Origin of the sequence: Streptomyces sp. NPDC101237 (genome assembly GCF_044767465.1) — a bacterium.
Classification (GTDB): Bacteria; Actinomycetota; Actinomycetes; order Streptomycetales; family Streptomycetaceae; genus Streptomyces; species Streptomyces gramineus.
Genome location: NZ_JBIWNY010000015.1, coordinates 1 through 55,960, shown reverse-complemented (window position 1 = coordinate 55,960; position 55,960 = coordinate 1). Strand labels below are relative to the sequence as shown.

Sequence of the window (55,960 nt, the reverse complement as noted above, 5' to 3'; positions counted from 1 at the left end):
GTGATCGTCGCCGTCCCGGCTCCCGTCGCCGCCCGTCTGCTGCGCGCCGAGGCACCCGCGGCCGCCGCCGAACTGGCCGCCGTCGAGTACGCCTCGATGGCCCTGATCACCCTCGCCTACCGCCGGTCCGGCCTCGCCCTCCCCGAGGGCAGCGGCTTCCTGGTGCCGCCGGTGGACGGCCGGACCATCAAGGCCGCGACCTTCGCCTCCCAGAAGTGGGGCTGGATCGCCGAGGAGGACCCGGACGTCGTCGTCCTGCGCACCTCGGTCGGGCGGTACGGCGAGACGGAGGTGCTGGGGCGCGCCGACGGCGACCTCGTCGGCGTCTCCCGGCACGATCTGCGCGAGGCCACCGGCCTGGACGCCGAACCCCTCGCCGCCCGGGTCACCCGCTGGACCGACGGCCTGCCCCAGTACCCCGTCGGCCACCACGCGCGCGTGGCCCGGGTCCGCGCGCACGTCGCCGCCGTCCCCGGCCTCGCGGTCTGCGGCGCCCCGTACGACGGCGTGGGCATCCCCGCCTGCGTCGCGAGCGCGTACGCGGCCGTCGACCAGCTGGGCGGCGACCTGACGGCGGTCCGGGAACTGACCGCCCACCCGGTGCAGAGCCTGCACGGCGGAGCGGGAGAATGAGGACCATGAGTGACGACGCCCCCACCACCGCCGCCGAGCGGATCCCGAACAAGGGCAAGCTGGCCAAGGACCTCAACGAGGTCATCCGCTACACCCTGTGGTCGGTCTTCAAGCTGAAGGACGTGCTGCCCGAGGACCGCACGGGCTACGCGGACGAGGTCCAGGAGCTGTTCGACCAGCTCGCGGCCAAGGACGTGACCGTGCGCGGCACCTACGACGTCTCCGGTCTGCGCGCCGACGCCGACCTGATGATCTGGTGGCACGCCGAGGACAGCGACCAGCTCCAGGAGGCGTACAACCTCTTCCGTCGCACGAAGCTGGGCCGCGCCCTGGAGCCGGTCTGGTCGAACATGGCGCTGCACCGCCCCGCCGAGTTCAACCGCTCGCACATCCCGGCCTTCCTCGCCGACGAGACGCCGCGCAACTACGTCAGCGTGTACCCGTTCGTGCGCTCGTACGACTGGTACCTGCTGCCCGACGAGGACCGCCGCCGGATGCTCGCCGACCACGGCAAGATGGCCCGCGGCTACCCGGACGTGCGCGCCAACACGGTCGCCTCGTTCTCGCTCGGCGACTACGAGTGGATCCTGGCCTTCGAGGCCGACGAGCTGTACCGCATCGTCGACCTCATGCGCCACCTGCGCGCCTCCGAGGCCCGCAGGCACGTCCGCGAGGAGGTCCCGTTCTACACGGGCCGCCGCAAGGACGTCGCGGAGCTGGTCGCGGGCCTCGCCTGACGACGCTCAGCGCCGGCCGGCCTTCCCCTTCGGGGACTCCCGCAGCTTCCTGGGCTGCTGGGCGCGGCCGGCCGGCTTCGGCTCCGGGTGCGCCGCGCAGGACGCCCGCCGCTCCGGGAGCCGGCCCTCCAGCAGGTAGGCCTCCAGGTAGCCGTTGACGCACTTGTTGGGGCCGCCGCCGATGCCGTGGGTGCCCGCGTCCCGCTCGGTCACCAGCACCGAGTCGGCCAGCCGCCGGTTCAGCTCCAGCGCGCCCGCGTACGGCGTGGCCGCGTCCCGCTCCGCCTGGAGGATCAGCGTCGGCGGCAGTTCACCGGGACCGGTGCGCACGTCCAGGGCCTTCTGCCGGGGCACCGGCCAGTAGGCGCACGGCAGGTTCATGAAGGCGTTGTCCCAGGTCTCGAACGGCGCCACCCGCGCCAGCCGGGTGTTGTCCCGGTCCCAGGTCGCGAAGTCCGTCGGCCAGGGCGCGTCGTTGCACTCGACGGCCGTGTAGACCGCGTTGCCGTTCTCCGCGGCGGCGGCGGTCGCCTGCGTCGGCGCCGCCAGGCGGACCAGCGGCTTCGCGTCGCCCTTCAGGAACTTCGACAGCGCCTCCGCGCGGCTCGGCCAGAAGTCGTCGTAGTACCCGGCCGTCAGGAACGCGCCCTGCAGCTGCGCCGGACCGACCTTGCCGCCGGCCGCCTTCTTGGCCAGCCGCTTGCTCGCCCGGTCGTAACTCGCCTGCACCTTCGCCGCCGTGTCGCCGAGCCCGTAGGCGTCGTCGTGCCGGGCGATCCACTCCCGGTAGTCCGCCCAGCGGCCCTCGAACGCCGCCGACTGGTCGAGGTTGGCGCGGTACCAGATCTGCGCCGGGTCCGGGTCGACCGCCGAGTCCAGCACCATCCGCCGCACGTGCGAGGGGAACAGGGTGGCGTACAGCGCGCCGAAGTAGGTGCCGTAGGAGGCGCCCATGAAGGTCAGCCGGTTCTCGCCGAGCGCGGCGCGCAGCACGTCCAGGTCCCGGGCGTTGTTGAGCGAGGTGTAGTACCGCAGCTTCGACCCGGACCGCTTGAGGCAGCCGCGCGCGTACGCCTTCGCGTCCGCGACCCGGGCCTTCTTGTACGCGGCCGAGGGGTGCGCCGGGGACGGGGAGGGCGCCTTGTAGAAGCGCTTGGGGTCCACGCAGGACAGCGGCGCCGAACGGTCCACGCCCCGCGGCGCGTAGCCGACCAGGTCGTACGCGGCGGCCAGGCGCTTCCACTCGGGGAGGGTGCCGACCATCGGGAAGTCCATGCCGGAGGCGCCGGGGCCGCCGGGGTTGTAGACCAGCGCGCCCTGCCTCGGCACCTTGCGCTTGCTGTTGTGCGGGTCCTTGTGGGTGGCCCGCACCCGGCTGACGGTCAGCCGGATCCGCTTGCCCTCCGGGTGCGCGTAGTCCAGCGGGACGCTCAGCGTGCCGCACTGGAAGGAACTCGGGTACTCCAGCGCGGCGGCGCACTTGCCGAAGTCGATGCCCTCCGCGCGCGCTCGCGCGGCGGCCACGGCGGTGCCGCGCAGTTCGGCCGCCGCCGTGTCCGGGACACGCGGGGCGCTGCCGGCCGGGGCGGCGGCCAGGGTGGTCAGGAGCAGGGAGCCGGCTGCCGAATACAGGACGGGGGCTCTCATGTGGGGGTATCCCTTCGGTGCGGTCGCTGCGTGGCGCGGCAGCAACGGCACCGCAGCGACTGCACGGCAGCAATAAAGGGATATTTCGATCGGTCGGCGGCGAAGGCAAGCACCATGGGCCGGTGTCGGCGCCAATGCCCCTGTACGCCCCCGCTCACTCCCGCGGGAGCTGGTCCCGGTGTGCGAACGCCGCACGCAGCTCCGGTTCGCCGATCGCGCGGACGCCGCGCACGGCGACGGAGGCGAGGAACGAGTGGTCGTCGGCCGCCCGCCCGGCCCGCCGGCGCACCCCGCCCAGCAGCCGCTGCCCGGCCGGGGAGGCCCAGCGCGCGTACGGGTGCGCCTCGACCCGGGCCATGCCCAGGCAGCTCAGGGTCAGGACGAGCGGCAGCGCGAACCACACGGCGATCAGGTCGCGCGGCATCCCGGCCGGGGCGGGCAGTGTCAGGGCGGCCACCGCCAGGCCGGTCACGGCGAGCGCCGCGGCCCGCACCTGGCGCACGCCCGAGGCGACCGTGGTGCGCGCCGCCGCGTCCGGCACCGCGAGGCCCGCCCGCACCAGCCCCTCGCCGAGGCTGCGCACCGCGTCCGTGTCGGCCGCGGCGGTCCGCACCGGCGCTATCCGGGACTGTCCTTCGGGCCCGATGGCGCCTATCACGGAGCGCTCGATCTCGTCCCGCGCCCGGGGGTCCACCACGGTCGCCCAGCCGGTGTGGGCGAGCAGCAGCCGCCGCTGGCGGGCCATGGACACCAGGGTCAGGTCGGCGACCCGCGCGGGTCCGCCGGACAGGAACGCGGCCTCGTACAGCGTCAGATCGCGGCCTCGGACCGGGGCGGTGTCCGCGGCCGCCGCGCGGACGGCGGCCAGGCACAGCCGCGTGCAGGCGGTGCCGGCGACGGCCCAGGCCAGGAGCAGGAGAAGCACCCAGAACATGACGTGTTTCTATGCCAGGGCCTTCGGAAACACCATGCCCTGTTCACATCCCGGACCGAGTGTTGTCGGTACGTGACGTTCCGTTTGCCGCCCAGGTCAGGGGGTGCCGGTCGGCGGGGGACTGGAGGCGGCGGGCGGCAACGGGTAGGCGGAGGCGGTCTGCGGGGACGGCGGCGGGGACGGCACGACCGGGATCGCGTCGCCCGGCGCGAAGACGGGCGGCGAGGAGACCGGAGCGGGGGTGGCCGTCAACTGCCGGGCCAGCGCGTCGAAGTCGACGTACCCCGTGGCCTCCAGCATCTTGATGTGGTCCAGGACGGTGGTGTTGGCGTCGTCGGCGAGACCGCGGACCAGGATGTTCTGGGTGCCCGCCCGGACCTGGGCGACGACCGGGAAGACCCGGCCGTGCGCCAGCCGCAGGATGTTCGCGAACTGCCGGTCGAAGTCCTGCCCCTGCGCCTCGGCCAGCGTGGCGAGCCACTGGCGCTGCTGGTCGTTGGGCTGGTTGGGGATCGGCAGGCCGAGGATGCCGGCCACACTGCGCACGTGCGCGTCCAGGGTGGTGTGCCCGTCGACGAGGTGCTGTCCGGCGGCCCGGACGGCCTGGGTGGTGCCCTTCTCCTGCGCCATCTCGCCGGCCGGCAGCTCCCAGAGCCCGGCGAGCCGCACCTTGACGACAAAGTCCCGGTCCAGGGCGGACAGCGGGCCGTAGCGGGTCGGCACCGTCTGGGCACTGAGCACGTTCACCGAGCCGGTCGGGTCCGAGCGGTCGGCGTACGACCAGATCGGGAAGACCAGGGCGGCGAGGGTCGCCGCGAGACAGGTGAGGAGCAGCCCGGTGCCGGTGAACAGGCCTCGGCCTCGGACGGGGGGTCGGTAACGTGCGTGCATGATGCCTCCTGCGCCGCACGGCTCAGGCGTCGCGGTGCGGGCTTGGCATAGTACCGAGGCGGTGGGGCGCGGCCCGGGGCCGAGGGGGGGCGCGGTCCGGGCCCGGACGCCGGGTGCGGACCCCGCGGCGCACGCCCCGACGGACGGCGCCCTCATCCTCGTCGCAGCGGAGCCCCGCGCCGGGGCGCCGCGCCCGCGCGGTCCAGCCACCACTTCTCCAGGCGCCGCCGGGAGACCCTGCCGCCCGCCCGGCCGTCGCGCAGCAGCCGTCCCGCGAAGTCCAGGGCGTCGCGCCGGTAGCCGCCGGTCATCGGCTGCTCCTGCGCGTACGCCAGGAACCGCGGCCGGTAGGAGTCCCCGAGGATCTCGGGCAGCTCCGGGGCCACCTTGGCCACCACGTCCGCCCGCTTCGAGGCCAGCGCCCGTGCCTGCACGCCCATCCGCACCCGGTCGAACCCCTCCGGCACCGGTGTCCCCGCGACCAGCGCGGACAGCACCGCGGCCTGACCGAGACCGACGCGCTGCCGGGTGGCGTCGGACACCTCGGGTACGGCGGGCGGCACCGGAGGAGCGGAGCGGCCGCCGCGGTCCCCGCCCCCGGCCGCCACGGCCCCGCGGATCGCCGCCAGCTCCCGCTCCAGTTCGGCCGGTTCGGGGAAGTTCTCGTCCCGCTCCAGCAGCACCCCCGGCGGCGTGACCCGGGACGCGAGGCCGCTCAGCACCTCCAGGACCTCCGGGGGCACCGGGTGGGCGTGGCTGTCGTGCCAGACGCCGTCCCGCTCGAAGCCGCCCGCGACATGGACGTAGGCGATGGCCTCGACGGGGAGTTCGGCGAGGGCCTCGGCCGGGTCCTCGCCCCGGTTGACGTGGTTGGTGTGCAGGTTCGCCACGTCGATCAGCAGCCGGACCCCGGTGCGGTCCACGAGGTCGTACAGGAACTGCCCCTCGGTCATCTCCTCGCCCGGCCAGCCGATCAGCGCGGCGATGTTCTCGACGGCGAGCGGTACGGGCAGCGCGTCCTGGGCGATCCGCACGTTCGCGCAGAGGACGTCGAGGGCGTCCCGGGTGCGGGGCACCGGGAGGAGGTGTCCGGCCTCCAGCAGCGGTGTGGCCGTCAGCGGGCCGCCCGCGCGGACGAACGCGATGTGCTCGGTGACGAGGGGGGAGCCCAGCGCCTCGGCGCGCTCGGCGAGCGCCGCGAGCCGGTGCGCGTCCGGCCGGTCCGCGCCGCCGAGGCCCAGGGAGACACCGTGCGGTACGACGGTCACCCCGCGCTCGCGCAGCCGCCGCAGCGACTCGGGCAGGTGGCCGGGGCAGGTGTTCTCGGACACGACCTCGACCCAGTCGACGGGCATGCGCTCCACGGCGTCCGCGATCTCCGGCCGCCAGCCGATGCCCGTTCCCAGCCGCTCCAGGACCATGGTCCTCCCCCTCCTCCGACTGACCGGGGTATGGCCCCGGAGCGCGTCCGCGAACCGCGTTGCCTGCCGCTTCAGAGCAACATTTGAGGTTCGGGTCCGCGCTCCGGGGAGCTGTGCGGGCTATCCGCCGAGCACACCCAGCGAGTCCACCGGGTCCGGGCGGGCGGTGTTCACCGTGCCCGGCGCGCCGGGCGAGGGCCGGGACGAGACCCGCACGTCGCCACTGGCCCGCGCGGCCGGGGCGGAGGGCACCACCACCCCGGGTGCCGGCACCGGAGGGCCGGTCGGGCTCGCCGTCGCGGAGCCGGCGATCTCGTCGGCGATGGCCTCGAAGTCGACCTTCCCGGTCTTCTCCAGGACGGTGATGTGGTCCAGCACGGTCTGGTTGGCGTCCGAGGCCAGCTGCCGGACCAGGCTGTTGCGGGTGCTGTTCCGCACCGCGCCGATGGCAGGGAAGATCTTGCCGTGCGCGGCACGCAGCAGGTTCACGAACGTGTACTCGTACTCCGCGCCGGTCGCCGCCGACATCTCCCGCAGCCAGCCCTGCTGCTGCTCGTTGGGCACGTTGGGCAGCTCGACACCGAGCTGCCCGGCGACGATCCGCACCCGCCGGTCCAGGTCGGTGTGACCGACGATCAGATGGTCCCCGGCCTCCTTGATCTCCGCGCTGGGCGCCCGCTCGACGGCCTGCTGCCCGGCCGGCAGCTCCCAGAGGCCGGCCAGCCGGACCCGCACGATCAGATCGCGGTCCGAGGCGGACAGCGGCCCCCACTGGGTGGCCACGGTGCCGGCGGCCAGGTTGGCCTGCCCGGTGCCTGAGCGGTCGGCGTAGGACCACACGGGATAGGCGAGCACGCCGGCCGTGGTGGCGAGGGCCGCCAGGATCATGGCCGTGCCGTTGAAACGCCGCAAGGAGTGCCTCCCCGTGTCGCAGGTCCAGTGACCGGACGTACGGGCGCGGCGGCCGCGGTGTTCAAACAAACGGCAAAGTTCGTCAGGGAATTCAAAAAGTCGCTGGTCAGCGAAGGGCGGGATGGTCCGCGACGACGGTGCAGCTGCCCGGCGCGATCTCGGTGAAGCCGGCGTCCCGCACCAGCGGCAGCCCGCCGTCGGTCAGGCCGCGCCACTCGGCCGGAGCGGCGGTCCGCACGGCGAGCGGGAACCCGGCCTCGCGCCAGGCCTCGCGCTCCTCCGGCGGCAGCGCCCACCAGGCGAGCTGGGCCCCGTGCCCGGCCTGCGCCATCGCCTTGCCCGCGGACATCTCCAGCCGAGGGTTCAGCCACAGCACGGGCCGCGTCCGGTCGGCGCCGGCGGGCGGCTCCGGGTCGTCCAGCTCGGTCCCGGACACCTGCAGCTTCGCCAGTTCCTTGGGCCAGCCGTCCAGCGGCACCGGCGGGAACACCCGCACCTCGGCGGACTTCCCGGTGAGCGTGATCCCGGGCAGCTCCCCGGCCCGCCGCCACTCGGACCCGCGGGCCCGCCGCACGACCTTGCGGATCCGGGCGTCCTCCCAGTCCCGGACCGCCGTCGCCCATTCGCCGTCGCCGAGCGCCCGCGGATCGCTGAGCAGCGTCAGCACGGCCCGGGCCGCGGTCTCCAGGGCGTCGGTGCGGGCGGGCGGGGCGGCCTTCTCGATCCGCACGACGAGGGGCAGGACGAACTGGGGTGCTTCGTCCCGGCTGTTCGCCGAGACCTGGAAAGGAGCGCTCACCCGGACACCCTAAGGGGCCGTGCGGCCGACCCGGTGACCGGCCGGGTCCCGTCCCGGCCGCTCACCCCGAGCAGGCGCCGCGCTGCGCCTCCTGCCATGCGCACCGTGGGCACATGGTGACGCCCCGGTACGACTCCGGGTACTCGGTCGGCTCCCGGCACAGCACGCACTCGGCGTACGGCGCACCGCCCGTCTCCGGCGGTGCCGGCGCCCCGGCGGGCGTGGGGTACACCTCGTCGCTCATGCCTCCAGCGTAGAACGGTCAGCGATGGCCTGGCGTCTGCCCGATCAGCTCGGAGACCTTCACGAACCGGAAGCCCCGGTGCCGCAGCTCGGGAACGACGTGGCGGACCACCTCCTCGGTGGTCGGGGCGGCGCTGCGCGTGCAGTGCATGACGACCACGGAGCCGGGCTTCACCCCGTCCAGCACCTGCTGGGTCACGGCGTCGGCGTCGGTCGCGAACGCGTCGCCGCTCACCACGTCCCACTGCACCGCGGTGACCCCGAGCGAGCCGACCGCGCGCCGTGCCTGGTCGTCGTAACAGCCGCCGGGAAAGCGGAAGTACGGCATCGGATGCGGGACGCCGGCCCGCAGCAGGGCCGCGTAGGCACGCTGCACGTCCGACTTCATGTTCGCGGCGGAGACGGTCGGCAGGCCGTAGCAGTCGCCGGTGAACGCGTAGTGGCTGTAGGAGTGGTTGGCGACGTCGAACTGCGGGTCGTGGCCGAGGGAGCGGGCCTGGTCCGGGTACTCGTCGGCCCAGCGGCCGGTCATGAAGACCGTGGCCGGCACCTTCAGCCGGCGCAGGGTCGCGATCAGCGCGGGGTTGTCGAAGTGCTCGCCCGCGGCCGCGCGCGGCCCCTCGTCGGCGGTCATGTCGGCATCGAAGGTCAGCGCGACCGTCTTGCCGGCCGTGCGCGGACCGTTGGAGAAGACGGCGGCCAGGCCGCCCGGCCCCGCGGGCAGCGTGGGCGGCTTCGCGGCGGGTGCGGGGCGGGCCGGTGCGGGGCGGGTGTGGGCGGTGGTGTGCGGGCTCGGGGCGGTGCCGCAGGCGGCGAGCGCGGCGCCGAGGGCGACGCCGGCGACGGTCCGGGCGGTAAGACGGCGTACTGGTCGGATCATCCTAGGAAAGTAGGTCGGATTGTCCGTTCTTTCGGGACGGCGCGAGTCCGGGTCACCCGGGCGGCTGCCGCACCGCCGCGGTGTCCTCCCGCACCGCTCCGTCCGAGTGAACGACTTCCGGACGGCCGGCGGGGCCGGGTGCGGCGCCGCCGGCCGGCGCGGGCTGCTGGGCCCGCTCCAGGAACCGCAGCAGCTCCACCGGGAAGGGCAGCACCAGGGTGGAGTTCTTCTCGGCGGCCACCGCCACGATCGTCTGCAGCAACCGCAGTTGCAGGGCCGACGGCGTGCTCGCCATCTGCTGGGCCGCCTCGGCGAGCTTCTTCGAGGCCTGGAACTCGGCGTCGGCGTTGATGATCCGGGCCCGGCGCTCCCGGTCGGCCTCGGCCTGCCGCGCCATCGAGCGCTTCATCGTGTCCGGCAGCGACACGTCCTTGATCTCCACGCGGTCCACCTGCACGCCCCAGCCCACGGCCGGACTGTCGATCATCAGCTCCAGCCCCTGGTTGAGCTGCTCGCGGCTGGAGAGCAGGTCGTCCAGGTCGCTCTTGCCGATGATGGACCGCAGCGAGGTCTGCGCCATCTGCGAGACGGCGAACTTGTAGTCCTCCACCTTGACCAGCGCGCTCACCGCGTCGACCACCCGGAAGTAGACGACCGCGTCCACACGCACCGTGACGTTGTCGCGGGTGATGCCCTCCTGGGCGGGGACCGGCAGCGTGACGATCTGCATGTTGACCTTGTGCAGCCGGTCCGCGAACGGGATCACCAGATTGAACCCGGGCTGCCGTACGGAACCGGTGACCCGGCCGAGCCTGAACAGGACTCCCTGTTCGTACTGCTTGACGACCCGCGCCCCCGCGGCCACGTACAGCGCGCCGGCGCACAGCGCCGCCACCACCGCGACCAGCAGCTCCTGAACCATGACGACCTCCAGCCAGAGAGGTCCGGTATGTCTGATGCTGCAACGATATGCCCGGCGGGTGCCCGGAGGCCACGGCCACCGGGAAGCAGGTCCGGGCCGGGATGCCGAGGGGCGTCGGCGTCCCGGCCCGGGAGCGGCCGCCGGTTCAGACGGCCGGGTTCCTGGTGGTCCCGGCCGATCCGGCCGTGACCCGCACCGGCTCGGTGCCGGCGTCGCTGTGCCGCTCGGCCCAGCTCTCCAGCGCGGTGCGGCAGGCGTGGTCGAGGTGGTGCAGCCCGGACAGGTCCAGCCGGACCGGGCGGTCCTGGGGCAGCGCCTCCAGACTGTCGAGGATCCTGGGCAGCCGCAGGAACGTCGCGTTGCCCGAGAGGTGGGCGTCGACCGGGCCCGCGCCCTTGTCGACCACCTCCAGCCTGATGTGCGAGGCCTCCCACGCGGTCTTGACGATCGACAGGGCGATCCCGATCAGCACGCCCTCGAACATGCTGACCGCCACGATCGACACCGCGGTGACGACCAGGACCAGCGCCTCGCCGCGGTGCTCGCGCCAGAGCACGACCAGGGCCCGTACGGGTATCAGCTTGGCGCCCGAGTACACCAGGACACCGGCGAGCGCCGGGATCGGCAGGAGGGCGAGGGCGCCGGGCAGCAGCGCCGCGAACAGCAGCAGCCAGAGGCCGTGCAGCACCCGCGACGCCTTCGTCCGGGCGCCCGCCTGCACGTTGGCCGCGCTGCGCACGATCACCGCGGTCATCGGCAGCGCGCCGAGCACTCCGCACAGGGCGTTGCCCGCGCCCTGGGCGATCAGCTCCTGGTTGTACCGGGTGCGCGGACCGTGGTGCAGCCGGTCCACGGCCGCCGCGCTGAACAGCGACTCGGCGGACGCGATCAGCGTGAACGCCACGATCGTGCCGATCACCCCGAGGTCCGCCAGCTCGCCGAAGGCGCCCGCCGTCGGCGGCTGGACGGAGCCGAGCAGCCCGTGCACCTCGACGGTGGCGACCGGGAGACCCAGCAGGAGCGCGGCCAGGGTGGCGAGGCCGACGGCGGCCAGCGGGCCGGGAACCGTCCGTACCTTCGCCGGGAGGTGCTTCCACAGGACCAGGACGGCGACGGTGCCCGCGCCGAGCGCGAGCGAGGCCAGCGCCTCCCCGTCCCCGAGCGCGTCCGTGAACGCCCGCGGCAGCCCCGCTATCTTGCCCGGCCCCGAATCGGGGGCCTTCGCGGCGAGCGCCGGATAGAGCTGGCCGGCGATCAGCACCAGCCCGATCCCGGCCAGCATGCCCTCGACCACCGAGACCGAGATGGCCCGGAACCAGCGGCCCAGCCGCAGCACGCCCATGACGATCTGGAGCACGCCGGTGATCAGCACGATCACGCCGAGCACCGGCAGCCCGAACTCCTGGACCGCCTCGAAGACGAGCACGGTCAGACCGGCGGCGGGCCCCGACACCTGGAGGCTGCTGCCGCGCAGCGCCCCGGTGACCAGACCGCCCACGATGCCGGTGACCAGGCCGAGTTCGGCCGGGACACCGGAGGCGACGGCCACGCCCACGCACAGCGGGAGCGCGACCAGGAAGACGACGAGGGAGGCGGTGAAGTCCTGCCTCAGATAAGGAAACTTGGACATCGCGACGCTCACAGGGTCTCGAACGCGTCGGTCTCGGCGCGGTGTTCGCGCACGGCACCGGTGTGGACCTCGTAGTACCAGCCGCGCAGGGTCAGTTCGCCCCGCGACAGCTTCCTGTCGATGCACGGGTAGGAGCGCAGCCGCAGCAACTGGGCGAGCACGTGGTTCTGCACGCCCTCGGCGACGGCCGGGTCCTTGGGGGTGCCGGCCGGGCGTGGCTCGGCGCGGGCCAGCCAGTCCCGTACGGCGGGTACGGCGGTCAGGTCGTCGCCGCGCACCAGCGCGCCGACGGCGCCGCAGTGCGAGTGCCCGCAGACGACGATGTCGCGGACGCCGAGCACCTCCACGGCGTACTCGATGGTGGCCGCCTCGCCGGTGGGGTGGGCCGAGGCGTACGGGGGGACGATGTTGCCCGCGGTGCGCAGCTCGAAGAGCTCGCCCGGGCGGGCGCCGGTGATCAGGGCCGGGACGACACGGGAGTCGGAGCAGGCGATGAAGAGGACCTGCGGGGACTGGCCCGCGGCGAGTTCGGCGAACTCCTCAGGGCGTTGTCCGAAGGCACGGGCGTTGTCGATGAGGGGCTGCATGACGGATCGACTCCTCCTGGCGCGCCGTGGGGGCGCGTCGGGCTTGCACGACGTTTGTGGGGGGTGAGCGGGCGAACCCGCCGCTCAGCAGCAAAAGATCTGGAGCGCGGCCGGCGAGGGGGTTCTGGACGTTCTCGGCGTGCGGTCCCGCCGGACCGCCGGGGCGGCCTGGGTCGGTATCGCCTCGGTGTGCCGCGCGGCGGGCGGACGGTCGTCGGCCCGGCCCGCGGTGGAGGTGTGCCGGCGGTCGGCCGTGCGGGGCGGGCCGGGCAGCTCGCCGCGGCGGCCGGGGCCGCGCGGGACGCGCGGGTCGTCGCGCACGAGGGCCGCGAAAGTCCGGGGACCGGGCGCGGCTTTGGCCTCTGCATGACGGATTGTGTGCGCGGATGCGAATGGTGCCACAGGTGCGAAGAACTGGACGGCGAGCAGGGCGGCGGCCAGGAGCGAGAACACGGTCCTGGCCGTCGTACCACGGAACATGAGCCCCCCTCGCGACAGTTCACGCCTCTTGTGCGCACCAAGCACGGGTCAATGGTTGGTCAAGAAACACGTTAACCCTGCAAAGTCCTTTGCAGGGTTAACTGGGTGTTGCGAACCGAAGAGAGCGTAAAAAATGCCGGTGGGGTGGCTCGATCGAGTTCCTCGGCGCGCCGTCGTGGCCGGCGGCGGCGCCTACTCGGCGGCGACGAGCCCCTTGCCGTCCCGGGCCAGGGCGGTGAGCCGGGAGATCGCGCGGAAGTACTTCTTCCGGTAGCCGCCGTTCAGCATCTCCTCGCTGAACAGCCGGTCGAACGGCAGCCCGGAGGCCAGGACCGGGACCTCGCGGTCGTAGAGCCGGTCCGCGAGCACCACCAGGCGCAGCGCGGTCGACTGGTCCGGCACCGGCCGCACGTCGGTCAGGCAGACCGCCGTCAGGCCGTCGGTCAGCGCGCCGTACCGGCTCGGGTGCACCTTGGCCAGGTGGTCCAGGAGGTGCGGGAAGTCGTCGAGGGAGGCGCCCGCGGTGGCGTACGCCGCCTTGGTCACCAGTTCCTCGGAGAACGGCGCCGGCGCCTCGGGCAGGCCCCGGTGGCGGTAGTCCTCGCCGTCGATGCGCAGGGCGCGGAAGTGGGCGGACAGGCCCTGGATCTCGCGCAGGAAGTCCGCCGCCGCGAACCGGCCCTCGCCGAGCTTGCCCGGCAGCGTGTTGGAGGTGGCGGCGAGGGCGACCCCCGCGTCCACCAGGCGGCCCAGCAGTGTCGACACCAGGACCGTGTCGCCGGGGTCGTCCAGCTCGAACTCGTCGATGCACAGCAGGCGGTGACCGGAGAGGGTCTGCACGGTCTGCTGGAAGCCGAGCGCTCCGACCAGGTTGGTCAGCTCGACGAAGGTGCCGAACGCCTTCAGCGCGGGCTCGGCCGGTGTGGCGTGCCAGAGCGAGGCGAGCAGGTGGGTCTTGCCGACGCCGTAGCCGCCGTCGAGGTAGACCCCGCGGGGTCCGGCCGGCGTCCTCGGCGCCTTCGCCTTCGCCTTCGCCTTCGCCTTCCCGAAGCCGAAGAGGCCGCGCCTGCCGCCGCCCGCCGCGTGCGCGCCGCCGAGGCCGGCCGCGAAGCCTTCGAGGACGCGCACGGCCTCGGTCTGGCTCGGCTGGTTCGGGTCCGGTATGTACGTGGCGAAGCGCACCGAGTCGAAGCGCGGCGGCGGCACCATCTCGGCGACCATCCGGTCCGCGGGGACGTGCGGCGAGCGGGCGCACAGCGACAGCGGGGCCGCGTCGGCTATGGGGCTGACCTCGGATGCGGCGGGAGAAGACGACACGGTCATCCATGGTAGTTGCCGTGCCACACTGCACGACATGCGACGCCTGTTCCCTGTGACCGAAGAGACAGCGGCCCCGGCATCCGGCGGCCCGGCCGAGGGGGAGTGGAGCCTGGCGGAGCTGGCACGGGCGTACGGCTATCCCGAGGGGCGGGAGGTCTGGCTGCGGGCCAACATGGTCTCCACGCTCGACGGCGCCGCCCAGCACGACGGCCGGTCGCAGCCCATCTCCAGCGCTGCCGACATGCGGATCTTCGGCACCCTGCGAGCCCTGGCGGACGTCGTGGTCGTCGGTGCGGAAACGGTACGCCAGGAGGGGTACAGGCCGGCCCGCGCGCGGGCCGATTTCGCCGCGGCCCGGGCGGCGGCGGGCCAGGGCGCGGCGCCCGCGGTCGCCGTCGTCACCGCGAGCCTGGACCTCGACTTCTCGCTGCCGCTGTTCACCTCGCCCCTCGTCCCGACCCTGGTCCTCACCGGCGCGGCCGCCGCGCCGGACCGGGTCGCCGCGGCCGAGCGGGCGGGCGCCCGGGTGCTGGTCGCGGGCGACGGCGCCGGTGTCGACCCGGCCCGCGCGGTCCGCCTCCTCGCCGGTCTCGGCCACACCCGGCTGCTCACCGAGGGCGGGCCCCGGCTGCTCGGGCAGTTCGTCGCCGACGGTGTCCTCGACGAGCTGTGCCTGACCGTGTCCCCGATGCTGACGGCGGGAGGGGCGCAGCGGATTTCCGGCGGCCCCGGTGTCACCGTGCCCCGGCGTTTCGAACTAGTGTCCCTGCTGGAGGAGGCCGGATTCCTGTTCGGTCGCTACCAGCGGTCCTGAATTCGGCGGAATCAACCGTTCCGCTTAGCTTCCGGCGGGCACACTGAATCCGGTAGTACCCGTGCGATCACGGGGCAGGATGGTTTCCGCAGGGTCGGCTAGGCCCAGGGAGGACAGAGGGTCCGAGTGGCCCTCTCATGGAGAAGAGGCGCCTGGTGTTCACAAGCGTTCTGATGATCGAGAAGGCCCTGACGTCCGCCGACGTGGAGTTCGTCACCACCTTGCACGGGGACGAGCAGGTCTCCTTCCACGTGCTGCTCCAGCCGCGCGGCGACCAGGCGGACCGCCTGCTGCGGGCCATCGACGACATCGCGCTCGGCGAACTGGACGAAGCAGCGCGCGAGGGCGAGACACCGCAGGGCGAGGCGGCCACGGTGCTCGCCGAACAGGCGCTGGAGGTGTCCTTGACCGCGCTGCGGGCGGCGGGCAGCCCGGCGGAGGGACGGATGGTCGAGGACCATCCGCTGGACGCGCTGAAGACGATCGTCGACGAGGTGGGCGCGGACGAGGTCATCGTCCTGACCGATCCGCACTACGTCGAGGAGTTCTTCCACCGGGACTGGGCGTCCCGGGCCCGCCACAAGGTGGGGGTGCCGGTGCTGAAGCTGTTCTCGCACAGCAAGGCGTAGCCGCGGGCGCGCACGCCGCCGGGGTGCGGTGCGCCGGCCGGTGGCGGTGCGCCGGGCCCCGGCCGCGCCGCTCCCGGCGGCCCCTCGGGGAGCCGCCGGCGCCGGTGCCCGCTGCGCGGCACCCGGTGCCCGAGCGCATAGGCTAAGGCTGCTTCCGCACGCACCGTCTCTGGGGAGAAACACATGGCACCCGGCCTTCCTACCGCCATGGAGCGACCGCACTTCATCGGGATCGGCGGCGCCGGGATGTCCGGGATCGCCAAGATCCTCGCCCAGCGCGGTGGCCGGGTCGCCGGGAGCGACGCCAAGGAGTCGGCCACCGCCGAGGCGCTGCGCGCGCTGGGCGCCACCGTGCACGTCGGGCACGCGGCCGGACACCTGGCCGACGACGCCAGCTGCGTCGTGGTCTCGTCGGCGATCCGCGAGGACAACCCCGAGCTGGCGCGCGCCGCCGAGCTGGGCATCCCCGTGGTGCACCGCTCGGACGCCCTCGCCGCCCTGATGGACGGACTGCGCCCGATCGCCGTCGCGGGCACCCACGGCAAGACCACGACCACGTCGATGCTGGCCGTCTCCCTGACCGAGCTGGGCCGCGAGCCGTCGTACGCCATCGGCGGCGACCTGGACGCCCCCGGCTCCAACGCCGTGCACGGCACCGGCGAGATCTTCGTCGCCGAGGCGGACGAGTCGGACCGCAGCTTCCACAAGTACGCGCCCGAGGTCGCCGTCGTCCTCAACGTGGAGCTCGACCACCACGCCAACTACGCCTCGATGGACGAGATCTACGAGTCCTTCGAGACCTTCGCGGGCCGGATCGTGCCCGGCGGCACGCTGGTGATCAACGCCGACCAGGAGGGCGCGCGGGAGCTGACCCGGCGGCTCGCGGGGAAGGTCCGCACGGTGACCTACGGCGACGCCGCCGACGCGGACGTACGCGTGCTGTCCGTCGTGCCGCAGGGCCTGAAGAGCGAGGTCACCGTCGAGCTGGACGGGACCGCGCTGACCTTCGCGGTCTCCGTGCCCGGCCGCCACTACGCGCACAACGCCGTCGCCGCGCTCGCCGCGGGCGCGGCCCTCGGGATCCCGGCCGCCGAGCTGGCGCCCGCGCTCGCCGCGTACACGGGCGTCAAGCGCCGCCTCCAGCTCAAGGGCGAGGCCGCCGGCGTCCAGGTGATCGACTCCTACGCCCACCACCCCACCGAGATGACCGCCGACCTGGAGGCCATGCGCGCCGCCGCCGGCGACGCCCGGATCCTGGTCGTCTTCCAGCCGCACCTGTTCTCCCGCACCCAGGAGCTGGGCAAGGAGATGGGCGACGCGCTGGCCCTGGCGGACGCGTCCCTGGTCCTGGACATCTACCCGGCCCGCGAGGACCCGCTCCCCGGCGTCACCAGCGAGCTGATCATCGAGGCCGCGCGGGCCGCGGGCGCCGACGTCACCGCCGTCCACGACAAGGACCAGGTCCCCACCGTGCTGGCGGGAATGACGAAGCCCGGTGATCTGGTTCTCACCATGGGCGCGGGCGATGTCACCGACCTGGGCCCGAAGATCCTGGAACGCCTGGCGAAGTAAGGGGCTGAGAGTCATGTCGTACGACGTCGACAAGCCGGACGAGCAGTGGCGGGCGGAGCTGACCCCGGCCGAGTACGCCGTGCTGCGTCAGGCGGCGACCGAGCCGGCCTTCGTCGGTGAGTACACCGACACCAAGACCAAGGGCGTCTACTCCTGTCGCGCCTGCGGTGCCGAGCTCTTCACCTCCGGCACGAAGTTCGAGTCGCACTGCGGATGGCCGTCCTTCTACGACCCGAAGGACACCGACGCGGTCGAACTGATCGAGGACCGCACGCACGGGATGGTGCGCACCGAGGTCCGGTGCGCGCGCTGCGGCTCCCACCTCGGGCACGTCTTCGAGGGCGAGGGGTACGCGACCCCGACCGACCAGCGGTACTGCATCAACTCGATCTCGCTGCGGCTGGCGCCCGACGAGAGCTGAGCGAGCACCGGTCCGGGCCGCGACGCCCGGACCGGCCCCGCTTGGCGGCGCAGCCGCCCCCCGGCGCCTTCCCCGCCCTCCATTCGGGCGTACCCGGTGCGTGCGGCGCCGGGACGGCTCACCGGCGGTGCCGGACCGCGTGCGGGAAGCCCCGGTGGCCGCCGCGCACGGCCGCCGGCCGCGACGGCGGCCGTGTCCGGGGCCGCGGCGGCGCGGCCGTCTGGTGCCTGCCGCGGGGCTGTTTGAGATTCTGTGAAGGTGTCGGGTGTCGCGCGATGGTTCCAGTCCCACCGGGGACCCGCGTCCGCCGACGGCCCGGGAGCACTGGACGGGCCCGCCGCGGGCGCCGCACCCGCCGCGCCCCTCAGGCTGCTGCGGACCGCCGCGGCCGGCATCGGCACCACGCTCGACGAACCCACGACCTGCCGGGAACTGACCCGCGCCGCGGTACGGCTGACCGGCGGCGGGGCCGCCGTGATGCGCCGGACGGGCGAGACCGTCTCCGGCTACGAGTCGATCACCGGCGACGCCGACCTGCTGCCCGACGCCCGCTGGGCCACCGCGGTGGCCCACGACGCCTGCTCCCCGGCGGCCGACCACTGGACGGACCCCTGGCTGGCCCGCCCGGCCGGTAGCCACACCCGCCCGGCCGTGTGCCTGCCCCTCAAGAGCGGCTCCGACCAGTACGGCGTCCTGGTCTGCGCCCGCGAGGGCAGGGTCTTCGAGCGGGCGGAGGCCGAACTGCTCGCCCTCCTCGCCGAACGCGCCGCCTCCCACATCCGGCACGCCCGCGAGTACGAGCACGTCAACCGCACCGCCGGTGACCTGCAACGCGCCCTGCTGTCCGAGCCCGGCCGGCCGCACCCCAACCTGGACGTCGCGATCCGCTACCTCCCGGCCGGCGGCCGCGTGCTGGTCGGCGGCGACTGGTGCGAGACGGTACGGCTGCACTTCGGCCGCAGCCTGCTCGTCGTCGGCGACGTGATGGGCCACGGCCTGGAGGCCGCCGTCGACATGAACGCCTACCGGTCCTCGCTGCGCTACATCGCCTCGTCCGAACTGCCCCCGCACCGGGTGCTGCGCCAGATGGACGCCCTCGCCGCCGACGAGGCGGACCGGCGCCCCGCCACCTGCCTGCTGGCCCGCGTCGACCCGAGCCGCGGTCAGGTCACCCTGTCCAGCGCGGGCCACCTCCCGCCCGCCCTGATCACCGGGGAGGGCCGCACCTCGCTGCTGCCGGTCCCGGTCGGGCCGCCGCTCGGCACCGGCTTCGGCGGCTACGAGTCGGCCACCCACCGGTTCGAACCCGACCACTCCCTCGTGCTGTTCACGGACGGCCTGGTCGAACACCGCGACGAGGACATCGACCGCTCCCTGAGCCGCCTCGCCGACCTGCGCTTCGCGCCCGCCGTCGGCGTGGACGACCTCCTGGACTCCATCGTCACCCGGCTCGACGCCCGCAACGCCGAGGACGACGTCGCGGTCCTCGCGGCCCGCCCGCATCCCCGGCAGGGCGGCTTCACCTACGAGGCGGAGGAGGAGCGGGCACCGGGGCGGTGAGATCCGGGCCGCGGCCGGCTCAGGCGGGCAGCGTCAGGGTGAACGTGGTCGTGCCCTCGGGGCCGTCCGACAGTTCGATCGTGCCGCCGTGCGCCTGCACCAGGGCACGGGCCACCGACAGGCCGAGCCCGCTGCCGCCGTGGTCGCGGCTGCGGGCCTTGTCGACGCGGTAGAAGCGGTCGAAGACCCGGGCCCGGTCGGCGGCCGGAACGCCGGGACCGTGGTCGGCGACGCGCACCGTCGCCGTACCGGGAGCGGTGGAGACCGTCACCGACACGGGCGTGCCGGCGGGCGTGTGGACCGCCGCGTTGGTGAGGAGGTTGTCCACCACCTGGCGGACGCGGACCGGGTCGAGCCGCAGCGGAACCGCGCCGGGCCCGGCGGTCACCGTCAGCGGACGCCCCGCGTGCGCCGCGCGGAACGCGTCCGCGGCCTCCCGCACCAGCTCCGTCAGGTCGGTCTCCTCCAGCCGCAGCGGCGCCTCCACCTCGGCCGCGTCGAGACGCGCGAGGAGCAGCAGATCGTCCAGGAGGACGCCCATCCGGGCGGCCTCCGCGCGCAGCCGGGCCAGGTGCTTGTCGCGTTCCGCGGGCGCGTTGGCGGCCGCGTACTGGAAGAGGTCGGCGTAGCCGCGCACCGACATCAGCGGGGTGCGCAGCTCGTGCGAGGCGTCCGCCACGAACCGGCGCAGCCGCTGCTCCGCCTCCGCGCGGACGGCGAGGGAGCGGTCGATGTGTTCGAGCATCGTGTTGAACGCGGTCCGCAGCTCCTCGACCTCGGGGCCGCCGCCCCTTCTGGCCGCGCGCAGCGGCAGCCGGGCCGCCGACTCCGTCAGGTTGTGCGAGGCGATGCCGTGCGCGGTGTGCGCCATGTCGCTCAGCGGTGCGAGACCGTGCCGCAGCACCCGGCGGCCGAACACCACCAGCGCCAGCAGCGCCAGCCCGAAGCCCACCACCTGGACCGCGACCAGCCGCCGTACGGTGTCGTCGATGCTGTCCGTGGGCGCGCCGCTGACCAGCACCACGCCCGGCTCCACCTCGCAGCCGCGCAGCCGGTACTCGCCCTTCCCGGTCAGGTCCGCGGTCCGCAGCACCTCGGTGCCGGCGGCGAGCTGCGCGCGGGCCACCGAGGTCAGCGGGGCGATGTCCTTGGGCAGGTCGCCGCTCTCCTCCGGTGTGCGCAGCACCGGCGTGCCGTGCGAGACGTCGTACACGGCGTAGTACCAGTGGTAGTACTTCTTGCCCTGCAGCGTGCCGTGCTGCGCGATGCTCTTGGACTGGGCGACCTGCGCGAGGCCCAGCTGGTCGTCGAGCTGCGCCGACAGGTAGTCCCGCATGTACGTCGTCAGGGCGGTGCCGACGACCGCGAACACCACCAGCGCCAGCGCCCCGATCCCCAGCGCCAGCCTGGTGCCCAGGCGCATGGTCCGCCAGGAGCGCCGCAGCCGGCCCCTCACTCCGCGGCCTGCCGCCGTATGACGTACCCGAAACCGCGCACGGTGTGGATCAGCGGCTCCCCGCCGGCCTCGTCCAGCTTGCGGCGCAGGCGGCTGACGACCAGCTCCACCACGTTCGAGCGGCCGCCGAAGCCGTACTCCCAGACGTGGTCCAGGATCTGCGCCTTGGTGAGCACGGTCGGCGACTTGCGCATCAGGTACCGCAGCACCTCGAACTCCGTCGGGGTCAGCGAGAACAGCCGCTCGCCGCGCCGGACCTCCCGGGTGTCCTCGTCCATCGTCAGGTCGGCGATCCGCAGCACCGAGCGCTGGAAACCGGGCCCCGCGCTGCGCCGCAGCACCGTGCGAAGCCGGGCCATCAGCTCCTCCACCGCGAACGGCTTGACCAGGTAGTCGTCCCCGCCCCTGGTCAGCCCTGCGACCCGGTCGGCGACCCCGTCGCGCGCCGTGAGGAACACCACCGGCACCATCGCCCCGGAGCGCCGCAGCCGGTCCAGGACGCCGAAGCCGTCCACGTCCGGCAGCATCAGGTCGAGCACGACGATGTCCGGCCGGAACTCGGCGGCCCGGGCCAGCGCGTCCTCGCCGGAGTACGCGGTGACGGCCTCCCAGCCCTCGTACCGTGCCACCGTCGCGACCAGATCGGCGATCGGCGGGTCGTCGTCCACGACGAGGAGTCGTACTTTTTCCACCCGCTCATACTGCGGCACACGGCGGCGGAGGCCAGACCCGCGCCCGCCCCGGGACCACATCGACAACCAGTTGAAAGCCGTTCGACAGGAAAACGACAGCGACCGCGGGTGAAGCTCGACTCAAAGGACCCGATCAAGGAGCTGCCGACCCGTGACGACCGTCCCATCACCCCCCGCGCCCCGCACGGCGACACGCCCGGGGGTGGTGGCCCGCACGGGCCTGTACGCCGTGCTCGCCGTGAACGCGGCCGTGGTCGCCTGGTTCTTCACCCGGGCGGGCTTCGCCTCCAACGCCCTGATCGTGATCGGGCGCCTGCTCGGCCTCTACGGCGCCCTCGTCATGGCCTTCCAGCTGGTGCTGGTCGCCCGGCTGCCCTGGCTGGACCGCCGGATCGGCATGGACCGGCTCACCTCCTGGCACCGGTGGACCGGCTTCGCCCTGCTGTGGACCCTGCTCGGACACGTCGTCTTCATCGCCTTCGGGTACGCCGACGGCACGGACGTCGGCCCCGTCGGCGAGATCGTCGACCTCGCCGGGACGACGGAGGGGATCCTGCGCGCGGTCGTCGCGTTCGGCGTCCTCCTCGTGGTCGGCGCCGTCTCGGCCCGCTCCGCCCGCCGCCGGCTCGCCTACGAGACCTGGCACTTCGTCCACCTGTACACCTACGTGGCCGTGGTCCTCGCCTTCACCCACCAGGTCGCGGTCGGCACGACGTTCACCGCGTCGCCCGCCGCGACGGCCTACTGGTACGCGCTGTGGGGCGCCGCGCTCGGCTCGGTGGCCGTCGGCCGGCTGCTCCTGCCGCTGTGGCGCAACCACCGGCACCGCTTCCGGGTGTCGGCCGTCGTCCCCGAGTCGGACCAGGTGGTCTCGGTCTACGTCACCGGCCGCGACCTCGACGAACTCGGCGCCCGGGCGGGCCAGTTCTTCCTGTGGCGGTTCCTGACGAAGGACCGCTGGTGGCAGGCGAACCCGTTCTCCCTGTCCGCCGCCCCCGACGGCCGCACCCTGCGCCTGACCGCCAAGGCCGTCGGCGACGGCAGCGCCGCCCTGCGCCACCTCAAGGCCGGCACCCGGGTCTTCGCCGAGGGCCCCTACGGCGCCTTCACCGCCCTGCACCGCCGCAGGACCGAGTCCCTGCTCATCGCGGGCGGCGTCGGCGTCACCCCCGTCCGTGCCCTCCTGGAGGACCTGGACGGCCACACGGTCGTCATCTACCGCGTCGCGGCGGAACGGGACGCCGTCCTCCTCGGCGAACTGCGCGACCTCGCCGTCGCCAAGGGCGCCGAACTGCACCTGGTCACCGGGCCGGCGGTCCCCGACAGGCTGGCGCCGGGCGAACTGGCCCGGCTGGTGCCGGACATCGCCGACCGGGACGTCTTCCTGTGCGGGCCGCCGCCGATGATGAACGCGGTCCTGCGCACCCTGGACGACCTGGGCGTGCCCACACCGCAGATCCACTTCGAGCGTTTCAGCATGGCGGGATGAGAGGGACACCTGTGAAGCGAGCCGTATCCGTCGTCGCCCTCAGCATCGCGGGCCTGGTGCCCGTCTGGCGCTACGAGCCGTCCGCCGGCGGCACCGCGGTCTCCGCGGCCCGGCCCGCGCCGGACTCCGCGGCCGCCACCGCCACGGGCACCGCCGTCAAGGGCACGACGGTCGAGACCGAGAAGGGACCCGTCCAGGTCCGGGCGACCTTCGACGGCGACCGGATCACCGCGGTGACGATGCTCCGGCAGCCCGACCACCCGCAGACCACGGCGGCCGTGCCGGTCCTGATCGCGGAGACGCTGAAGGCGCAGAGCGCGCACGTCGACACCGTGTCGGGCGCGACGGTCACCAGCGACGGCTACCGGGAGTCCCTGCAGGCGGCCATCGACGCGAGGGGCTGACCGTGCGCCGGGTCGAACACGCCATGGGCTTCCCGGCCGCCGCCTGAGCCCCGCGCACCCGCGCGGTCCGGAGCCCGACGGCAGGTCACAGAGTGAGGACGACGGGTCGGCCGCCGAAGTGCTGAAACACTTGCGGTCTAGACTCTCCCCGCAACGGCCTGCGCCACGGCGACCGTGGTCGAAACCGGGCAGCCTCAGCCAAACCCGAAGGGCATTCGGCGTTTTGATACGGATAGATTCAGTCACCAAGCGGTACCCGGACGGTACGGTCGCCGTCGACCGACTCTCCCTGGAGATACCGGATCGCTCGATCACCGTCTTCGTCGGCCCCTCCGGCTGCGGCAAGACGACGACCCTGCGCATGATCAACCGGATGATCGAGCCCAGCGAGGGCCGGATCCTCCTCGACGGCGCCGACGTCCAGGCCCAGCCGGTCAACACCCTGCGCCGGTCGATGGGTTACGTCATCCAGAACGCCGGTCTCTTCCAGCACCGCACGATCGCCGACAACATCGCCACCGTGCCCCGGCTGCTGGGCTGGAGCAAGCAGAAGGCGCGCGCCCGCGCCGCCGAGCTGATGGAACGGGTGGGTCTGGACCCGGCCCTCGCCAAGCGCTACCCGTACCAGCTCTCCGGCGGCCAGCAGCAGCGCGTCGGCGTGGCCCGGGCGCTCGCCGCCGACCCGCCGGTGCTGCTGATGGACGAGCCGTTCTCCGCCGTGGACCCGGTGGTCCGCAAGGGCCTCCAGGACGAACTGCTGCGCATCCAGGGCGAGCTGGGCAAGACCATCGTCTTCGTCACCCATGACATCGACGAGGCGATCAAGCTGGGCACGACCGTCGCCGTGATGCGCACCGGCGGCCACCTCGCCCAGTTCGCGCCGCCCGCCGAACTGCTCACCGACCCCGCCGACGCGTTCGTCGAGGACTTCCTCGGCGCCGACCGGGGCATCCGCAGGCTCTCCTTCTTCCCGTCCGCGGAGCTGGAGTTGCAGCGGGCCCCGATCGTCCCGGTCGACGCCGACGCCACCAAGCTCGACGCCCGCACCTCGCCGGACGCGCCCTACCTCCTCGTCACGGACCTGGACGGCAGGCCGCTCGGCTGGGGCGAGCCCCGTACCCTCACCGCCGGCTCGATCGACCCGGCGCGACTGCTCTCCTACGGGCGGCCGTTCCAGCCCGGACGGGACTCGCTGCGCGCCGCCCTCGACGGCTCGGTGCTCTCGCCGACCGGCTGGGCGGTGGCCGTCGACGGCGAGGGACGCGCGGTCGGCGTCGTCTCCCAGCAGGTCATCGGTGCCGCGATCCGGGCCGCCCACGCCGAGGGCCGCGACGACGCGAAGGCCACCGGATGAGCGGCTTCTTCGACATCCCGAGCGACCTCCAGAACACCTACTTCGGGCTGATCGGCCTGCACCTGCGCGAGGCGCTCGTCCCGGTGCTGGCCGGGCTGGTGGTGTCCCTGCCGATCGCCCAGCTCTGCGTGCGCTTCCGCTGGCTGTACCCGCCGGTCCTCGGCGTGACCACTATCCTGTACGCCATCCCGTCCCTGGCCTTCTTCGTCGTCCTCATCGACTACACCGGCCAGACCGAGACCACGGTGATGATCCCGCTCGCGGTGTACAGCCTGGTGGTGCTCGTCCCGGCGATCGTGGACGGCGTCCGCTCGGTCCCGGCCGAGACCCTCGCCGCCGCCACCGCGATGGGCCTGGGCCCGGTACGCCGGTACTTCCAGGTCCAGTTGCCGATCGCCGTCCCCGCCATCATCGCGGGCCTGCGGGTGGCCACCGTCTCCAGCATCTCCCTGGTCAGCGTCGGCATGCTGATCGGCAACCAGGGCGGCCTCGGCAACCTCCTCAACGACGCGAACCTCTACCACCGTCCCGAGCTGGCGGTGAACTCCGTGGTCACGACGGCCGTGCTGGCGATCCTGGCGGACGCCCTGCTGGTCCTCGTGCGCCGTGTGCTGACTCCCTGGATGCCGAAGGAGAGCACCCGGTGAACGTCCTCAACTTCATCCACGCCTTCTTCAGCGACAGCACCCACTGGCACGGCTACGACGGCATCCCCACCCGCCTGTGGGAGCACGTCCAGTACTCGCTGGAGGCGCTCGCCTACGCGGCCGTCATCGGCCTGCCCGTCGGCCTGATCACCGGTCACTTCGGGCGCGGCGGCAACGCCCTCGCCCTGATCGCCACGGCCGGCCGGGCGCTGCCCAGCTTCGGTCTGCTGGTCCTGATGTTCATCTGGCTCGGCTTCGGCATGCTGCCGGTGATGGTCCCGCTGGTCATCCTCGCCGTACCGCCGATCCTGGTCACGACGTACGAGGCGATGCGCTCGGTCGACCCGTCCCCGGTGGACGCCGCGCGCGGCATGGGCATGCCGGAGGCGCGCGTGCTCTTCCAGGTCGAACTCCCGGTCGCGCTGCCGCTGATCCTCAGCGGCCTGCGCTCGGCGACCATCCAGATCGTCTCGACGGCGACCATCGCGGCCTACGTCAGCCTGGGCGGCCTCGGCCGCTACATCATCGACGGCCTCTACCAGAAGAACTACGAGAAGGTCGTGGGCGGAGCGACCCTGGTCGCGGCGATGGCCCTGGCCACGCTCGGCATCTTCTGGGCGGTCCAGCGACTGACGGTCTCGCCGGGCGTACGCAGGAGCTAGCTGTAGTGACCCGAATGGGGCGCGGGGAACTGCGCGGCCGGCCACGTACGGCCCGCAGTTCCCCACGGCCCGCGCGCCGCACTACCCCTCGCGGCGGGCCAGCGCCAGTTCCAGCACCACGAGCAGCGCGTCCCGCACCGAACCGCGTTCCCGCGCGTCGAAGACGACCACCGGCGTCCCGTCGGCGACGTCCAGCGCCCACCGGACCTCGTCCAGCGTGTGCTCGACCCGCCCGTCGAAGGCGTTGAGGGCGATGGCGAACGGGATCCCGCGGTGCTCGAAGTAGTCGACGGCCGCGTAGCAGTCGTCGAGCCGTCGCGTGTCCACGATCACCAGCCCGCCGAGCGCGCCCTCGACGATGTCGTCCCACATGAAGCCGAACCGTTCCTGCCCGGGCGTGCCGAACAGGTACAGCTTCAGCGTCGGGTCGATGGTGATGCAGCCGAAGTCCATCGCCACGGTGGTCGTCGTCTTGCGCGGGGTGAGCGACAGATCGTCCACGCCCGCCGCGACCTCGGTGATCGACGCCTCGGTGGTCAGCGGCTCGATCTCCGAGATCGAGCCCACGGCGGTGGTCTTGCCCACGCCGAAACCGCCCGCGATGACCATCTTCACCGGCAGCGGCGGCCGGACGGCCGTACGCCCGGTGCCCCGGGTCAGCGAGTCAGTCGGTGTCACGGAGTACCCCTCGGGAGTCTGGAATGGCCCGCAGGCCGTCGATAACCCTGCGCAGGACGGACGAGTCGTGGGTGGCTTCGAAGTCGGGCACGTGCACGGTCAGCTGCCCGGCCTCACGCAGGTCTTCGGCGAGCACCCGGACCACGTTCAGGTGCAGCCGCAGCCGTGCCGCCAGTTCCGCGAGCGACTGCGGAAGCCGGCACGCCGCGATGATGTCGTGCTGCTCGAAGGAGAGCCGGGCGAGCGCGTCGAGGCCCGCGGTGGTCGCCACCACCTGGGTCTCGACGGGCATCGCCGGTCCGGAGGCGCTGTCCGCCACCCGGCCGGCGGTGACCAGGAACGGCCGTACGGCGGGGGCCGGGCCTACCGGGTCCGGGCCCGGGGGCGGGAAGCCGTCCGCCATGGCTGTGTCTTCCTCTCTCGACCGGCTCCGCCGGTCAGCGCGTCTGTGGGACGCCGACGCTGTTCTTCAGCTCCAGGACCAGCTGCGGACTGAGCGCGGCACCGGCGCGGTTGGCGAACAGCGTCATCTCGTAGGCGATGTTGCCGAGCTTGGCCTCGTTGTCCGCGACGACGCCGAGCACGGCACCGTTGCCGATCGCGGAGACGATGACGTGGCCGCCCTCCAGGTCGATGATGACCTTGTTGAGGCCGCCCAGCCCGTAGTTGCCGGAGGCTCCGGCGGCCAGGCTGGTGATGCCGGAGACGATCGCGGCGAGGCGTTCGGAGTGCGCGCGCTCGCGCAGCTCCGACACCGCGATCAGCAGGCCGTCGGAGGACACGGCGATCGCGTCCACCACTCCGGCTGTCTCGGTCGCGAAGCGGTTCAGCAGCCAGGTGAAGTCGGCTGCGGCCGCCTGCAGGTCGGTCGGCGTGGCGGCGCCGCCCGTCGGGGTGTCACCTGTCGACGTGCTCACTGCTCGGCTCCTTCCGGAAGGTGGATCTGGTGGTGCGGCTGGTTGGTCTCGGGGGGCGGCGCGGGCCGCTCGTGGCTTCCGGTGTCGCTCTCGCGCCGGGCGCGCTCCACCGCCGCCTCGAACTCCTCCAGCGCGTCCCGCTCGGCGTCGGCGTCGCGGTTGCGCGGCTGCTGGGCGAGGGCCTGGGCGGCCCCCGCGGTGGTCCGCAGGGTCGCCCCGCGCACCCGGCGGCGCAGCGGACGCGCACCGTCGGCGGAGCCGGCCGGGGGTTCACCGGAGCGGGCGGCCGGGATCGGGGCGTCCCGCGCCTCCGGCTCGCGGCGCGGCACCCGGCGCGGCAGGAGGCTCTCGGGCTCGGCGGCGGCCGGCACCGAGGCGGCCACGGTGGGCCCGGTCGGCTCGGCCGGTGCAGCCGCCCCGACGGCGAGCGGGGCGCCGGAGGTGTCGGCCACCGCGCTCATCGTCAGCAGCAGCCGGGACGGCAGGGTCACTTCGGCGGTGACGCCGCCGCCCGGGGTCCGGGTCAGCTCGACGCCGATCTCCCAGCGCCGGGCCAGCGCACCCACCACGAACAGGCCGAGCACCTTGGTCGGCATCAGGTCGAGGCGCTCGCGGCGGATCAGCCGGGCGTTCTCCTCGGCCAGCCGCTCGGCGCTCATGCCGAGGCCGTGGTCGGTGACGACGACGTGGGCGCCGCTCTCACCGGTGCGGACGGTCACCTCGACGGGGCTGCCCTCCGGGGAGAACGAGACGGCGTTCTCCAGGAGTTCGGCCACCATCAGGGTGAGGTCACCGATGATGTCCGGCTCGATCATCGCCTCGGTGCCGGCGTACAGCCGTACCCGCTGATAGCCCTCGATCTGGCCGAGCGCGGCCCGCACCACGTTGGACAGCGGGGTGGGCCCGGAGGACAGCACCGTCTCGCGGATGCCGGCCAGCAGCATCAGGCTGTCGGCGTTGCGGCGCAGGCGGACGGCGATGTGGTCGATGGAGTAGAGGCGTTCCAGCAGCGCCGGATCGGTCTCGGCACGCTCCACCGCGTCGATGAAGGCCAGCTGGCGCGTGGTCAGATTGCTGACGCGGCGGCCGACGTTGCCGAACATCTCGGCGGTGTTGCGGCGGCTGAGCACCTGGCGTTCCAGGAGCGCCGCGGCCGTGGTCTGCACCTGGTTGAAGGCGTCGGCCAGGTCGCCGATCTCGTCCCGCGCGGTGACCGGCATGTCCCGCAGCCGGGGCGGGCCGGCGTCCTCGGCGTCGTCGTCGGCGACCCGGGCGAGTTCGCGTCCCGCCACCTCGGCGACCTCGTGCGCGACCCCGGTCAGGGCCTGCACCGGGCGGATCACCGAGCGCCGCACCAGCGCGGCCAGCGCGATCCACAGGACGAAGCCGAACAGGGTGGCGGTCAGCAGGTAGATGGCGCGCGTCTTGGCCGAGTCGGCGGAGGCGTCGGCCCGGTCGGCGATCTGGCCGATGAGCGAGGTGGTGATGTTCAGCCGGGCGGGGGCCTGCTCCAGGTAGTACGGGTAGGCGGTGAGCGCCTGCGAGACCGCCCTGCGGATGTCTTCCTGGCTGCCGGCCTCCAGCCGGCTCGGGTCGATCTGCAGTTCGGCGAAGGCCTGGGCGATGTGGCCCTGGGCCTTGGTGTGTTCCACCGAGGCCAGCTGGGCCGCCTGCCCCTCGGTGGCGAACCGGGCGAAGCGCTCGGCCTGGTGCTGGTAGAGGTCGTAGGCGCCGACGGCGCTGGTGAACTCGATCAGCGCGTTGGTGTCCCCGGTGGTGGCGGCGAGGACGTTGGTCTCGAAGGCTCCGTGGGCGGCGTCCGCGCGCAGCAGGGAGTCGAGCAGGTTGCCGGTGAAGGTGGCGGCGAGGTCGGTGTTGCGGTCCAGACCGAGGCCGTCGATCAGGTCGTTGGCCGCGTTGGAGTACGCCGGGTCGATGTTGTCCGCCGGCAGGTAGGACTGCTCGACGGTCTCGCGCAGGCTGGTCAGGCCCTCGACCTGCCGCAGCGCGTCCGCCTCGGTCCCCGGCAGCCGGTCGCCGAAGGCGTCGCGGACCGCGCGCAGCTGGGCGGTCACCGCCTTCTGGGCGGACCGGTACTCCGCCGAGGAGGGCCTGCTGTCGCCGGACTCGTAGCGCGCGGAGAGCAGGATCGCCTGCTGGTGCTCCGCCTCCACCTTGTCGACCAGCCGCGCCACCTGGGTGGAGTCCCGCACCAGCTGCGCCGCGTCGTCCGCGCTGGCGGACTGCCGCACCAGGTCGGTGAAGACGTAGGCGAGCAGTACCGTGATGACGGCGAGCGGCACTCCGACCAGCAGGTTGAGCTTGCGCCGGAAGGGCCAACGGTCGGCGAAACTCCGTATCCCGCCGCGCCCCTGGGCGGGCCGGACGGTCGCGTCCACCTGGTTCGTGGACACCGGGCCTCCTTCAAGATGGTGTCTCGACTGTGGGGGCGTCTTCACCCCGAGCTGCTGCGGAACGACACCGAGTAGCGGGCCCCGTGCACCGCTGTGACCGATATCAACTGCCGTGAGAATACAGCGTTCTTGAAGCTCGATTCCGCTTGCTCTTTATCAAGAATCCATCACAAAGAGACCGCTCTACCTCCACAAGTGAGCACGGATTGAAGCCAATCGGTGACCCGGAGGCACTTGACTGACCGAGAACCGGCTGGATTGGATCGTGTGGATTGGTTCGCAAGAGCGCCACGTGGTGCGCGGCAACCCCGTGGGGTGCGCGGCGGTCCCGCGTGGCGCGCAGCAACACCCCCACCCTTCTGTCCATAGCTCCCGGAAACGGCAATCGTGACTTCCAACACCCTTCCCAGCAGGTCAATCCGGACATACCGAGGTGCGGCGGCCGTCGCGCTCGCCGCGGCGACGGCCCTGCTGGCGGGCTGTTCCTCCTCCGACGACAGCAAGTCCGACCCGCTGTCCGACAGCAAGGCCGGCGGCGACACCGTGGTCGTCGGTTCGAACAACTTCGCCGAGAGCACCCTGATCGCCGACATCTACGGCGAGGCCCTGAAGGCCAAGGGCGTCAAGGTCACCTACAAGCCGAACATCGGCAGCCGTGAGACGACCTACGGTCTGCTCAAGAACGGCTCGATCTCGGTCCTGCCCGAGTACAACGGCGCCCTGCTCGCCTACCTCGACCCCAAGGCCACCCCGAAGACCATCGAGGAGACCACCAAGGCGATCGAGGCCAAGCTGGACTCCAAGCTGACGCTGCTCGACCCGGCGGCGGCGCAGGACAAGGACACGGTGACGCTGAACGCGACGACCGCCGCGAAGTACAACCTCACCGAGAAGTCCTCCATCGGCGACCTCAAGGACATCGCCAAGGACCTGGTCATCGGCGCCTCGCCGGAGTTCCAGACCCGCCAGCAGGGTCTGGTCGGCCTGAAGTCCGTGTACGGCCTGGAGTTCAAGTCCTTCAAGGCCCTGGACGCGGGCGGCGCGCTCACCCAGGCCGCCCTGAAGAAGAACGCGGTCCAGGCCGGCGACATCTTCAGCACGGACCCGACCATCACCAAGGAGAAGTTCGTCGTCCTCCAGGACCCGGAGAACCTCTTCGGGTTCGAGAACGTCCAGCCCCTGGTCTACAAGAGCGCCCTGAACCAGACGGCCACCGACGCCCTCAACGCGGTCTCCGCCAAGCTCGACACCGCGGCCCTGCTGGAACTCGACAGCCAGGTGAGCTCGGGCAACAAGGACCCGCTGGAGGTCGCCCAGGCCTGGCTGAAGAAGGTCGGCCTCACCAGCTGACCCGCTGCCCGGTGACCACCGGGCGGCGCCACCGGCACAGGGGCTCTCGGGCCCCTGTGCCGAAAGGCCGGACGGGCGACGGTCAGAGGTCGAACTCGTGCGGCGGCAGGTCCAGCGTGAAGCAGGCCTCGCGGACCACGGCCTGCTCGGTCTTGTCGAAGTCGCCGTCCGCACCGCCGATCACGATGCCGATCTGGATGACCGCACGCGCCTCGGCCGGCTTCTTCTTCGCCTTGGCGACCTCCTGCAGCACGCTGACCTTGCCGAAGGCGAAGTCCGCGGTCAGCTTGTCCAGGTTCTCCTCGAAACGCCGGCGCAGGTCGTCCGCCGGGAAGTTCTGCAACACCTCGTTGGTCGCGATGAGCTGGGCGACCCGCTGGCGCTCCGACGGATCGACGGTGCCGTCGGCGGCCGCCACGAGCGCGCACATCGCCATGCTCGCGTCGCGGAAGGCACCGCTCTTCAAGTCGTTCTTCTTCGCCACGAGCTGGGTCTGCATCTGCGTCGCGGAGTCCTTGATGCGGTCCCACAGAGCCATGCGCACTCACTCCTCGGTCGGTACGTGCCTGCCAAGAGTCCTGCTTGTCAGGAATTTGCTTCTACAACAACGTAGAAACTGACGCGGCCACCCGGAAGTTCCCGCGTCCTAGACTGTTCCCTCCGATCCGGTACGGATCCCCTCGACGCGGTGGACAGGAGGAGTACGACAGTGGCGCCAGCGCCCGCCAGCGGCCGTGACGACCCCTCCGCGGACGTGCTCACCGAGGCCGCCGCGGCCTTCGGACTGCTCGCCTCGCCGGCCCGGCTGCACATCGTCTGGGCGCTGGCCCAGGGCGAGAGCGACGTCACCGGCCTCGCCGAACGGGTCGGTGGCGCGCTGCCCGCCGTCAGCCAGCACCTCACCAAGCTGAAGCTGGCCGGACTGGTCCGCTCCCGGCGCGAGGGCCGCCGCCAGGTGTACCTGGTCGACGACCCGGACGTGGTCGACGTCGTACGTCTCCTCGTCGGCCGCCTCACCGCCCGCACCGCCACCGCCGAACTCCCCGCACCCCGCCTCCATGGCCTCTGAGGGTGCGGCCGCCACCGCACTGCAGGTGCTGCGCGCGCTGGAGACGGGACCGCGCGGGCTGACCGAGGCCGAGGCCGCGGCCCGGCTCGCCGGCGCCGGTGAGAACGTCCCGCCCGCCCCGCACACCGCCTCCTGGCCGCTGCGCTGCGCCCGCGCCCTGCGCGACCCCTTCACCGCCGTCCTGCTCACCCTCGGCCTGGTCTCCGCGCTCGTCGCCTCCTGGGGCACCGCCGTGGTCATCCTCGCCCTGGTCGCCGTCAGCTGCGGGCTGCGGGCCGCCGGCGAACACCGCGCCGACCGCTCCCTGGCAGCCCTGCGCGAACTGGTCGCCGGCACCGCCACCGTGCTGCGCCGCGCCGGCGAGGACGCCGCACCGCGGGCCCGCGAGGTCCCGGTGGCCGACCTGGTGCCGGGCGACGTCGTACGGCTCGGCCCCGGCGATCTGGTCCCCGCCGACGTACGGCTGCTGCGCGCCCGCGGGCTGACCGTGCACCAGGCCGTGCTCACCGGCGAGTCGGCGCCCGTGGCCAAGGCCGCCGCCGAGATCCCCGGCGCGGACGGCCCGCCCGGCGCGGGCCCCTTCGAGGAGCCGCACCTCTGCTTCCAGGGCAGCGGGGTCGCCTCGGGCAGTGCCACGGCGGTGGTCGTGGCGACGGGGGAGCGGACCCGGTTCGCCGCCGCGCAGCGCACGGCCGACGGGCGGCGGGAGGCGAGCGCCTTCGACCGGTCGGTGCACGGCATCTCCTGGGTGCTGATCCGTTTCATGCTGCTCACCCCGCCGCTGGTCCTCATGGCCAACGCCGCGCTGCGCGGCCGGGGCCTGGAGACCCTGCCGTTCGCGGTGGCGGTCGCCGTCGGGCTCACCCCCGAGATGCTCCCGGTGATCGTCACCACCTGCCTGGCCCGGGCCGCCGCCCTGCTCGCCCGCGCCCACCGGGTCGTCGTACGGCGGCTGCCCGCGCTGCACGACCTCGGCGCGGTCGACGTCCTCTGCCTGGACAAGACCGGCACCCTCACCCAGGACCGGCCCGAGGTCGAAGGCGCGCTCGGCCACGACGGGCACGCCGACCCGGACGTGCTGCGCTGGGCGGCCGTCGGCGCCTGGTGGACCCTCCAGCTCGCCGAACTGCCCGCCCCGGACGCCCTGGACGAGGCCCTGCTCGCTGCGGCCGGAGCGGTGGGCGAGGAGTACGACGGCGTCGGCGCGGTCCCCTTCGATCCCGGGCGGCGCACCGCCACCGCCGTCGTCGCCGGCGGCCCGGGCATCCACCTCCTGGTCACCAAGGGCGCCGCCGAGGACGTACTGGCCCGCTGCGACCTCGATGCCGCCGCCCGCGAACGCCTGCTCGCGCTCGCCGCCCGCGAGGCCGGCGCCGGGCTGCGCGTCCTCGCCGTCGCGACCGCCGAGCGGCCCGCCCGCACCCGCCCCTACACGGCCGCCGACGAGCGGGGCCTCGTCTTCCGCGGCCTGGTCACCTTCCGGGACGCCCTCGCCCCCGGCGCCGCCGAGGCCCTGCGCGGCCTCACCGGCCTCGGCGTCGGCGTCCGCGTCCTCACCGGGGACCATCCCGCGACCGCCGCACGCGCCTGCCGGGACCTCGGCCTGGACGCGGTACGGGTGGCCGTGGCCGGCGACCCCACCGACCTCACCGCGGACGTCGTCGCCCGCTGCACCCCTAAGGACAAGGCCCGGATCGTCGGCGCGCTGCGCGCCGCCGGGCACACCGTGGGCTTCCTCGGCGACGGCGTCAACGACATCCCCGCCCTGCGCGCCGCCGACGTCGGGATCGCGCCCCGCACCGCCGTGGACCTCGCCCGCGAGACCGCCGACGTGGTGCTGGCCGAGAAGGACCTCGGCGCGATCGGGCACGCCGTCACCGCGGGCCGGCACAGCAGCGCCAACATCGCCTCCTACCTGCGGGTCACCCTCTCCTCCAACCTCGGCAACGTCATCGCGATGCTCCTGGCCGGCCTGCTGCTGCCCTTCCTGCCGATGCTCCCGGTCCAGGTGCTCGCCCAGAACCTGTGTTTCGACGCGGCCCAGCTCGCCTTCGCCCACGACCGCCCCGGCCCGGCCGCCCTGCGGCGCCCGACCGTGCTGCGGCCGCGCGCCTTCCTGCGGTTCATCACCGGCTTCGGCCTGCTCAACGCCGTCGCCGACCTGGCCACCTTCGGCGTCCTGGCGATCGCCCTGCGCGGTCCCGACGCCCTCGACGACCGGGCCGTCTTCCACTCCGCCTGGTTCACCGAGAACCTGCTCACCCAGGCCCTGGTGATGTATGTGCTGCGCGCCGGCAGCCGGCCGGGGCCCCTCGGGTGGGCCGCCGCCGCGCTGGCCGCCGTGGGCCTGCTGCTCCCGGCGAGCCCCCTGGGCGCCGCCCTGGGCATGACCGGGCTGCCGCCGGCCTGCCCGCTGCTGCTCGCCGTGGTCCTCGCGCTGTACGCGCCGGCGCTCCGTGCGGTGCGGGCACGCCACGACCGGCGCCTGCCGTAGCGAACGCGCGGCCGGGTCGGGGGACCGCCCGCGGAGCAGGGTTGTACAGTTGCGCAATGTGGCAATCGTCGCCGCTCGGCCGGACGTGGGAGGCATCCCCTCGCCGGCACCGAACAACGTGAGAAAGGGAGGGGGCGGTCATGCTCCGTAACGGACTCGAACCCTGGCACCTGCTGGTCGTCGCGATCGTCTTCATCGTGCTCTTCGGTTCCCGGAAGCTGCCGGACACCGCCCGGGCCCTGGGCAGGTCGATGCGCATCCTCAAGAGCGAGGCGAAGGCGATGCAGAAGGACGACGACGCCGCACCCGCCGAGCCCGTGTCGGTGCAGCGGTCGGCGGAGCCGGCCCCGGCGCCCGTGCAGCCGGAGCCGGGCAAGACCGCCGAGCCGACCGCCACCGCGATCTGACCGGCCGCTACTCCTCGTCCCCCTCGAAGAAGTCCCCGATCTCGTCCACCACCTCGGCCGCCACCATTCCGCCGACCACGCCCACCGCGAGCCCCGCCGCACCGGCGGCGACCGCCGTGCCGAGGCCGGGTCCGGAGCGGTGGTGGCCGTGGTGGTCGGCGCCGTGGCCGTGGTGCTCGGCGCCGTGACCGTGGTCGTGGCCGTACGCCGCGTGGGTGCCGTAGGCCTCGCGGTGCGCGATCAACTGGCGGATCCAGCCGTCCACCTCGCTGTTCCAGTCCAGCACGTGGGCGTCCTCGTGCCTGACCGTGAACCGGGTCACCGCGTCGTGCCCCGAGGAGAACGGCCCGCCCCGCTTGTCCGCCTCCAGGACGATCTCAAGTCCGGCCGGTGAGGCGAGGAAGGTCAGCTCGATCTCGCCGACCGCGTGCGCGTACCGCGGAGCCGGGGTCAGCTCGATCTCCTGGTAGAAGGGCAGTTGCTGGCCGGTGCCGCCGATACGGCCGTACTCCAGGTCCGCCGAACGGAAGCCCGACCCCAGCTGTCCGAGGGCCTCCAGGACCGCCTCCTGGACGGGCAGCGGCCGCACGGTCAGCGGGTCCAGGTCGCCCTTGTCCCGGGCGCCGGCCACTGCGATCTCCGTGCGCACTCCGAGCACGATCCCGAGCGGCTGCCCGTACAGCTCGGTCACCGGCGTCTCCCACGGCAGCGCAACGCTGAAGGGCACCTCCCGCTCCTCCTCCGGGCCGAGCAGGAAGCCGCCGCCGACCGTGAACCGCTCGAAGACGACCGTGCCCTCGCTCTCCCCGTCCTCGTGCTCCGCCTCGACACGCGCGACCAGGTCGAGCCCGATGTGCTCGACCTCCGCCGCCGCCGAGCCGCCCCTCAGCCGCACCCGCCCCGACAGCACTCCGCCGGGGGGCACCGCGGCGCCGTCCAGCACCGTGTCCACCGAGGGGCCGCCGACCCCGATCGCCCCCAGCAGCCGTTTGAACACCATGAACCCCGCCGCTCCTTCACCGCACTCGTCACGCACACCCGGGTCGGCCGTACGCCGCCCGGCTGCCCGCTGAACTCGCGGCCATGGCAAAGAAGTTCCCAAGTCACCTGTTCGGAGGACACGGGCGGGCCGTGGCGGGCGAGGGGGCGCGGCGTTCCCGCACACGGAGAAGGAGGCGGGCCGAGGGTCACCGGCCCGCCTCCCTCCTCCGCGTCAGACCGCCTTCGCTCCTTCGCCGAACCCCTGCGCGGCGGCCCGAGCGGCCTTGCGCCGCTTGCGCCTGCCGACCCGCGGTTCCTGGTCCGGCAGCCAGCCGAAGATCATGCAGCTGCCGACCGCCCCGAGGGCCAGGCCGATGAAGAAGCCGCCCAGGTTGGAGGTGACCCAGCTGCCCAGGGAGCACAGGATGCCGATGATGGAGTAGAAGAGCCGCTGCGACGGGTTGAAGAGCGCCAGCAGGCCGCAGATCACCATCACCACCGGCAGCAGATAGCCGGCCAGGCCCTGCATGCCGACGTGGACGACCACCTTCAGCGAGGCCTTCTCGGTGAGCAGGATCCATACGCCGCCGAGGGTCAGCAGCAGCCCGCCCCAGAACGGCCGGCGGGACCGCCAGCCGCGGAAGGCGGGCCGCCACCCCTGACGTGGAGTGCCGGTGCCGGACATCAGCAGCCCGAGTCGCTGAAGCTGAGTTTCAGGCCGGGGAGCTTGAACACGGCGGCGGTGGTCGCGTAGTTGGTCTGCCGCAGGTTGTCGATGTGCACGGTGTCGGCCTGCTGGCTGAAGACGCCCTCGGGGCCCTTGACGCCGGCCTTGTCGAGCGTGCTGGCGTCGTTGCCGATCTCGATGTTGTTGAAGGACGCGTTGCCCGTCAGCTCCGTCGAGTCGGTGGTCAGGTCGGTCGCCTCCACCTTCGAGGAGCCGCTGCCGGCCTTGATCAGCAGGTTGACGCCGCCGAGGTCGACGCTCTGGCACAGGCTGTCCAGGGTCGCCTTCTTGATCGCGGAGGTGACGATCAGCACCTGGCCGCCGGTGTCACCCTCGTTGGGGCTGTCCTTGATCATGTTGTCGAGCCCGCCGAACTGCTCGAAGCCGGTGCCGTCCAGCGACTTGGCGGTGACCGTGAAGGGCATGCCGGAGATGGAGAACGACACCCCCAGGATGCCTTGTGCGGTGAACACCGCGAGGCCGGCCAGGGCCACCGTGGCCGGGACCGCCATCACGGCGGCCCGGCGGGCACGGACCCGTCCCCGTCTCGGTTCGCCCTCGGTGGTTCCGGTGCTCTGCGGTGTGTCGGAAGGAGAACCGCTTCCCGGGTTCTCCGGCGTGTTGTCGGCGGACGGTATGTCCGGGGACGAGGCCATGTCTGCTCCCATGCATCAGTCACGCGGGTTGGGCTTCAGTGGCACGTTGTCCTGGCGCGGACAGCGGCTGCCGCGTACGCCTCCCCGCAACTCCCGGCGGACGCAAGGGCTTTCTCGTTACGCAGCAGTAGCCACGCCGAAAGTTACCGGCGGTTACATTAATGGGTCAAGGCAGATGTGAAAAAAGGGTGTTGAGTATGAGTCAATTGTGTTGCGGCCTTGCATTCCCTTGATCGAAATCTCAACTCTCTTGTCTGTACTTGACGTTGACGGTTGCTCAGGTCTACAAATCTCCCTGGTTTCCTTCGGATCCGTGGCGCCGGATCCGCCGAGCGGCATCGGCCGTTTCCCGGCCTTTTCGATCACCGCTCCGCGTACGGCGTCGGCACGGTCGCTTCCCCCCGGGGGCCGTGCCCGAACGCCCCCGACCGGCCCGGCCGAAGACCTGACCCCCCCAGGCTTTCGGCCGGTGCCCGGCTCGGCTGCCGTTGCCGGTCCGTCACGTACGGAGAAGGCGTCACGGGCCGGCAGCGGCCGGCGGCGCAACCGCGTCCGCCTTGACCTCCCCACCTCTCTTCACCTCACGGAAGTCCCCCTAGAGAAGAGGCAACCCGCATGCGTACGCGATCCCTCATAGCCTTGGCCGGTGCCGTCGTCGCCCTGTCGGCGGCCGCCACCGTGCCCGCCTCCGCCGACGGCGCGGTGCTCACCACCGGCAGCGCCGGCGGCACCGCCGTCGCCGTCGGCGACGTCCTCAGCGCGCCGCTGGCCTCCGGCACCAGCGCCACGCTCTACTCCAGCGCCACCGGCACCAGTGGCGTGAAGTGCACGTCCTCGGTCTTCACCGCCACGGTCACCGACAACCCGGCCGCCCCCGGCACGGCCACCGAGTCGGTCAGCGGGCACACCTTCGACGCCAGCAGCTGTTCCAGCAACGTCCTCGGCGTCACCGGTGTCACCGGCATCACCGTCGACAACCTGCCCTACTCCACCACGGTCGCCTCCGACGGCACCCTCACCGTCACGCCGGCGAGCGGCTCCACGATCCAGACCACGGTCAAGCTGAAGACGCTGCTGGGCAGCATCACCTGCGTCTACCAGGCGCCGAGCCTGTCCGGCAAGGCCAGCAACACCGGCAACAGCATCGCCTTCACCAACCAGGCGTTCACGAAGGTCTCCGGCTCCTCGCTCTGCTTCGCCGCCGGATACTTCACCGCCAAGTACGCACCGGTCACCGACAACGGCGCCACCGTCTTCGTCAACTGACCTCCGCCGCGCCGGCGGTCAGCGCCGGCGCAGACGCAACGCCAGGGCGGCGCCCGCGGTGAGCACCAGCACCGCCGCGGCGCCGCCCGCCAGCAGTGGCGCCGACGGACCCGAGCCCGTGTTCGTGTCGGAGGCCACGGGAGCGCTGTCGGCGGCGGCGGTCGTGGTCTCCGGCGAGGGGGCCACCGCTGCCGCCGTCGTCGTCGGCCGTGCCGAGGGGGTGGTAGGGCGCGAAGCGGTGGGCGCCGGGCTCTTCGAGGCACTCGGGGCCGGTGTCGCACCCGACCGCGCCCGCGTGCCCCCCGTCGCCGCCCCGCCGCTCGTCCCGGCCGGGAACACCACGTCGGAACACGAGTAGTAGGTGTCCGCCGTGCTGCTGTTCTGCCAGATCGTGTACAGCATCTGACGGCCCGTCCGGCCGGTGGGCAGGGTCGCCGTGAAGTGGTACCCGCCGTTCGTCAGCGGCGGGTCCTTGAACTCGGCGAACGGGCGGTCTGGCAGCTCGGACCACGTCAGCGGCTTCGCGGGGTCGTACCCCTGCTCCGTCAGATACAGCTTGAACGTGCCGGCGTGCGCGATCGTCGAGGCGTACGTCATGGTCATCCGGGCGCCCGGGGCCAGCCGGGTCGCCGGCCAGTCCGCGCGCGCCAGGTCGAGCCCCCGGTACGCCGGCAGGTTGCCGCTGCACAACCTGCCGTCCGGAATCACCTGCCGGTCACGGCCGGCGACCCCCGCCACCCGCAGGTTGTCCCACGCCGTGAAGTCCTGCCCGCTCGCCGCGATCGCCGCCCTGCAGGCCGCCGTCGCCGCGCTGCCGCCGCCGGGGGAGCAGGCGTAGACCCGGCTGACGGGATCGGTGGGCGCGCCGTGCGCCTGAGCGGAACCCGCCGCGCAGGACAGCAGCAGCAGCGGAGCCGCGACGGCGGCTCCCGTCACACGGGCGGTCGTCCGGGTCATCGGGACGTCTCCTCGGCGGGCGCGGGTACGAAGTCTGCCGCAGTGAGTACGGGATGCGGACCCGTGCCGTTCAGCACGGCCGATCACGTGCCGGGCCGGTGCGCGGGGCCCGGACCGCGCAGGCGTCATTGAGAACCGACCGTGCGGCTCGTATCGTGGTGATCGCCGGTGCACACCAGGACGTCCGCACCACCTCCGGGAGCCGGCACGGACGCGAAGGGGTGACGTGTCCCGATCGCGTGCGTCGGTGCAGGAAGGCAGCCGATCGCGAGGCCGGGCACGCCACTTGGGGATGTCCGTCACCAAGGTCCGCGCAGGTGACTCCCGTTGCCGCACGGTGAGCTATCGTGTGCACGGGGTGAGAAACAAACCGCATGCCCCGTCGGTTTGGAGCCGTGAGGAGTTTGAGTGATGGCGAGGCAGTTACGCGCGGAGCAGACCCGCGCCACGATCATCACGGCCGCCGCCGACCTCTTCGACCGACGCGGCTACGAATCCACCAGTCTGAGTGAGATCGTCGAACACGCGAAGGTCACCAAGGGGGCGCTCTACTTCCACTTCGCCGCCAAGGAGGACCTGGCGCACGCCATCATGGAACTCCAGGCCCGCACGTCGAGCCAGTTGGTGAAGGAGCTGGACAACCGCGGGTACTCCTCGCTGGAGGCCCTGATGCGCCTGACGTTCGCGATCGCCCGGCTCTCCGTCGACGGCCCGATCCCGCGTGCCGGACTGCGGCTGTCCACGGCGGACGTCAGCGTACGGCCGCCGCTGCGGCACCCGTTCACCGAAGCCCTGGAGTTCGCGACCCGCAAACTCCACGGAGCGGTCAAGGAGTCCGACGTCCACCCGGACATCGACATCGGCGCGGTCGCGCACTCCCTGGTCTGTTTCTTCGTCGGGACCCGGGTGGCCGGCCGCAACCTGGAGCCGGTGGGACGACTGCCGCGCCGGGTCGCGGAGATGTGGTACCTGATGATCCGCGGCCTGGTCCCGGTGCACCGGCGCGCCCGCTACCTGACCCTCGCCACCCAGCTGGAGCGCGAGATCAGAACCGGGTGACGGCCCGTCGGTCCGGCGGAGCCGGGCGGCCCGCGCGATAGCGTGACGCCCATGCCCGACTCCGCCGCCGCACCCGTGATCCTCGGCACCACCGGCCCCTTCCCGCACGGCGTGCTGGCCGACCGGCACCCCGCGATCATCCGCCGGGTGCGGGACGCCTTCCCGTACGGCCCGGCACAGCACCGCGCCCTCGACGCCCTGCTGCACGACTGCACCGAAGGCACGATCGGGCCGCTGGCCGGCGACGACCGGTGGCGCGACTGGGGGCTGGACGGCCACCTCGGACAGTCCTGGTTCGACGTGCCGTGGCTGTGGTCGGAGAGCTACTTCTACCGCCGGCTCCTGGACGCCGTCGGCTATTTCGCCGCCGGCCCCTGGCAGGGCATCGACCCCTTCCGCCCCTTCAAGCTCGCCGAACTCGACGCGAAGGAGACCGACGAGGAACTGGCCGCGCTCGACGCCCTCGGCGACGACCCGGACCGCGCCCTGCTGCACGGCTCCCTCTGGGGCAACCGCGCCGACCTCGGATTCCGTCTCTCCGCCGAGTCCGGCGAGGCCGTCTCCGCGCTGGTCGCCGACGACAGCGCCGCCCTGTGGCCGCTGCTGCGGGGCGGCACCCTGTGCCTGGTCGCCGACAACGCGGGCCGTGAACTCGTCCCCGATCTGCTGCTGATCGCCCATCTCCTGGACACCGGGCGGGTCTCGGACGCCGTCCTGCACCTGAAGCCGTACCCCTACTACGTCTCCGACGCCACGACCGCCGACCTCCTCGACGCCCTGCGCAGGCTCACCGCCGCGCCCGGTGCGGCCGCCGAGTACGGCCGAACCCTCTGGTCGGCGCTGTCGGACGGCCGGCTCGCCGTGCGCGCCCACCCCTTCTCCTGCGCCCCGCTACCGTACGCCGAGATGCCGGGCGACCTGCGCGCCGAATGGGCCGCCGCCGACCTCACCGTGTTCAAGGGCGACCTCAACTACCGCCGTCTGGTGGGCGACCGGCTCTGGCCGCCGACGACGCCCTTCGCCGAGGTCACCGACTGGTTCCCCGGACCGGTGGCCGCCCTGCGCACCCTCAAGTCCGACGTGATCACCGGCCTCTCCCCGGACACCGTCGCGGCCCTGGACGCGGCCGAGGGGCAGCACTGGCGCACGGCCGGCACCCACGCCCTGATCCAGGTCAACCCGAAGCCGACGGCGTCGGACTGACCCCGTCGCCGGCGACGGCCTCAGGCGCGGCCCGGTGCCCGGCGGCCGCGGTGCGCCCACAGGGAGTGTCCGAAGTTCCCGGGTTTCGCCCGGGTTCACGCGATGGTGTGATCATGTGCCCCACGATGGATGGCCGTTGAGGCGCCCGGGTAGGGCCCGGCCATGACGCAGCCGTTCGAACTCCCGCACTTCTACATGCCGTATCCCGCGCGGCTCAATCCGCACCTGGAGGAGGCCAGGACCCACTCCACCGAATGGGCCCGCGGGATGGGCATGCTGGAGGGATCCGGGATCTGGACCCAGGCCGACCTGGAGGCACACGACTACGGCCTGCTGTGCGGCTACACCCACCCCGACTGCGACGGCCCGGCCCTGTCGCTGATCACCGACTGGTACGTGTGGGTGTTCTTCTTCGACGACCACTTCCTCGACATGTACAAGCGCACCCAGGACCGCGCCGCCGGCAAGGCCCATCTCGAACGGCTCCCGCTGTTCATGCCGCTCGACCCGGCGACGCCCGTGCCGGAGCCGCGGAACCCGGTCGAGGCGGGCCTGGCCGACCTGTGGGCGCGCACGGTGCCGTCGATGTCCCTCGACTGGCGGCGCCGCTTCTCGGTCGCCACCGAGCACCTGCTGAACGAGTCGATGTGGGAGCTGTCCAACATCAACGAGGGGCGGATCGCCAACCCCGTCGAGTACATCGAGATGCGCCGCAAGGTCGGCGGCGCCCCGTGGTCGGCGGGGCTCGTCGAGTACGCGACCGCCGAGGTGCCCGCCGCCGTCGCCGGGACCCGCCCGCTGCGGGTCCTGATGGAGACCTTCGCCGACGCCGTCCACCTGCGCAACGACCTGTTCTCCTACCAGCGCGAGGTCGAGGACGAGGGCGAGAACAGCAACGGCGTGCTGGTCCTGGAGACCTTCTTCGGCTGCACCACCCAGCAGGCCGCCGACACGGTCAACGACATCCTCACCTCCCGCCTGCACCAGTTCGAGCACACCGCCCTCACCGAAGTCCCCGCCGTCGCCGTGGAGAAGGGCCTCACGCCCGGCCAGGCCGCCGCGATCGCCGCCTACACCAAGGGCCTCCAGGACTGGCAGTCCGGCGGCCACGAGTGGCACCTGCGCTCCAGCCGCTACATGAACCAGGGCGCCGTCCCGGCCTCCTCCTGGCAGCACCTCACCGGCCCCGGCACCTCCGCCGCCGACGTCGGCGCGCTGCTCGCGTCCGCCGCCGCGGAACGCCTGCGGGCCTACTCCCACGTGCCCTTCCAGCAGGTCGGCCCCTCCCTCCTGCCCGACTTCCACATGCCCTACGAGGTCGAGCTGAGCCCCCACCTGGACGCCGCCCGGTCCCGGCTCACCGCCTGGATGCACGGCACCGGCATGCTCGCCGAGGGCGTCTGGGACGAGGACAAGCTCGCCGCCTCCGACCTGGCGCTCTGCGCCGCCGGCCTCGACCCGGACGCCACCCCGGAGGAACTCGACCTCGCCACCGACTGGCTGGCCTGGGGCACCTACGCCGACGACTACTACCCGCTGGTCTTCGGCGTCCGCCGCGACCTGGCCGGCGCCCGGCTCGCCACGGCCCGCCTCTCCGCCTGCATGCCCCTCGCCGACGAGAGCGCCACCGTGCCCGCCACCGGCATGGAACGCGGCCTGTCCGACCTGTGGGCCCGCACCACCGCCGGGGCGAGCGCCGAGGACCGGGTCGCGCTCAGGCAGTCCGTCGACCGGATGATCGAGAGCTGGCTGTGGGAACTGTCCAACCAGCTCCAGCACCGCGTCCCCGACCCCGTCGACTACCTGGAGATGCGCCGGGCCACCTTCGGCTCCGACCTCACGCTGAGCCTGGCCCGCCGCGGCCGCGGCCCGGCGATCCCCGCGGACGTCTACCGCAGCGGACCGGTCCGCTCCCTGGAGAACGCCGCCATCGACTACGGCATGCTCGTCAACGACGTCTTCTCCTACCAGAAGGAGATCCAGTACGAGGGCGAGATCCACAACGCGATCCTGGTCGTACAGAACTTCTTCGGCGTCGACTACCCGACCGCCCTGCGCGTCGTGCACGACCTGATGACCCAGCGGATGCAGCAGTTCGAGCACGTCGCCGGCACCGAACTCCCCGTGCTGTACGACGACTTCGAGCTGTCGGCCGAGGCGCGCGAGGCCATGGACGGCTACGTCCGCGACCTGCAGAACTGGATGGCCGGGGTGCTGAACTGGCACCGGCACGTCGACCGCTACACGGCCGGCCATCTCGCCCGCCGGGCCCACGGCTTCCTGCCGGACCGGCCCCCGCCCGCCCCGGCGCTCCCCGCCGGCTGACCGGCCACGGCCTCACCGGCACGGACCTCCTCGCGCACGGTCCGTGCCAGGCGCGAGCCTGCCCGCTTTCCGCGGCCGGCCCGCGGCAGTCTCACTCGTTCGTGTCACGTCGCGACCGCGCGCGCCGGGTAGGGCTGCGGCTGGAGGCGAACCATGGAACAGACCGCTTTGCGTCCCAAGCCGATCCCCGGGCAGCACCACCGGGACGACACCGAGCCCGGCCATCCCCGGCACCCGCACGCCGCGCGGCGGCGCGGCCGGCGGATCAGGTCCCTGCTGTTCTGCCTGTCGGTCGGCACGGTCCTGCTGCTGACCGGCGTCGGACTCGGCACCGCCGGTGCCACGGTGATCGGCCTGAGCAGACTGGCGGACCTGCGCAAACAGCCGCCGCCGGCGCCCGCCGGTCCCGTCGCGTCCGCCACTTTGGCCCCGCCGGCCGCGGCGACCGCGACCCTGGGCGTGGAGGTCGTCGACGCCGAGCGGGTGGGCGCGCTGGTGGTCGGTGTGCACGTGCCGGGGCCGGGCTACACGGCGGGACTGGTCCGGGGCGACGTGCTGCTCCAGCTCGGCGACCGGCGGATCGACAGCGCGGCCGACCTGGTCCGCGCGGTCCTCGCCGCTCCGCCGGGCCAGGAGGCGAAGCTCACGGTGCGGCACGAGAGCGGCGGCTACCAGCAGCTGACGGTGGTCCCCGGTGTCGTGACATGACCAACCCGGCCGGCCCGGCAGCGCTTGTGGGCAAACCGGCTCGCGCGGCCCCTCCGCTCCGGGCAGGATGCATGCCGGGGCCGTACCGCCCCGCATCCGCGCAAGGAGGCCCTGGATGACCGGCACCACCCCCGCCGCGCCCTTCACCGCCGGCGACTACAGGTCCCGCATGACGCGCGCGGCGCGGACCGCGGCGGAGACCGGACTCGCCGGCCTCCTGATCGCCCCCGGCCCCGACATGGTGTGGCTCACCGGCTACACGCCCACCGCGGTCACCGAGCGGCTCACCCTCCTCGTCCTGACCCCCGGCGGCGACCCCGTGCTCGTCGTCCCCACCCTGGAGGCCCCCGACGCGGAGAAGGCCGACGGCGCGGCCGTGCTGAGCCTGCGGGACTGGACCGACGGCACGGACCCCTACGCCGTCACCGCCGAGCTGCTCGGCAAGGACGGCCGCTTCGGAGTCAGCGACAACGCCTGGGCCATGCACCTGCTGGGCCTGCAGAAGGCACTTCCCGACACCTCCTACGCCTCCCTCACCGACGCGCTGCCCATGCTCCGTGCCGTCAAGGACGCGGCCGAACTCGACCTGCTCGCCGCCGCCGGAGCGGCGGCCGACGCCGCGTTCGAGGAGATCCGCACGGTCGCCTTCGCCGGCCGCCGCGAGTCCGACGTCGGCCGCGACCTCGCCGACCTGCTGCGCCGGTTCGGCCACGAACAGGTCGACTTCACCATCGTCGGCTCCGGCCCCAACGGCGCCAACCCGCACCACGAGGTGGGCGACCGGGTCATCCAGGAAGGCGACATGGTCGTCCTGGACTTCGGCGGCCTCAAGGACGGCTACGGCTCCGACACCACCCGAACGGTGCACGTGGGCCCGCCGACCGCCGAGGAACGCGAGGTGCACGACATCGTGCGCGCCGCCCAGGAGGCCGGCTTCGCGGCGGTCCGCCCCGGGGCCGCCTGCCAGGACGTCGACCGGGCCGCCCGTGCCGTCATCACCGACGCCCGGTACGGCGAGTTCTTCATCCACCGCACCGGCCACGGCATCGGCGTCACCACGCACGAGCCGCCGTACATGATCGAGGGCGAGGAACAGCCGCTGGTGCCCGGCATGTGCTTCTCCGTCGAGCCCGGAATCTATCTGCCCGGCCGCTTCGGGGTACGGATCGAGGACATCGTGACGGTGACCGGGGAGGGCGGACGTCGTTTCAACAACACCACCCGCGAGATGGTCGTCGTGGGCTGATTCGACCGGCTCCGGCGCACCTGCCCGCCCCCACCCACCCCGAACGGCGACGGCACGATCCATGACCCAGGCACCGACTCCCACCGCGGACACCGTCCGCCGACTGGTCCGCTCCCTGCTCAGGGAGGGCTCGGCCGCGACCCCGGGCCCCGACGTCCGGCCGGTGGCGGCCGGCGGAGAGCACTCCGCCTGGTGGGTCGGCAGCCGGTACGTGCTGCGGCTCGCGCCCGACCGCGAGGCCGCCGTCCGGATGCGCCGCGAACCACGCCTGCGCGACCTGGTGCGCCCGCACCTGCCCGTCACCGTCCCGGCCGGCGCCGCGCACGGCGAGTGGGCGCCGGGGCTGACCTGCGCGCTGGACGTGGTGATCCCCGGAGGCACCGCCGAGGAGCACGACGTCTCCGCGGTCGGCGAGGCCGACCTCGCGGGACTGCTCACCGGGCTGCGCGAGGTGCCGGTACGGCAGGCCGAGACGCTCGGCGTGCCCCGCATCCCGCCGCGCTCCCTGGAGGCGCTGCGCAGGATGGCCGTGCCCGCCGCCGAACGCCTCGCCGTCGCCGACGAGTTCGACCCCGCACCGCTGCTGCACTTCACCTCGCCGGGCGCCGTCCAGCTCGCCGCCCAGCCCGGTACGGCCGTACTGGTCCACCACGACCTCAGGGGCGAGCACCTGGTGGTCAGCGCCGACGGCAGGGTGCGCGGTGTCCTCGACTGGACCGACGCGGCCGTGGGCGACCCCGCCGAGGACATCGCCGGGCTCGCCCTCGCGGTCGGCGCCGGCGCGGCCGTCCGCGCGGCGACCCTCGCCGGCTACGGCGTCCGCCCCTGCCTGCGCGGCCTGTGGCTCGCCCGCTGCGACACCGTCCTGCGCCTCACCGACCGCCTGGACGGCCGCGACGACAGCCCCCTGCCCCTGCTGCGCACCCAGTTGCGGCGGGCCTGGGAGGCGATCCTGCTGGAGCGCGTGTCGGACCTGCGCGACGACGACGCGGACGGCCAGGCGTAGGCGTAGGGCCACGCGCGTCCCACGCCCGCACCCGCGGGCTCACGTCTGCGTCAGGACCACGCACGACGCGGCCGGCACCCGCAGCAGCCCGTAGGCGTCCGGCGCCGTCACGGTGTCCCAGGCGGCCAGCACCTCCACCCGCCCGGTGCCCAGCGGGATGGCGGCCGTCTCCTGCCCCAGGTTCACCGCGACCCGCACGTCACCGCGCCGGAACGCCAGCCAGCGGGCCTCCTCGTCGTACGCCACCTTGGTGTCGGACAGGTCGGGGTCGGTGAGGTCCGGCTGCTCGTGGCGCAGCGCGATCAGCCGGCGGTACCAGGCCAGCACGCGCGCGTGCGGTTCGCGTTCCGGCTCCGACCAGTCGAGGCAGGACCGGTCACGGGTCGCCGGGTCCTGCGGATCGGGGACGTCCTCCTCCGCCCAGCCGTGCGCCGCGAACTCCCGCCGCCTGCCGCGCCGTACGGCCTCCGCCAGCTCCGGGTCGGTGTGGTCGGTGAAGAACTGCCACGGCGTGGCGGCCGCCCACTCCTCGCCCATGAACAGCATCGGCGTGAAGGGCGCCGTGAGCGTCAGCGTGGCCGCGCAGGCCAGCAGACCGGGGGAGAGGACGGCCGAGAGACGGTCGCCCTGGGCGCGGTTGCCGATCTGGTCGTGGGTCTGGCTGTAGCCGAGCAGCCGGTGCCCGGCCACCCGCACCCGGTCCAGCGGCCGGCCGTGGTGGCGGCCCCGGAAGCTGGAGTAGGCGCCGTCGTGGAAGTAGCCGCCGGTGAGGGTCTTGGCGACGGCGGCGAGCGGGGCGCGCGCGAAGTCCGCGTAGTAGCCCTGGGACTCGCCGGTCAGCGCGGTGTGCAGGGCGTGGTGGAAGTCGTCGTTCCACTGCGCGTCGAGGCCGAGCCCGTGCTCCGCGCGCGCGGTGATGACCCGCGGGTCGTTCAGGTCGGACTCGCCGACCAGGAACAGCGGCCGGCCCGACTCGGCCGCCAGAGCGGCCACGGCCGCCGAGAGCTCCTCCAGGAAGTGGCACGCGCGCGTGTCGCACAGCGCGTGCACGGCGTCCAGGCGCAGGCCGTCGATCCGGTAGTCGCGCAGCCAGGCCAGCGCGCTGCCCACCAGGTACGCGCGCACCTCGTCGGAGCCGGGGGCGTCCAGGTTGACCGCCGCGCCCCACGGCGTGTGGTGCGTCTCCGTGAAGTACGGCCCGAACGCCGGAAGGTGGTTGCCCGACGGCCCGAGGTGGTTGTGGACCACGTCCAGGACGACACCGAGCCCGAGCCGGTGGGCCCGGTCGACAAAGCGCTTCAGCGCCTCCGGGCCGCCGTACGGCTCGTGCACCGCCCACAGCGAGACCCCCTCGTACCCCCAGCCGTGCCGGCCGGGGAACGGGCACAGGGGCATCAACTCCACGTGCGTGACGCCCAGTTCCCGCAGATGCTCCAGGCGTCCGGCGGCCGCGTCCAGGGTGCCCTCGGGTGTGTACGTGCCCACGTGCAGCTCGTAGAGCACCGCGCCGGGCAGCGCGCGGCCCGGCCAGTCGGCGTCCCACGCGTACGCCGTGTGGTCGACGACGGCGCTCAGCCCGTCCGGCCCGTCCGGCTGGCGGCGCGAGCGGGGGTCGGGCAGCACCGGGCCGTCGTCCACCGCGAACCCGTAGCGGGTGCCGTCCTCGGCGTCCGCCTCCCCGGCCCACCAGCCGGGCCGTCCCCGATCACGCTCCAACGCGCGTGCGGCGCCGTCGCAATGGAGCGTCACACGGTCTGCCTGCGGTGCCCACACCTCGAACTGCACGGACGGTTCCCCTTCGTCTGGCTCATCGTGAGGTAGTCCGTCCATCGTGCCGTGAAAAGAGATCAATCCGCTTTGAATCCCGGCTTTGCCGACGGGTGTCGCCGTACGTACGCGCGCGGGACGGCCCTTTCCCCGTTTTCTGGACACCCGGGGTTCACTGACCCAGAATCGGCAGCGTGACGTCGTCCTTCGAGTTCAACACCTATCCCGCGCGGCTGTCCGACGCGGAGCGCGAGAAGGCGCTGAGTGTGCTGCGCGACGGAGTCGCCATGGGACGGCTGTCGCACGACACGTTCGTGCGCCGGATGGAGCTGGCGCTGGCCGCCCGCCGGGCCGACGAACTCGCCGTGCTCACCGCGGACCTGCCCCAGGAGAACCGCTTCGCGCGCGTGCTCCTCGGCACCGTGGAGGCCGTCTCCGGGTTCACGGTGCGGCTGCGCCGGGCCTGGCAGGCCGAGCGGCTGCCCAAGCTGCTGCTGCCGCACCCCGGTTCCGGCCACCCGCTGCGCATCGGCCGCGATCCGGCCAACGGACTGCGGCTCAACCACGAGACGGTCTCCCGGGTGCACGCCGAACTCCGTCGGCAGGGGGGCGTCTGGGTGCTCAGGGACCTCGGCTCCACCAACGGCACGACCGTCAACGGCCGCCGGGTCACCGGTGCCGCCGTCGTCCGCGAGGGTGACCTGATCGGTTTTGGACGCGTGTGCTTCCGGCTGTCGGCGCACTGAGCCCGCACGTTGGTCACACCTTCTCTCGCGTGGCTGAAAAACGTGTCTCCGCCGCGGTGTTGACGTATCGGACAAGTCGTGACTGACTGTGCGTGCTCCACGCACATCACGTGAACCGACGGCGCAGCATCGTGGAGGTGTGCCCTGCCGCCCCTCCACCGCTATCCGTCTGTGGACGAGCTGTCCTCACGAGCGGCCCGGCTGGTCGCCGAACACCCGAGGACGGCCCGGCTGCACCGGATCGGGACCTCCCGCGCGGGTGCTCCGCTGTGGCTGCTTTCGATCGGTCACGGCAGCCGGCACACCCTCGTCGTGGCCGGCCCGCACGCCAACGAACCCGTCGGCGGTGCCACCGTGTTCCGCCTCGCCGACCGGGTCCTCGCCGACCCCCGGTACACCGAGGACGCCGACGTCACCTGGAACCTGCTGCTGTGCCTGGACCCGGACGGCTCGCGCCGCAACGAGGGCTGGCTCGCCGGGCCGTACACGCTCGGCCACCACTTCCGGAACTTCTTCAGGCCCGGCTTCCTGGAGCAGCCCGAGTGGCTGCCCGACGGGGCCGACGCCGCCGCGCTGCCCGAGACCCGGGCCCTGCTGGACCTCCAGGACCGACTGCGGCCCTTCCTGCAGTTCTCGCTGCACGGCGTCGACATCGGCGGCGGCTTCGTCGAGCTGACCGACGACCTGCCGGGCCTCGCACCGCGCCTCGCGCACACCGCGAGCCGGCTCGGCGTCCCCGTCGAACTCGGTGCCTACGACGCCCTGTACTGGCCGGTCCTCGGCCCGGCCGTCTACCGCGTGCCGCCGCCCCGCCGGGGCGGTCTGGCGGCCGCCCTCACCGAGGCGGCCGTCGAGTCCACCTGGTTCCCCCGGCACCGCCACGGCACCCTCACCGCCATCGTGGAGGCGCCCATGTGGGGCGTGGCCGCCGTCCAGGACGCCACGCCGCCCGCCGACCGGGACGCGGTGCTGCGCGCCGTCAGCCGGACCCTGCGGCACGACACCCGCCTGCTGGAAGGCGTCCTGGCCCGCGTCCGGCCCCGGCTGTCCGCCGCGCCGGACACCGCCCGGCTGCTCGCGCCGGTGGACGACTACCTGCTGGTCTGGCCGGGCCTCGCGGACGCCTGGGACCCCGGCAGCGCGGCCGCCGCGGCTCGCCCGCTGCCCCCGCTGAGCACCGCGCACCTGACCGCCCTGCGGATCGCCGGGCGCCGGCTGGTCCTGCGCACCGCCGGTCTGCTGCACCGGCTGGTGCGCGCCACCGGCCACGACCCGGCCGGTGCCCTGCCCGAGCTGGACCGGATGATCGACGCCTGGTGCGCCGACTGCCATCAGGCCTTCGGCGCGCGCTGGATCCCGGTCGCGCGGCAGGCCGAGTACCAGACGCGGGTGGTGCTGAGCGCCTTCGGTCTGGCGCAGCGGCACGCGCGCGTGCGTGCTCGTTCGGGTGAGCCGGGCTGGGGCGCGGAGGCCGCCGTGCCGATGCACCGGGAATGAACCCTCTGATCAGAGCGACAGCGGCCGGCGGCACCCTGCTGGCGGCCGTCGCACTCCTGGCCGCCGGTCCGGCGCGGGCCGTGCCCGGCGCCGCCCGCGGCGGCGACTACCTGTTCCTGACCGTCACCAGGGGCGAGAGCCGCTCCGGCGGCACGCTGCTGCTGTGCGACCCGCCCCGCGGACACGCCCGCGCCGCCGAGGCGTGCGCCGGACTCGCGGCGGTGGACGGCGACATCAGGCGGCTCCCACCGGCCGCGAACGCCATGTGCCCGATGGTCTACGCCCCGGTGACCGCGCGGGCACTCGGGCGGTGGCACGGCCGCCCGGTCGACTACCGCGAGACGTTCGCCAACTCCTGCCGGCTGTCGGTCCGCACCGGACCGGTCTTCGCCCTCGACGGCTGAACCGGGCGGCGGCTGAACCGGGCAGTCGCTGAACCCGGCGGTGGCTGAACCCGGCGGCCGGCCGGTGCCTATCGGCGGCTGCGGGGCATGCGGCGCCGGTGGCTGAAGCGGGCGGTGGCTGAACCGGGCAGTCGCCGAAACCGGCGATTGTGAACCCGGCGGCCGGCCGGTCCTTGGCGGCGGCTCCGGGCGTACGGCGCCGACGGACGTGTCCCGCCGGGCCCCACCCCGGGGGCCTCACGCCGCCCGGTCGCGGGCGTGCTGGGCGGCCGCCAGCACCGTCCTGGACTGGTGCTCCACCTGGCGCTCCAACGGCACCCAGCGGGCCTGGAAGCGCTCCCCGTAGGCGTCGCACCAGGAGGAGACCAGCTCCTCCAGCCGCGGCGCCGCGCGGTCGTCCGCCTCGCGCAGCACCCGCAGCAGCATCGACGCGGCCCGCAGCGGCAGCCGCCGCCCGAAGGCGTCCACGCTGCCGACATAGGCCCGGGTGGTGTCGATCGGGGGCCGCCGCACCCAGTCCTCGGCGAGGCCGGGGATCAGTGCCAGCGCCCAGCGCGCCGCCCGCAGCAGCGGTCCGTCCAGGAGACCGTCGAGCCGGGGCAGCGCCTCGGTCAGCACCCGCTCCACCTCGCGCGAGTCCCGCAGCAGCCGGCCCGCCAGCCGCCGCATGGCCGCGGCCGGCGCCGGGTGCGGGGCCGGGTCGTCGACCAGGTCGCTCGCCCACATCGGCACCTCCACCACCGCGGTCAGGCCGCCGTAGCGGTGCGCGTGGTACCAGGTGCTGTGCCGGGCGTCGTCCGGCAGGCTCGGGTAGGCCACGCCCGAGCCCGGCGCCGGCATCACCCGGACCCCCGGCCCGGACGCCGGCCAGCCCGCGGCGTCCGAGGCGCCGGTCTCCACCGGGATGTGCAGCTCCGCCGCCGACTTGGCGAACGGTTCGGCGAGCCCGGGCACGTCCCTCGTCAGCTGCACCCAGCTGCCGCCCAGGTCGGTGCCGTGCAGGGTCACCTGGAGGTAGGGGCGCAGTTCGTCGATGACGCCGAGCAGGGCCAGGGTCTCGGGCGGCAGCCGGTCCGGGGGCAGCACCGAGGGCGACCACTCGGGCTGTTCGGGACCGGACGGGCGGTAGAAGCCGTGGTGGTAGTCGAGCAGGCTGCGCGGTGCCGGGGTGACGTGCAGGCTCGCCCCGTCCGGGTCCGCGCACAGCAGGAAGTGCCAGGAGGTGTCCGCCCTCAGGTCCCGGTCCCTCAGCACCCGTTCGGCGAGCACCTGGAGCGTGCCGCCGCCCGCGGGTTCGTTGGCGTGGGCGCCCGCGACCACCAGGACCGCCCGCCGGGCGTGCCCGACGGACAGCAGGTGCAGCGGTCTTCCCGCGCGGGAGACGCCGATCTCCCGCAACGCGCACAGGCCGGGCCGGTGAGCGGCCAGCGCCCGGGCGGTCGCGACGAGTTCGGGAACACTGGGGTAGCGCAGCTCCGGCAGGAGACTCACCCCCGACTTGTCCGCCCGGCTTCGCATTGTCCAGTCCCGCACGGCATGGGTGAACTGTCAAGAACCTCCCGGGGGAGGCTCCAGGGGGCGCCCGGACGCATGTGCGGTCGGCCGCCGCGACGACGGGCGCCGACGGGGGTGCGAAGCCATTACGGGGCGCGGAACGGCTCCGCGCGCCTTTACCGACGCCGGGGGCGCACGACGGGTTTCGGCACCGCCCGGACTCGGCCTCATATTCACCCGTACGAGTGAATATGAGGCCACTTGGGCCCACCGGGACGTCGGCCCCGTCAGCCCTCGTCGCCCGCGCCGCCGGTGCCGGACGCCCCGCCGGTGCCGCCGGTCCCGTCGACCCGCTCCAGCAGCGCCACCGGCCGTCCCTCGAACAGCTCCGCCACGCGCACGCGTCCCGTGAACTCCCGCCCCGGAGCCAGCACGTCCGCCCACCGCCCCGGCGGCAGCGGCAGGACCGTGTCCCGCCAGCCCTCCGCCGCCGCCAGCCGCAGCGACAGCCGGGTCACCGCGGTGACCACCTCGCCGGAACGCGCGAACGACAGACAGTGCGCGGCGGCGGGGCCCTCGGCCGCCAGCGGCGCGTACGTCGCCTTCTCACCGAAGACGTCCGGGCGGCGCGCCCGCAGCCGCAGCGCCGCCGCCGTCACCGCGTCCTTCTCGCCGGGCCGCCCGGGCGGGAAGGAGACCGGCCGCCGGTTGTCCGGGTCCACCAGCGCCCGGAACTCGCCCTCCGTGCCCTGGTAGACGTCCGGCACGCCCGGCATCGTCAGGTGGACCAGAGCCGTGCCGAGCACGTTGGCCCGGACGTGCGCGTCCAGCGAGGCCCGGAAGGCTGCCACGCGGGCTCCCGGCGCCCCGCAGGGCCCCTGCGCGACGAACGAGGCCACCGCCTCCTCGTACGGCGGCTCCTGCTCCGTCCAGCTCGTGTACAGGCCCGCCTCGCGCACGTGCTTGAGCAGCGCCCCCTGCACCCGCTCCGGAGCCGCGGGGCCCAGCCCGAACACCGTCTGCCAGGCAGCCCACGCCAACTGCGCGTCCGGCACGCCCGCTCCGTCCCCGGTCACCTCCGTCAGGACGTCCGCCCACCGTTCGGAGCACTCCGTCAGCACCGCCAGCGCCGCCCGGACGTCGGCGCTGCGCTTGGTGTCGTGGGTCGTCACCACCGTGCCGGTCAGCGGCCAGTCGCGCTGCACGCGCGCGCAGTACGCGTGGAAGGCCTCGGGGGAGACCCCGGGGCTGCCGGGGTCACCGCCCACCTCGGTCGCCGACAGCAGCGGCACGTAGCGGTAGAACGCCGTGTCCTCCACGGACTTGGCCCGCAGCGCGGACGAGGTCTGCGCGAACCGGGCCCGGAACTCGGCGGGCCCGGCCCCGTCGTCCGGCCCGAGCAGCAGCCGGCGCACCACGTCCACGGCCCCGCCCTCCTCGGGCACCAGGAAGGCGGTCCGCGCCTCCTCGGCGTCCTTCTCGGTGATCACGTCGGCCACGTCGGCGGAGCCGTACGGCCGGTACACCCGCATCCGTACCAGCAGCTCCTCCAGCGCGATGCGCAGCGCCCACGGCGCCCGGTCGCGCAGCGCCGGATCGGGGGAACCGGCGCACACGCGCGCGGCGGTCCGGGTCAGGCGGTCCGTCTCGGCCGCCAGCTCGTGCGTGAGCACCTTGTACGCGGCCCGCCGCACGGTCGCCGCCCAGTCGCCGCCCCGGTCCGTCTGAGGGGCCGCGAACCGCCGGTACCCGGCGAGCAGTTCACCGGCGCCCACGGGATCCGTGAACAGGCCGTCCACCTGCCGCAGCGCGTCGTACCCGGTGGTCCCCGCGACCGGCCAGCCGGCAGGCAGCCGCTCGTCGTCGGCGAGGATCTTCTCCACGACCGTCCAGCGCCCGCCGGTCGCCTCGTCGAGCCGCGCCAGGTAGCCGCCGGGATCGGCGAGGCCGTCCGGGTGGTCGACGCGCAGCCCGTCCACCACGCCCTCGTGCAGCAGCTGGAGGATCTTGGCATGGGTGGCCGCGAACACCTCCGGGTCCTCCACCCGCACCCCGATCAGCTCCGAGATGCTGAAGAACCGGCGGTAGTTCAGCTCGGTCCGGGCCAGCCGCCACCACACCGGGCGGTACCACTGGGCGTCCAGCAGCTCCGGCAGCGGCAGGCCCGCGGTGCCCTCCCGGAGCGGGAAGGCGTGCTCGTGGTAGCGCAGCACGTCGCCGTCGACCACGAGCTGGTCGAGCACCTCGCCGACCGGGGCGCCGAGGACCGGCACCAGCAGCCGGCCGTCCTGCGCCGCCCAGTCGATGTCGAACCAGCGGGCGCTGGGTGCGTCGGGGCCCTCCCGCAGGACCTCCCACAGGGCCTTGTTGTGGCGGGGCGACATCGCCATGTGGTTCGGCACGATGTCCACGACCAGGCCGAGGCCGTGCTCCCGCGCGGTCCGGGCGAGGGAGCGCAGTGCCTCCTCGCCGCCGAGTTCCTCGCGCACACGCGCGGGGTCGACGACGTCGTAGCCGTGCGTGGAGCCGGGGACGGCCTCCAGGACGGGGGAGAGGTGGAGGTGGGAGACGCCGAGCGAGGAGAGGTAGGGCACGGCGGCCTCGGCTGCCTGGAAGGGGAAGCCGGGCTGGAGCTGGAGGCGGTAGGTGGCGGTCGGCACGGTGGCGGAGGTGCGCTCGGCTGTCATGGAGACCTACGTACCCGCCCGGCGGGATTCTCTGTCACCGGAGACGGCCGAGAGCCCGGCGGCGGGGGGGGGGCGGGGCCGGCGCCCCCCCCCCCCCCCCCCCCCCCCCCGGGGGGGGCCCCCCCCCCCCGGCCCCCGGCCCCCCCCCCCCCCACCCCCCCCCAAA

General features: G+C 73.5%; 53 protein-coding genes (1 of these 53 cut by a window edge). 26 read left to right on the top strand and 27 right to left on the bottom strand.

Annotation, left to right across the window (positions count from 1 at the left end):
- Positions 1–633, top strand: partial view of a protoporphyrinogen oxidase gene (hemG, locus tag ACIRQ9_RS23255; protein WP_404176567.1) — the 3' portion only. The gene continues 867 nt to the left of window position 1, outside the view; only the last 633 of its 1,500 coding nucleotides appear in the window; the start codon falls outside the window, past its left edge; the stop codon is at positions 631–633.
- 5 nt (positions 634–638) lie between these two features.
- Positions 639–1,370 (top strand): hydrogen peroxide-dependent heme synthase, encoded by a 732-nt coding sequence (gene hemQ, locus ACIRQ9_RS23250; RefSeq protein ID WP_404176564.1) that lies wholly within the window; start codon positions 639–641, stop codon positions 1,368–1,370.
- 6 nt (positions 1,371–1,376) lie between these two features.
- Here the strand turns inward: hemQ and ACIRQ9_RS23245 are convergent, their stop codons facing one another.
- The 13 genes from ACIRQ9_RS23245 to zapE all read right to left on the bottom strand — a co-directional run bounded on the left by ACIRQ9_RS23245 (position 1,377) and on the right by zapE (position 14,033).
- On the bottom strand, positions 1,377–3,017 hold the full coding sequence (locus tag ACIRQ9_RS23245) for an alpha/beta hydrolase (protein WP_404176561.1): 1,641 nt from the start codon (positions 3,015–3,017) through the stop codon (positions 1,377–1,379).
- Between the two features lie 154 nt (positions 3,018–3,171).
- Positions 3,172–3,951 (bottom strand): TIGR04222 domain-containing membrane protein, encoded by a 780-nt coding sequence (locus tag ACIRQ9_RS23240; RefSeq protein ID WP_404176558.1) that lies wholly within the window; start codon positions 3,949–3,951, stop codon positions 3,172–3,174.
- A 96-nt stretch (positions 3,952–4,047) separates the two neighbouring features.
- Entirely contained in the window at positions 4,048–4,842 is a 795-nt protein-coding gene (locus tag ACIRQ9_RS23235; RefSeq protein ID WP_404176555.1) for a DUF4142 domain-containing protein, read from the bottom strand.
- A 152-nt stretch (positions 4,843–4,994) separates the two neighbouring features.
- Positions 4,995–6,263, bottom strand: a complete 1,269-nt coding sequence (locus ACIRQ9_RS23230; protein WP_404176552.1) for a DUF692 domain-containing protein — start codon at positions 6,261–6,263, stop codon at positions 4,995–4,997.
- Positions 6,264–6,383: 120 nt separating this feature from the next.
- The gene (locus ACIRQ9_RS23225; RefSeq protein WP_404176549.1) at positions 6,384–7,175 is read right to left on the bottom strand and encodes a DUF4142 domain-containing protein; all 792 of its coding nucleotides are present in this window, start codon (positions 7,173–7,175) and stop codon (positions 6,384–6,386) included.
- Between the two features lie 106 nt (positions 7,176–7,281).
- On the bottom strand, positions 7,282–7,974 hold the full coding sequence (locus ACIRQ9_RS23220; RefSeq protein WP_404176546.1) for a peptidyl-tRNA hydrolase: 693 nt from the start codon (positions 7,972–7,974) through the stop codon (positions 7,282–7,284).
- 61 nt (positions 7,975–8,035) lie between these two features.
- Positions 8,036–8,218 (bottom strand): hypothetical protein, encoded by a 183-nt coding sequence (locus ACIRQ9_RS23215; RefSeq protein WP_404176543.1) that lies wholly within the window; start codon positions 8,216–8,218, stop codon positions 8,036–8,038.
- Positions 8,219–8,236: 18 nt separating this feature from the next.
- The gene (locus tag ACIRQ9_RS23210; RefSeq protein ID WP_404176540.1) at positions 8,237–9,097 is read right to left on the bottom strand and encodes a polysaccharide deacetylase family protein; all 861 of its coding nucleotides are present in this window, start codon (positions 9,095–9,097) and stop codon (positions 8,237–8,239) included.
- Positions 9,098–9,149: 52 nt separating this feature from the next.
- Positions 9,150–10,019, bottom strand: coding sequence for a slipin family protein (locus ACIRQ9_RS23205; RefSeq protein WP_404176537.1), 870 nt, complete (start codon positions 10,017–10,019; stop codon positions 9,150–9,152).
- Between the two features lie 145 nt (positions 10,020–10,164).
- Positions 10,165–11,649 carry a SulP family inorganic anion transporter gene (locus tag ACIRQ9_RS23200; RefSeq protein WP_404176534.1) on the bottom strand — a complete coding sequence of 495 codons (1,485 nt, stop codon included), beginning with the start codon at positions 11,647–11,649 and terminating at the stop codon, positions 10,165–10,167.
- An 8-nt stretch (positions 11,650–11,657) separates the two neighbouring features.
- Positions 11,658–12,236: a carbonic anhydrase gene (locus ACIRQ9_RS23195; protein ID WP_404176531.1), complete on the bottom strand. Its 579-nt coding sequence runs from the start codon at positions 12,234–12,236 to the stop codon at positions 11,658–11,660.
- Positions 12,237–12,320: 84 nt separating this feature from the next.
- Positions 12,321–12,716: a hypothetical protein gene (locus ACIRQ9_RS23190; RefSeq protein WP_404176528.1), complete on the bottom strand. Its 396-nt coding sequence runs from the start codon at positions 12,714–12,716 to the stop codon at positions 12,321–12,323.
- Between the two features lie 192 nt (positions 12,717–12,908).
- Positions 12,909–14,033: a cell division protein ZapE gene (zapE, locus tag ACIRQ9_RS23185; RefSeq protein ID WP_404176524.1), complete on the bottom strand. Its 1,125-nt coding sequence runs from the start codon at positions 14,031–14,033 to the stop codon at positions 12,909–12,911.
- 37 nt (positions 14,034–14,070) lie between these two features.
- On the opposite strand from zapE, the gene ACIRQ9_RS23180 reads away from it, so the two are divergent.
- The 5 genes from ACIRQ9_RS23180 to ACIRQ9_RS23160 all read left to right on the top strand — a co-directional run bounded on the left by ACIRQ9_RS23180 (position 14,071) and on the right by ACIRQ9_RS23160 (position 19,032).
- Positions 14,071–14,850 carry a pyrimidine reductase family protein gene (locus ACIRQ9_RS23180; RefSeq protein ID WP_404176521.1) on the top strand — a complete coding sequence of 260 codons (780 nt, stop codon included), beginning with the start codon at positions 14,071–14,073 and terminating at the stop codon, positions 14,848–14,850.
- Between the two features lie 155 nt (positions 14,851–15,005).
- A complete protein-coding gene (locus ACIRQ9_RS23175; RefSeq protein WP_404176518.1) occupies positions 15,006–15,479 on the top strand; it encodes an indole-3-glycerol phosphate synthase in 474 nt (157 codons plus the stop codon).
- 183 nt (positions 15,480–15,662) lie between these two features.
- Positions 15,663–17,051: a UDP-N-acetylmuramate--L-alanine ligase gene (gene murC, locus ACIRQ9_RS23170; RefSeq protein ID WP_404176515.1), complete on the top strand. Its 1,389-nt coding sequence runs from the start codon at positions 15,663–15,665 to the stop codon at positions 17,049–17,051.
- 13 nt (positions 17,052–17,064) lie between these two features.
- Positions 17,065–17,472, top strand: coding sequence for a peptide-methionine (R)-S-oxide reductase MsrB (gene msrB, locus ACIRQ9_RS23165; RefSeq protein ID WP_351940091.1), 408 nt, complete (start codon positions 17,065–17,067; stop codon positions 17,470–17,472).
- A gap of 258 nt (positions 17,473–17,730) precedes the next feature.
- On the top strand, positions 17,731–19,032 hold the full coding sequence (locus ACIRQ9_RS23160) for a PP2C family protein-serine/threonine phosphatase (RefSeq protein ID WP_404176512.1): 1,302 nt from the start codon (positions 17,731–17,733) through the stop codon (positions 19,030–19,032).
- Between the two features lie 19 nt (positions 19,033–19,051).
- Here ACIRQ9_RS23160 and ACIRQ9_RS23155 read toward each other — a convergent pair whose 3' ends face one another.
- Both ACIRQ9_RS23155 and ACIRQ9_RS23150 read right to left on the bottom strand, forming a co-directional pair.
- Positions 19,052–20,488, bottom strand: coding sequence for an ATP-binding protein (locus ACIRQ9_RS23155; RefSeq protein ID WP_404176509.1), 1,437 nt, complete (start codon positions 20,486–20,488; stop codon positions 19,052–19,054).
- Entirely contained in the window at positions 20,485–21,180 is a 696-nt protein-coding gene (locus tag ACIRQ9_RS23150; RefSeq protein ID WP_404176506.1) for a response regulator transcription factor, read from the bottom strand. Before ACIRQ9_RS23150 ends, ACIRQ9_RS23155 begins: the two co-directional genes overlap by 4 nt.
- A 151-nt stretch (positions 21,181–21,331) precedes the next feature.
- Here ACIRQ9_RS23150 and ACIRQ9_RS23145 point away from each other — a divergent pair, with 151 nt between their 5' ends.
- The 5 genes from ACIRQ9_RS23145 to ACIRQ9_RS23125 all read left to right on the top strand — a co-directional run bounded on the left by ACIRQ9_RS23145 (position 21,332) and on the right by ACIRQ9_RS23125 (position 25,736).
- Positions 21,332–22,669 carry a ferric reductase-like transmembrane domain-containing protein gene (locus tag ACIRQ9_RS23145; protein WP_404176503.1) on the top strand — a complete coding sequence of 446 codons (1,338 nt, stop codon included), beginning with the start codon at positions 21,332–21,334 and terminating at the stop codon, positions 22,667–22,669.
- Positions 22,670–22,680: 11 nt separating this feature from the next.
- Positions 22,681–23,073 (top strand): FMN-binding protein, encoded by a 393-nt coding sequence (locus tag ACIRQ9_RS23140; protein WP_404176500.1) that lies wholly within the window; start codon positions 22,681–22,683, stop codon positions 23,071–23,073.
- A 223-nt stretch (positions 23,074–23,296) separates the two neighbouring features.
- On the top strand, positions 23,297–24,427 hold the full coding sequence (locus ACIRQ9_RS23135; RefSeq protein ID WP_404176497.1) for an ABC transporter ATP-binding protein: 1,131 nt from the start codon (positions 23,297–23,299) through the stop codon (positions 24,425–24,427).
- The gene (locus tag ACIRQ9_RS23130; RefSeq protein ID WP_404176494.1) at positions 24,424–25,074 is read left to right on the top strand and encodes an ABC transporter permease; all 651 of its coding nucleotides are present in this window, start codon (positions 24,424–24,426) and stop codon (positions 25,072–25,074) included. The genes ACIRQ9_RS23135 and ACIRQ9_RS23130 overlap by 4 nt, the downstream gene beginning before the upstream one ends.
- The gene (locus ACIRQ9_RS23125; protein WP_404176491.1) at positions 25,071–25,736 is read left to right on the top strand and encodes an ABC transporter permease; all 666 of its coding nucleotides are present in this window, start codon (positions 25,071–25,073) and stop codon (positions 25,734–25,736) included. Before ACIRQ9_RS23130 ends, ACIRQ9_RS23125 begins: the two co-directional genes overlap by 4 nt.
- A gap of 81 nt (positions 25,737–25,817) precedes the next feature.
- On the opposite strand, the gene ACIRQ9_RS23120 is transcribed toward ACIRQ9_RS23125, so the two are convergent.
- Genes ACIRQ9_RS23120 through ACIRQ9_RS23105 form a run of 4 tightly spaced genes read right to left on the bottom strand, consistent with a single transcriptional unit; the run spans position 25,818 to position 29,745 of the window.
- Positions 25,818–26,414 carry an ATP/GTP-binding protein gene (locus ACIRQ9_RS23120; protein ID WP_351325992.1) on the bottom strand — a complete coding sequence of 199 codons (597 nt, stop codon included), beginning with the start codon at positions 26,412–26,414 and terminating at the stop codon, positions 25,818–25,820.
- Positions 26,401–26,817 (bottom strand): DUF742 domain-containing protein, encoded by a 417-nt coding sequence (locus tag ACIRQ9_RS23115; RefSeq protein WP_351325994.1) that lies wholly within the window; start codon positions 26,815–26,817, stop codon positions 26,401–26,403. Before ACIRQ9_RS23115 ends, ACIRQ9_RS23120 begins: the two co-directional genes overlap by 14 nt.
- A 34-nt stretch (positions 26,818–26,851) precedes the next feature.
- A complete protein-coding gene (locus ACIRQ9_RS23110; RefSeq protein WP_404176487.1) occupies positions 26,852–27,331 on the bottom strand; it encodes a roadblock/LC7 domain-containing protein in 480 nt (159 codons plus the stop codon).
- A complete protein-coding gene (locus ACIRQ9_RS23105; RefSeq protein WP_404176484.1) occupies positions 27,328–29,745 on the bottom strand; it encodes an ATP-binding protein in 2,418 nt (805 codons plus the stop codon). Before ACIRQ9_RS23105 ends, ACIRQ9_RS23110 begins: the two co-directional genes overlap by 4 nt.
- A gap of 387 nt (positions 29,746–30,132) precedes the next feature.
- Between ACIRQ9_RS23105 and ACIRQ9_RS23100 the strand changes: the two genes are divergently transcribed.
- A complete protein-coding gene (locus ACIRQ9_RS23100; protein WP_404176481.1) occupies positions 30,133–31,095 on the top strand; it encodes an ABC transporter substrate-binding protein in 963 nt (320 codons plus the stop codon).
- Positions 31,096–31,177: 82 nt separating this feature from the next.
- Here ACIRQ9_RS23100 and ACIRQ9_RS23095 read toward each other — a convergent pair whose 3' ends face one another.
- Positions 31,178–31,633: a TerB family tellurite resistance protein gene (locus tag ACIRQ9_RS23095; protein ID WP_351326000.1), complete on the bottom strand. Its 456-nt coding sequence runs from the start codon at positions 31,631–31,633 to the stop codon at positions 31,178–31,180.
- Between the two features lie 171 nt (positions 31,634–31,804).
- Here ACIRQ9_RS23095 and ACIRQ9_RS23090 point away from each other — a divergent pair, with 171 nt between their 5' ends.
- From ACIRQ9_RS23090 to tatA, 3 genes are all read left to right on the top strand, one after another.
- Entirely contained in the window at positions 31,805–32,164 is a 360-nt protein-coding gene (locus ACIRQ9_RS23090; RefSeq protein WP_404176478.1) for an ArsR/SmtB family transcription factor, read from the top strand.
- Entirely contained in the window at positions 32,154–34,658 is a 2,505-nt protein-coding gene (mgtA, locus tag ACIRQ9_RS23085) for a magnesium-translocating P-type ATPase (protein ID WP_404176475.1), read from the top strand. The genes ACIRQ9_RS23090 and mgtA overlap by 11 nt, the downstream gene beginning before the upstream one ends.
- 140 nt (positions 34,659–34,798) lie before the next feature.
- Positions 34,799–35,065, top strand: coding sequence for a Sec-independent protein translocase subunit TatA (gene tatA / locus ACIRQ9_RS23080; RefSeq protein WP_404176472.1), 267 nt, complete (start codon positions 34,799–34,801; stop codon positions 35,063–35,065).
- Between the two features lie 7 nt (positions 35,066–35,072).
- Here tatA and ACIRQ9_RS23075 read toward each other — a convergent pair whose 3' ends face one another.
- From ACIRQ9_RS23075 to ACIRQ9_RS23065, 3 genes are all read right to left on the bottom strand, one after another.
- Complete coding sequence (locus ACIRQ9_RS23075; protein ID WP_404176469.1) at positions 35,073–36,065, bottom strand: sporulation protein; 993 nt, start codon at positions 36,063–36,065, stop codon at positions 35,073–35,075.
- A 213-nt stretch (positions 36,066–36,278) separates the two neighbouring features.
- On the bottom strand, positions 36,279–36,731 hold the full coding sequence (locus ACIRQ9_RS23070) for a DUF6114 domain-containing protein (protein ID WP_404176466.1): 453 nt from the start codon (positions 36,729–36,731) through the stop codon (positions 36,279–36,281).
- Positions 36,731–37,429, bottom strand: coding sequence for a DUF6230 family protein (locus ACIRQ9_RS23065; protein WP_404176463.1), 699 nt, complete (start codon positions 37,427–37,429; stop codon positions 36,731–36,733). The genes ACIRQ9_RS23070 and ACIRQ9_RS23065 overlap by 1 nt, the downstream gene beginning before the upstream one ends.
- A 615-nt stretch (positions 37,430–38,044) precedes the next feature.
- Between ACIRQ9_RS23065 and ACIRQ9_RS23060 the strand changes: the two genes are divergently transcribed.
- Positions 38,045–38,695 (top strand): Tat pathway signal sequence domain protein, encoded by a 651-nt coding sequence (locus tag ACIRQ9_RS23060; protein ID WP_404176460.1) that lies wholly within the window; start codon positions 38,045–38,047, stop codon positions 38,693–38,695.
- Between the two features lie 18 nt (positions 38,696–38,713).
- Here the strand turns inward: ACIRQ9_RS23060 and ACIRQ9_RS23055 are convergent, their stop codons facing one another.
- Complete coding sequence (locus tag ACIRQ9_RS23055) at positions 38,714–39,652, bottom strand: lytic polysaccharide monooxygenase (RefSeq protein ID WP_404176457.1); 939 nt, start codon at positions 39,650–39,652, stop codon at positions 38,714–38,716.
- Positions 39,653–40,063: 411 nt separating this feature from the next.
- Here ACIRQ9_RS23055 and ACIRQ9_RS23050 point away from each other — a divergent pair, with 411 nt between their 5' ends.
- From ACIRQ9_RS23050 to ACIRQ9_RS23025, 6 genes are all read left to right on the top strand, one after another.
- On the top strand, positions 40,064–40,711 hold the full coding sequence (locus ACIRQ9_RS23050) for a ScbR family autoregulator-binding transcription factor (protein ID WP_404176454.1): 648 nt from the start codon (positions 40,064–40,066) through the stop codon (positions 40,709–40,711).
- A 51-nt stretch (positions 40,712–40,762) separates the two neighbouring features.
- Complete coding sequence (locus ACIRQ9_RS23045) at positions 40,763–41,914, top strand: damage-control phosphatase ARMT1 family protein (protein WP_404176450.1); 1,152 nt, start codon at positions 40,763–40,765, stop codon at positions 41,912–41,914.
- A gap of 162 nt (positions 41,915–42,076) precedes the next feature.
- Positions 42,077–44,239: a germacradienol/geosmin synthase Cyc2 gene (gene cyc2, locus ACIRQ9_RS23040; protein ID WP_404176447.1), complete on the top strand. Its 2,163-nt coding sequence runs from the start codon at positions 42,077–42,079 to the stop codon at positions 44,237–44,239.
- Between the two features lie 153 nt (positions 44,240–44,392).
- The gene (locus tag ACIRQ9_RS23035; protein WP_404176444.1) at positions 44,393–44,947 is read left to right on the top strand and encodes a PDZ domain-containing protein; all 555 of its coding nucleotides are present in this window, start codon (positions 44,393–44,395) and stop codon (positions 44,945–44,947) included.
- 115 nt (positions 44,948–45,062) lie between these two features.
- On the top strand, positions 45,063–46,193 hold the full coding sequence (locus ACIRQ9_RS23030; RefSeq protein WP_404176441.1) for an aminopeptidase P family protein: 1,131 nt from the start codon (positions 45,063–45,065) through the stop codon (positions 46,191–46,193).
- A 61-nt stretch (positions 46,194–46,254) separates the two neighbouring features.
- Positions 46,255–47,199, top strand: a complete 945-nt coding sequence (locus ACIRQ9_RS23025; protein ID WP_404176438.1) for an aminoglycoside phosphotransferase family protein — start codon at positions 46,255–46,257, stop codon at positions 47,197–47,199.
- Between the two features lie 39 nt (positions 47,200–47,238).
- Here the strand turns inward: ACIRQ9_RS23025 and treZ are convergent, their stop codons facing one another.
- Entirely contained in the window at positions 47,239–48,984 is a 1,746-nt protein-coding gene (gene treZ, locus ACIRQ9_RS23020; RefSeq protein WP_404176435.1) for a malto-oligosyltrehalose trehalohydrolase, read from the bottom strand.
- 176 nt (positions 48,985–49,160) lie between these two features.
- On the opposite strand from treZ, the gene ACIRQ9_RS23015 reads away from it, so the two are divergent.
- The 3 genes from ACIRQ9_RS23015 (at position 49,161) to ACIRQ9_RS23005 (ending at position 51,613) form a co-directional block, all read left to right on the top strand.
- On the top strand, positions 49,161–49,712 hold the full coding sequence (locus ACIRQ9_RS23015) for an FHA domain-containing protein (RefSeq protein WP_404176432.1): 552 nt from the start codon (positions 49,161–49,163) through the stop codon (positions 49,710–49,712).
- A 171-nt stretch (positions 49,713–49,883) separates the two neighbouring features.
- Positions 49,884–51,209 carry a M14 family zinc carboxypeptidase gene (locus ACIRQ9_RS23010; RefSeq protein WP_404176429.1) on the top strand — a complete coding sequence of 442 codons (1,326 nt, stop codon included), beginning with the start codon at positions 49,884–49,886 and terminating at the stop codon, positions 51,207–51,209.
- Complete coding sequence (locus tag ACIRQ9_RS23005) at positions 51,206–51,613, top strand: SSI family serine proteinase inhibitor (protein WP_404176426.1); 408 nt, start codon at positions 51,206–51,208, stop codon at positions 51,611–51,613. Before ACIRQ9_RS23010 ends, ACIRQ9_RS23005 begins: the two co-directional genes overlap by 4 nt.
- A 237-nt stretch (positions 51,614–51,850) precedes the next feature.
- Here the strand turns inward: ACIRQ9_RS23005 and ACIRQ9_RS23000 are convergent, their stop codons facing one another.
- Together ACIRQ9_RS23000 and treY are read right to left on the bottom strand one after the other, a co-directional pair.
- Complete coding sequence (locus ACIRQ9_RS23000) at positions 51,851–53,104, bottom strand: M14 family zinc carboxypeptidase (RefSeq protein WP_404176424.1); 1,254 nt, start codon at positions 53,102–53,104, stop codon at positions 51,851–51,853.
- Positions 53,105–53,394: 290 nt separating this feature from the next.
- Positions 53,395–55,794: a malto-oligosyltrehalose synthase gene (gene treY, locus ACIRQ9_RS22995; RefSeq protein WP_404176420.1), complete on the bottom strand. Its 2,400-nt coding sequence runs from the start codon at positions 55,792–55,794 to the stop codon at positions 53,395–53,397.
- Positions 55,795–55,960: the final 166 nt, after the last annotated feature.

What these genes read in the sequence shown, in the direction of transcription:
- ACIRQ9_RS23025 (WP_404176438.1), top strand. Translation starts at nt 46,255, where the DNA reads ATGACCCAGGCACCGACTCCCACCGCGGACACCGTCCGCCGACTGGTC.
- ACIRQ9_RS23200 (WP_404176534.1), bottom strand. Translation starts at nt 11,649, where the DNA reads ATGTCCAAGTTTCCTTATCTGAGGCAGGACTTCACCGCCTCCCTCGTC.
- ACIRQ9_RS23055 (WP_404176457.1), bottom strand. Translation starts at nt 39,652, where the DNA reads ATGACCCGGACGACCGCCCGTGTGACGGGAGCCGCCGTCGCGGCTCCG.
- hemQ (WP_404176564.1), top strand. Translation starts at nt 639, where the DNA reads ATGAGTGACGACGCCCCCACCACCGCCGCCGAGCGGATCCCGAACAAG.
- msrB (WP_351940091.1), top strand. Translation starts at nt 17,065, where the DNA reads ATGTCGTACGACGTCGACAAGCCGGACGAGCAGTGGCGGGCGGAGCTG.
- tatA (WP_404176472.1), top strand. Translation starts at nt 34,799, where the DNA reads ATGCTCCGTAACGGACTCGAACCCTGGCACCTGCTGGTCGTCGCGATC.
- cyc2 (WP_404176447.1), top strand. Translation starts at nt 42,077, where the DNA reads ATGACGCAGCCGTTCGAACTCCCGCACTTCTACATGCCGTATCCCGCG.
- ACIRQ9_RS23215 (WP_404176543.1), bottom strand. Translation starts at nt 8,218, where the DNA reads ATGAGCGACGAGGTGTACCCCACGCCCGCCGGGGCGCCGGCACCGCCG.
- ACIRQ9_RS23005 (WP_404176426.1), top strand. Translation starts at nt 51,206, where the DNA reads ATGAACCCTCTGATCAGAGCGACAGCGGCCGGCGGCACCCTGCTGGCG.
- ACIRQ9_RS23245 (WP_404176561.1), bottom strand. Translation starts at nt 3,017, where the DNA reads ATGAGAGCCCCCGTCCTGTATTCGGCAGCCGGCTCCCTGCTCCTGACC.
- ACIRQ9_RS23060 (WP_404176460.1), top strand. Translation starts at nt 38,045, where the DNA reads ATGCGTACGCGATCCCTCATAGCCTTGGCCGGTGCCGTCGTCGCCCTG.
- ACIRQ9_RS23180 (WP_404176521.1), top strand. Translation starts at nt 14,071, where the DNA reads ATGCGACGCCTGTTCCCTGTGACCGAAGAGACAGCGGCCCCGGCATCC.
- ACIRQ9_RS23065 (WP_404176463.1), bottom strand. Translation starts at nt 37,429, where the DNA reads ATGGCCTCGTCCCCGGACATACCGTCCGCCGACAACACGCCGGAGAAC.
- ACIRQ9_RS23210 (WP_404176540.1), bottom strand. Translation starts at nt 9,097, where the DNA reads ATGATCCGACCAGTACGCCGTCTTACCGCCCGGACCGTCGCCGGCGTC.
- ACIRQ9_RS23205 (WP_404176537.1), bottom strand. Translation starts at nt 10,019, where the DNA reads ATGGTTCAGGAGCTGCTGGTCGCGGTGGTGGCGGCGCTGTGCGCCGGC.
- ACIRQ9_RS23235 (WP_404176555.1), bottom strand. Translation starts at nt 4,842, where the DNA reads ATGCACGCACGTTACCGACCCCCCGTCCGAGGCCGAGGCCTGTTCACC.
- ACIRQ9_RS23050 (WP_404176454.1), top strand. Translation starts at nt 40,064, where the DNA reads ATGGCGAGGCAGTTACGCGCGGAGCAGACCCGCGCCACGATCATCACG.
- mgtA (WP_404176475.1), top strand. Translation starts at nt 32,154, where the DNA reads ATGGCCTCTGAGGGTGCGGCCGCCACCGCACTGCAGGTGCTGCGCGCG.
- ACIRQ9_RS23190 (WP_404176528.1), bottom strand. Translation starts at nt 12,716, where the DNA reads ATGTTCCGTGGTACGACGGCCAGGACCGTGTTCTCGCTCCTGGCCGCC.
- ACIRQ9_RS23030 (WP_404176441.1), top strand. Translation starts at nt 45,063, where the DNA reads ATGACCGGCACCACCCCCGCCGCGCCCTTCACCGCCGGCGACTACAGG.
- ACIRQ9_RS23130 (WP_404176494.1), top strand. Translation starts at nt 24,424, where the DNA reads ATGAGCGGCTTCTTCGACATCCCGAGCGACCTCCAGAACACCTACTTC.
- ACIRQ9_RS23045 (WP_404176450.1), top strand. Translation starts at nt 40,763, where the DNA reads ATGCCCGACTCCGCCGCCGCACCCGTGATCCTCGGCACCACCGGCCCC.
- ACIRQ9_RS23115 (WP_351325994.1), bottom strand. Translation starts at nt 26,817, where the DNA reads ATGGCGGACGGCTTCCCGCCCCCGGGCCCGGACCCGGTAGGCCCGGCC.
- ACIRQ9_RS23035 (WP_404176444.1), top strand. Translation starts at nt 44,393, where the DNA reads ATGGAACAGACCGCTTTGCGTCCCAAGCCGATCCCCGGGCAGCACCAC.
- ACIRQ9_RS23230 (WP_404176552.1), bottom strand. Translation starts at nt 6,263, where the DNA reads ATGGTCCTGGAGCGGCTGGGAACGGGCATCGGCTGGCGGCCGGAGATC.
- ACIRQ9_RS23095 (WP_351326000.1), bottom strand. Translation starts at nt 31,633, where the DNA reads ATGGCTCTGTGGGACCGCATCAAGGACTCCGCGACGCAGATGCAGACC.
- ACIRQ9_RS23195 (WP_404176531.1), bottom strand. Translation starts at nt 12,236, where the DNA reads ATGCAGCCCCTCATCGACAACGCCCGTGCCTTCGGACAACGCCCTGAG.
- ACIRQ9_RS23070 (WP_404176466.1), bottom strand. Translation starts at nt 36,731, where the DNA reads ATGTCCGGCACCGGCACTCCACGTCAGGGGTGGCGGCCCGCCTTCCGC.
- murC (WP_404176515.1), top strand. Translation starts at nt 15,663, where the DNA reads ATGGCACCCGGCCTTCCTACCGCCATGGAGCGACCGCACTTCATCGGG.
- treY (WP_404176420.1), bottom strand. Translation starts at nt 55,794, where the DNA reads ATGACAGCCGAGCGCACCTCCGCCACCGTGCCGACCGCCACCTACCGC.
- ACIRQ9_RS23240 (WP_404176558.1), bottom strand. Translation starts at nt 3,951, where the DNA reads ATGTTCTGGGTGCTTCTCCTGCTCCTGGCCTGGGCCGTCGCCGGCACC.
- ACIRQ9_RS23075 (WP_404176469.1), bottom strand. Translation starts at nt 36,065, where the DNA reads ATGGTGTTCAAACGGCTGCTGGGGGCGATCGGGGTCGGCGGCCCCTCG.